The organism is Paraglaciecola sp. T6c (assembly GCF_000014225.1).
Taxonomy (GTDB): Bacteria; Pseudomonadota; Gammaproteobacteria; order Enterobacterales; family Alteromonadaceae; genus Paraglaciecola; species Paraglaciecola atlantica_A.
In genome coordinates this window covers 2,364,529-2,422,199 of record NC_008228.1, presented here as the reverse complement: position 1 = coordinate 2,422,199, position 57,671 = coordinate 2,364,529, and the positions used below count along the sequence as shown (strand labels likewise).

Here is a 57,671-nt window from a genome sequence, read left to right as displayed (position 1 = left end):
GAGCTAAATGCAAAAAGTGCTGATACAGCGGTAACGCGAATTGAATTGATCATTAAACTACCTCTTAGAACGGGCCAACCTCAAGTTATCTACTTGAACCTTTACCACCATACCTGTATCAAGCTGTACTTGAACACCATCTTTACTGACATCAGTAATTGTAGCAGGCATAGGCGATTTACCTATTTTTACGGTAACGGAAGTTCCCGCGACTAATTGCTCAGCTGATAGCTTCTCTGGGGGTGGTAACTTAGCTTTTGGCTTCACATTATCCTGATTAGTTCCCTTGGGCGAGGATTTAAATGCAGGAACTGTCTTGGATTTGTAACTTTTCTTTGCACCAGGCTTGGCAGCATTCTGCGCTTTGCGCTTTTCTGCTACTTTCGCTTTGCTTTCTTCAAGCTGTGCTTGGGCGTGGTCTGCATGCTCTTTTTCAATAGGAGCAGCCTGCTGACCGTCAAGGTCAACGCGAAAAGCACCTTCTTTCACACTATGCAAATAACGCCAGCTATTTGTATAGTGTCTAAGAGAGGAGCGAAGCAATGTCTTACTTACACGCTCTTCTTCTTCAAGGCGCTGAGCTAAATCTTGGAAAATGCCAATTTTTAGCGGCTTCGCATCCCCTGTCACACTAAAGCATGCAGGAAACGACTCACTTAAAAAATTGATGACTTCTTTACTGTTTGAAAACTTTTGAGGATTATCCATTAAATATTCTAGTTGTGTGTAGTTAGCGGGGTTCTTGATGCTCATCATCCCAAGTTGACAATAGTTGGTCAACCCAATCAAATAAATCATCATCGTCTATGTCAAGTAAATGACTGTCGTTACGCCAGTTTTCCCAAATATATTGGATCATATTTTCTAAACTGACGGTCTCTATATCTTCATCTGCATTGTCGTACAGCATGTGCAACAACGAATTGAAACGGTCCATCGCTTCTTCGGCATTATCCTCCCAAAACTCCATATCGTCTAGGGTGGCGAGTGCCACATGAATATCGATAGAATTTTTCATGCAATTGCATCCTGCAATATGTTGACCAAGTTTTGTAAACCGGTCATGTCATCTTGGTCGAATCGCCCCGTGTGAGGGCTATCAAGATCCATCACGCCAAGCAATTGTCCCTTTTGATATACAGGCAGCACCGCTTCTGCGTTAGAGTCAGCGTCACATGCTATATGCCCGTCAAAAGCATGCACATCATGAATGCACTGAGATAACCCCGTTTCAGCAGCTTTACCGCACACACCGCGTCCCATTGGTATGCGGATGCAGGCAGGCTTACCTTGAAACGGACCTAACACCAATTCATTGTCTTTGAGTAAATAAAAACCGGCCCAATTAAGCTCAGGTAAACGCATATACATCAGCGCGCTCAAATTAGCCAAATTCGCAATTAAATCTTTTTCACCGGCCATCAAGGCCTGCGCTTGCTGAGCGACCTCTTGGTAAAGGTCTGTTTTGCTTAATGTCACGTGTTATGCACCAATAAATAATGAAAATAATACCTAAGGGCTCGATATGGCGCTCAAGTTAACTGGATCAAGTTCAAATATAAAGAAAATTAGGGATATTTTTAGGATTAACGGTATATTTATCAAAATTGTTCAATTAACTGCCTATTGTAAAGGGGTAACTCAAGGCGAAAGACCCAAAACTGTTACTATATCGCTACCTTTTGCGCTCCTAAAAATTTACTCGTAAAAAACAGAAAAGGCGCCGCAGCGCCTTCTAGTCAGAATACATCTTTATTTTATTCAGCTTTGTAGCTGTCGTGACATCCTTTACAACTCTTTAACACACTGCCGATAGCCGCTTTGTATGCACTCTCATCGCCTTTCATGGCAGCTGATTTTAGGCCTTGAGAAGCGTCAGTTAATGCGTCTACCTTAGTAGCAAAATCTGCGCGGTCTTGCCAAATTTTCGGTAACGCTTCTGTTTCAATATCAAAACTAGACGTATCTAAGGCAAAATAGTCGTCCATCATCAAAGACAATTGCTCTAAGCGGGTGGCATTCGTCTCTATAGTTTGCGTATCCATAGGGATAGCGCCCTTCGCCATAGCGCCTAAAGCACCTACATTACTGCGCACGAGCTGCAACAATGCTTGGCGAAATTGGGCCGCACTTTTGGCTTGTTTTTCAGAGCTGGCTTCTTGCGCTGACACTCCAGCGGTTAGTAACATGGTACTGGCTATTGCACTTACTAATAATTTTTTCATAGTCCCTCGCCTGTTTGGTGTTTTGGTTTATTCATTCCCTATAGATATATTGATTATCTATAAAACTAAAGCTACGTCTTTCAATTCAGTAGAAGCAATAAACCTGCCTGATACAACAATATGTGAATAACTGTTTTTACTCTGCATCATTTTCGTATCCTAGGTCATTGAAATACTGAAAATTAATGCAAAGTGCCAACTCACTTAGGCTACCAAAAACCAAAGCTGAATACATGCAAATTTACAGTCATTAGCGTTTATCGCGTTCACACATTGGGCAAGCAGGTATAAAAAAGCCGCTTTACAGCGGCTTTCAACAATGACTAGCGGTTTAAACTGCAGTATGGCTACTGTGGCTAGTTAGTTAAGTCATCAAAGAATTTTTTAACACCGTCAAAAAAGCCACTCTCTTTCGGGCGGTTCTTAGCGGTTTCTTTACCTTTACCCATAGATTCTTCGAGCTCTTGAAGCAATTCTTTCTGACGGCTATTTAAGTTTACTGGGGTTTCGATAACCACTTTGCAGATCAAATCACCGACGCTGCCACTGCGTACAGATTTCACACCCTTGTTACGCAAACGGAACATTTTACCGGTTTGTGTTTCTGGCGTGACCTTCAATTTAACTTTGCCTTCAAGGGTTGGGACTTCAATTTCCCCACCGATAGCAGCGCGAGTGAAACTAAGCGGTACTTCACAGTACAGGTTGTTACCGTCACGTTCGAAGATCTTATGCTGCTTAACATGGACTTGAACGTATAAGTCGCCTGCTGGAGCACCGTTTTCACCCGCTTCACCTTCATTAGAAAGACGTATACGGTCGCCGGTATCTACCCCTGCTGGCACTTTTACAGACAAGGTTTTGGTTTTCTCAACTCGTCCTTGGCCGTGACATACATCACACGGATCAGTGATGATTTTACCTTTACCACCACAGGTTGGGCACGCTTGCTGTACAGCAAAAAAGCCTTGGCGCATTTGCACTTGGCCTTGTCCATGACACGTGGTACACGTCTTCGCACTTGAACCTTTTTTGGCACCAGAACCATCACAAGTATCGCATTCAGCCAAAGTAGGTACGCGAATTTCAACACTTTTCCCGCGAACAGCTTCTTCTAGGCTCAGCTCAAGGTTGTATCGTAAATCGGAACCACGAGCAGCGCGCGACTGACGACCGCCACCGCGACCACCACCAAATATATCGCCAAATACATCGCCGAAAATGTCGCCAAAATCACCTGCACCATGACCGCCACCATGTCCACGATTCGGATCAACGCCCGCATGACCATATTGGTCGTACGCCGCACGTTTCTGCGAGTCGGTGAGAATTTCATAAGCCTCTTGCACTTCTTTGAATTTCTCTTCCATGGCTTTGTCACCCTGAGTTCTATCCGGGTGGTATTTCATCGCAAGGCGCTTGTAAGCCTTTTTTATATCGCGCTCGGAAGCCGACTTCTCGACACCCAGCACTTCATAATAATCTCGCTTCGACATATAGCTTGTTTATCCTGATATTTGTAGCCCACAACGCTGACTACCTATTCTTCTATTGCAATTTCATACCTTGTCGCGAGTTTGGTGATAGCCAAAACACATGAGGTTATGAAACAAACGCGGGCGCTATGAATTAACTCCATGCGCCCGAGCTTGCCCTAACGTCGTTGAGACGCTCGGACTGATGTAGTCAACAAAATTACTTTTTGTCGTCTTTTACTTCTTCGAACTCGGCATCAACAACGTCGTCGTCTTGCTTAGCAGAAGCGTCTTCTGGTTGGCCTTCAGCACCGGCAGCTGCCTGCTGTGCTTGCGCCACTTCCATCAACTTCGCAGAAGCTTGAATCAACTCTTGAGTTTTAGACTCAATAGCTTCTTTCTCACCTGCTTTTACTGCTTCTTCAAGAGCAACAACTGCAGCTTCGATTTCTGCTTTATCTTCATCAGACAAAGCATCACCAGCTTCTTCCACTTGCTTACGCGTACCGTGAATTAGGCCGTCAGCTTGGTTACGTGCTTGAACCATTTCTTCGAACTGCTTGTCCGCTTCTTTGTTCGCTTCCGCGTCCTGTACCATTTTTTCGACTTCGTCATCACTCAAGCCAGAAGAAGCCTTGATAGTGATTTTCTGCTCTTTGTTGGTGTCTTTATCTTTGGCAGATACGTGCAAGATACCATCAGCATCGATGTCGAAGGTGACTTCAATTTGTGGCGCGCCGCGCTGTGCTGGGCGAATGCCTTCAAGGTTGAATTGACCAAGAGATTTGTTGCCAGCAGCTTGCTTACGCTCACCTTGAAGTACATGTACTGTAACCGCTGACTGGTTGTCTTCAGCTGTAGAGAAGGTTTGAGACTTCTTAGTCGGTACAGTTGTGTTCTTCTCGATCAAGGCAGTCATTACACCGCCCATTGTTTCAATACCTAGTGATAGAGGTGTTACGTCAAGTAACAATACGTCTTTAACATCACCAGACAATACGCCGCCTTGAATGGCTGCACCTACCGCAACTGCTTCGTCAGGGTTAACGTCTTTTCTTGGTTCTTTACCAAAGAATTCAGTTACGTATTTCTGTACTAAAGGCATACGCGTTTGACCACCGACCAAAATGATATCGTTGATATCACCTACTGATAAGTCAGCATCCGCAAGCGCTTGTTTTAGTGGCTCAAGGGTTGCTTTAACCATTTTTTCAACAAGTGACTCAAGTTTTGCACGAGTAAGCTTGATGGTTAAGTGCTTAGGACCAGACGCATCAGCAGTAATGTACGGCAAGTTCACTTCAGTTTGTTGTGCAGAAGACAATTCAATCTTCGCTTTCTCGCCGGCTTCTTTAAGACGTTGCATCGCTAATGGATCTTTACGTAAATCCATACCTGAGTCTTTCTTGAACTCTTCTACCAAGTAGTTGATAACTTGGTTATCGAAATCTTCACCACCTAAGTGTGTATCACCATTGGTAGCAAGTACTTCAAAAGTATGCTCGCCGTCAGCTTCATCGATTTCAATGATAGAAATATCGAATGTACCACCACCTAAATCGTATACTGCAACAACGCTGTCGCCTTTTTTCTTATCCATGCCGTATGCAAGTGCAGCGGCTGTTGGCTCGTTAATAATACGTTTTACTTCAAGACCAGCGATACGGCCTGCATCTTTAGTTGCCTGGCGCTGTGAATCGTTGAAGTATGCAGGCACGGTGATAACCGCTGCTGTTACTTCTTCACCAAGGTAATCTTCAGCTGTCTTTTTCATTTTTTTCAAAACTTCAGCAGAGATTTGCGGTGGTGCTAATTTCTCGTCTTTTGCTTGAACCCAAGCATCACCATTATCTGCTTTGATGATATCGAAAGGCATGATGTCAATATCACGCTGTACTTCTTTATCTTCAAAACGGCGACCGATAAGACGCTTAATCGCGAATAAGGTATTTTTAGGGTTGGTGATAGCCTGACGTTTTGCAGGTTGACCCACCAATGTTTCACCGTCTTGGCTGTAAGCGATGATTGAGGGAGTTGTGCGATCGCCTTCAGCGTTTTCGATTACTTTTGCTTTTTCACCATCAAGTACAGCAACACAAGAGTTAGTTGTACCTAAGTCGATTCCAATGATTCTACCCATTAGTTTTTCTCCAAATTTGTTTAATAATGCCTGTACACTTTGTGGGGTTATTTCATCAGTTTTCAATTAGCTAATTGAAAAAATTCCCCATTTTTGTGAATATTTTTCGTATTTTTTAGTCAAAGCCCACGAATTAAGCTTGGGTATCAACGCCGCCTTCAGGGGCACGGGATACCATCACCATTGCTGGACGTAAAAGACGACCATTTAATTCGTAACCTTTTTGCATCACTGCCATCACTGTATTAGCAGGCAATTCTGCGTTTTCTTGCATCGACATAGCCTGATGCTGTTCTGGATTAAAAGTTTCTCCCTGTGGATCGATAACTTTCATTCCGAATTTTTCGATGCTGCTCACAAATGATTTAAGGGTAATGTCCACGCCTTCAATCACAGGTTTAATCGCTTCGTTTTCTTTATCTGCCACTTGCAGTGCACGCTCTAAGTTGTCTGCAACGGGTAAAAGCTCTGATGCGAACTTTTCAAGGGCAAATTTACGTGCTTTATCGACTTCGCCTTCAGCACGTTTACGTACGTTGTCGGCATCGGCAATGGCACGCATAACTGAGTCCTTTTGTGCAGCTAACGTGGCTTCCGATGCGGCTAATGCTGCTTCAAGCTCAAGAATACGTGCTTGCTCAGCGCTTAACTCTTCAACCTCTGCATCTGCTTGTTCCGCAGTGGCGTCGATAGCGGCTTCATTGACCGGCTGGGCGTCATCTTTTTGAGCTTGCTCTTCGTTACTCATTTTTCACTCCGTTCTTAAATATCACATTAAAGCTAAATTCGATTGCAGCTATTAATGGGGTTGCTTTAAGGCTCTTCAAGGGTCTTTTTTCGATGTTTTAAAAAAATTGTGTCTAAAGATTGCGCCTGATCAATAAAAATACGCTCTTTTACATCAACGATGTTCGAGATAGAGTATTGATATAATAATAAATGCGAATCCCTATGTTTAGTGTCTTGTCCTTGATGGCCATCGTGGTTGGCTACTTACTGATATTGTTTCTATTGGCCTTCTGGGGCGATAAACGTGCAAAAGCCCATCAGCAACATCCGTATATCTATAGCCTGGCGCTTGGGGTTCATTGTACGTCTTGGGCATTTTTCGGTACCACCACTCAAGCCGCGCATTATGGGTGGGCTTTTATTCCTACTTATATGGGGGTGATTTGTGTTTTCCTATTTGCTCACCCTATCCTTCGACGCGTGGCCAATGTATGTCACCAGCATAATATAAGCTCCCTCGCTGATTTTCTTAGTTTGCGTTACGACAAGTCTCACTTCTTGGCGGCTCTTGTCACGCTTCTGTGTTTTATTGGGGTTGTACCTTATATCGCGTTGCAATTAGACGCCGTAACCGGTGGTATTCGCGTGGTAACAGGAGCGGATAATCTCTGGCCTGACGGCGTAGGTTTCTATGTAGCAGTATTAATGGCGATTTTCGCAGTATTGTTCGGAACACGCTCCCTCAATCTCACCGATAAACATCCAGGTTTGATGTTCACGGTGGCGTTCGAATCTGTTGTGAAACTGGCAGGTTTAGTGATTGTAGGTCTGTTCGTTTGTTACAGTTTATATGACGGTGTATTTGACTTGTTAGGAAAAGCACAGTTACACCAACGCGCGAGCGAAACCATCAACGCAGATTCAGGAGTGTGGGTCTACGCCAGTCAAATGCTGCTTGGGGTTTGTTCGATGTTCTGCTTGCCCCGGCAATTTCATATCAATTTTATCGAAAACAATGGTGACAAAGAAATCACCACCGCCCGTTGGCTGTTCCCTTTGTATTTATTAGGCATGACATTATTCGTGCTACCCATTGCCCTAGCTGGGCACATGCTCTTTCCTGAAGGCAGTGTCAGCACAGACACTTACGCTCTTGCCTTACCTGTGGCGTCAGGAAATGCATGGGTCACCATTATTGCCTTCATTGGTGGGCTCGCAGCGGCGACCAGCATGATCATAGTGGCCACCCTTGCTATGGGTGTCATGATATCCAATAACATCGCCACCCCATTGTGGTTAACGTTGCAGTTACGCACCCAACAGCGACACCGCTTAAAACCCAGTAGTATCTTACTCATTCGACGCGCCACAGTGTTAGTCGTATTAGGAGTGGCTTATTTTTATCACGTTAATATCAGTCAATCGGCATCGTTGGTGCAAAGTGGAGTTATCGCGATAGCGCTGTTGTCGCAAACATTTCCTATCCTATTACTCGGTTTATACTGGAAACGGGGCACCAGATTAGCCGCGCAGTTGGCTCTGGCCAGTGGCTTCCTTTGCTGGGCGTATTGGTTATTGTGGCCCAGTATTACCGCAAGCTATTATTTCAACGATGCTCCCTCAGACATTCAACTTGCACAAGGATTTGTATTCAGTTTAGGGGTCAATATTGTGTGTTTTTTCTTGGTGTCTTTTATCCAAGGTATGCGCAGCCAGAACATGGTACACGATGCCATTACTCACAATACCCAACCTTTTGGTCACGCGGTAAAAGTATCAAACCTATTAACCATTACAGAGAGAGTATGGGGGGCTGAGCGTCACCAAGCATTACTGGATAAACTGACTCCAGTACAACTTGCGGGCTACGCTAGCCCCAAGCTGTTATCTACCATTGAAAGCGAACTTGCGGGGCAAGTAGGCAGTGCCAGTGCGCGTATTTTGCTTTCTGCCATCGGTGAGAAGCGGGATGTTGAGCTGTCAGAGCTCGTAGAGTTGGTTGAAGAAGCTAGCCAAACCTTTCAGTTTAACCATGAATTACTCCAATCGTCAGTGGAGAATATTCAACAAGGCATAGTCGTGCTTGACCGGGAACTAAATTTGCTCGCATGGAATCAGCGCTATGTTGAGCTGTTTAACTACCCCAGAGGTTTTGTACAAGTGGGTATGTCCATTTATCAATTGCTAGAATTTAATGCCAAAAGAGGACTATTTGGTCATAACGCCGACACGGGGCAAAGCAATATAGAAATGGAGATTAAAAAGCGCGTTGCCTTTATGCAATTAGGCAGCGCCTATAAATATGTTCGTCATCAAGAGAATGGTCAGGTCATTGAATTAAATGGTCGTCCATTACCCGGTGGCGGCTTTGTTACCACCTACAGTGACATTACAGAATACATCAATATTCAGCAGCAACTTGAACAGGCTAAAACGAGCTTAGAATCCAGGGTTCAAGAACGCACCGAGCAGCTACAAATTGCCAATATTGATCTTGAGAAAGCACGCCGCGATGCGGAAAGTGCTAACGACAGCAAAACCAAGTTCTTAGCCGCTGCGGGTCATGATCTCATGCAGCCCTTCAATGCGGCTTCCTTGTTTGCCGCCATGCTCAAACAGAAATCGCCCCCAGGAGAAATGGCAGAGATGAGCTCCAATCTGGTCGATTCACTGAGTAATGCTGAGTCTTTACTGTCAATGTTACTCGACATGACGCGTTTAGAATCAGGGGCGTTGACGCCACATGTACAAACCTTTCCGTTAGACAGTATTTTACGCCCCATGCTCAATGAATTTTCAGTGCTTGCGGAACAAAAAAAGTTACGCGTAACTTATGTACGCGCTAATTTATGTGTAATCTCCGACCCTAAGTTGCTAAGAAGAATAATACAAAACCTATTATCAAATGCTATCCGATATACCGATTCTGGGCGTATATTACTGGGCGTAAAAAGGCAAAATGGTCAGGCTAGAATATGTGTTATGGATACCGGTGCCGGGATAGCCGAAGACAAACAGCAAGAAATATTTCTGGAGTTTCATCAGTTAGACAGCAACCCTAGTGCTCAAGGTTTGGGCTTAGGTTTAACCATAGTCGAGCGTATCAGTGCCCTACTTAATCACCCTGTAACGTTACACTCAACGCTGGGCAAAGGTACGTCATTTGATATCGCCGTACCAATAGGGAATAAACAAAATAACTCTCCAAAAACAGCAGCCCGTGGAAGCAATGATGTTAACCTGCCGCTACATAACAAACGTGTGCTGATTGTTGATAACGAGCCTCAGATCCTAGACGCGCTACAACGGTTATTAGTTGATTGGGGCGCAACCGTGATTGCAGCCAAAGATACTAAAACTGCGCTGCAATTACTCAATCAGCCGATAGACTTAATGATACTCGATTACCAACTCGACCATGGTGAAACCGGTATAGATGTGGCCCACGCTATCAGGCAAGTATTTATTGGCGAAGCTGGCTTACACATTCCCAGTATTCTTAACTCTGCGCGCCAAGATGAGCAAATTAGACAACAAGCGATAGATGAGCAAATGCATTATTTACCAAAACCGCTTAAACCTCTCGCTTTGAAAAGACTGATTAAACAACTGCTGGCTAAAAAATAGTGGTTTATGCTTTAGCGATTTAGGAGCACAGTAGCTAACGTTAACCACCGAGTTCGAAAAACACTTCTGCTACGCAGCAGGTGCGGAGCAAATGATGAATGCATTTAAGCGCCACACTCATCATCAACGATTGCCGGGAATGACCAAAGCGAAAGCGTTGTTAAAGCGTGCTTAAATCAATTTCGAGCATTACATATCATGCATATCTTGTAGCCTACTCCTTTGCCCGAAAATTGACCTTGGCGCAGTTTCCTTCCTATAGGCGCAATATTCCAGAAAAATTCTTAATCACTAAACCCAAAAGTACTTTGATGCTCATTGAGGGGGAATTCCCCACTCTGAGCAGGTGTGCTTTTTAATACGATTCTAAAGATGGGTGTCTATGTAATTGCCTTAGTCGGTGTGGCTCCCATGAATCGCGAAAGTGGGCGCTATAAAGGGTTGCGGAAAATCCAAGGTGGCAGACATCAAGTCAGAACCGTTTTGTACATGGCGATGATGTCAGCGATACAAAGTAACCCCGTATTTAAGGTAACATATCAACGATTAGTCGCAGCAGGAAAACCTAAGGAAGTGGCTATTATTGTGTGCATTAGAAAGATGGTTGTTATCTTAAATTCAATGCTCAGAAAGGGGTCATGTGGGAAGAGCCAAAGGCTACAAATTAGCTATTGACGCCATAGTCTCTTGTTATACGTTGTCTACTCCGCGAGCTATTAGAGTTGCTAATAAAGGTAAAACCACTAATAAACAAAGCTCTACGCGAATAATTTTAACTATATACCTTGGTATTGTTATTGACTCGAATGTTGCCTTTCTGTTACGAAGAAAGAAAACCGTTGGTAATATTGATAACAGCCCGATTAATAAGAATAAAATTAGTTTAATATGAAAAATGACGTTTGAAGAATAAAATGCAGCTGGCTTACCAACTACAAACCATAATAAACCACCTCCAACTAATGTTGCGATTGCACTTAAACCATAAATAGCATCGACAATAATTAATTTTTTAAAGGACTTTAGATCCATTTCTTTAGAAATTAATAAATGCTCACCAAGTAACGCAGAGGCTAAAGTAATAATTCCTAAAAAGTGTAGATACCTAACGAATACTTCTTCCATAATTGATCACAATCTCCGTGATATGACTAAACGTATAACAATATTAATATCTTGCAAAATGAGGTGATTGCATCCGCGTATTAAACACGGCATTTTGTCGCATATATACATCATCATTTTTAACATGTTTCCTATGTCATTGTATAGGTTAGCTATCTTTCCGGTTTCTTAAAACACTTTTGTTGATATGCGACATTTTGCTAAGAACTTGCTGTTATAGGAGATAGCGGCTAGGACTGTATAAATACACATGTAAATTACAGTGCTGTTTATGCCAAACTTACAGACCATTAAATGAGCAATGTAAGGACTTAATCATTAGGATGGTAGTGCTGCAAAACCGAACATGTCACATCGGCATATGACTAATTTAACGCGAGCACTGATTCAAACAATCAAAGGTATTATTGCTTTTAGCGAGTGACCTGTGGTCTGATCTAAGTAATTATGTTTATTCGTTCTACAAGGATCTCACGTGAGCGACCCAATCATTCCCCTAGTGGCGGTAGGCCTTATTTCTATCGCTTGTCAGTATTTTGCTTATCGGATTAAATTACCTGCCATTTTGCCCTTGTTAGTCGTGGGGATTTTAGTCGGTCCTGTGTATGGCGTAATCAACGCCGATGCGCTATTCGGTGATTTACTCTTTCCTATTGTGTCCTTGTCTGTGGCCATCATTCTATTTGAGGGCTCGTTAACACTGCGCTTTGGTGATTTGGCGGGTCATGGCTCTATGGTGCGTAACCTTTGCACCGTGGGCACGTTAGTCACCTGGCTTGTTACTGCCCCTGTTGCGCATTATGCGTTAGGCGTTTCATGGCAGTTGGCCTTTTTGTTTGGCGCGATTGTAACCGTAACCGGTCCAACGGTGATTGTCCCTATGCTGCGTACTGTGCGCCCAAGCAGTAAGGTCGCCAACATCTTACGCTGGGAAGGCATTGTCATCGATCCTATCGGTGCGTTATTGGCCGTGCTTGTGTTCGAATATATTATCTCTACCCAAGATGCGCTTAGCCACACTCTATACGCTTTCGGGCTGACCATTAGTGTTGGCTTAGGTATTGGCGCTGCAACTGGCTATTTGCTGGGCTTGGCTCTGCGTAATAGCTGGATCCCCCACTACTTACAAAACACCGCTGTACTCACGTTAATGTTAGGCGCGTTCGCTGGCTCGAATGTTATTGCCCACGAATCAGGTTTGTTGACCGTAACCATTATCGGTATGTGGCTGGCGAATATGAAAAACGTCGATGTGGAAGACATCTTAGAATTTAAAGAAACCTTGAGCGTACTGCTCATTTCGGGCCTGTTTATTTTGCTCGCTTCGCGTATTGATTTGCACTCTGTGTTAAGTGTTGGTTGGGGCTCCATTTTAGTGCTTGTTGCTATCATGTTTGTCGCACGTCCTGTTGGTGTCATTCTGTCTTCGTTAGGGACTGGTTTAAACTGGCGAGAAATCGCGCTGCTTAGCTGGATAGCACCGCGAGGCATCGTTGCAGCAGCGGTATCTGCTTTGTTTTCATTAAAGCTAGAAGTCTTAGAGTACGAACAGGCTGAATTACTGGTGCCTATGGTGTTTTTGGTGATCATCACCACGGTTGTACTGCAGAGTCTTACCTCAGTCTCTGTGGCGAAAAAGCTTGATATGCGCGCACCTGCCCCGCACGGTTTTTTAATCTTCGGGGGGGGGTTGTTTAGCCGTTTGTTCGCTAAAGAATTGATGAGCCATGATGTACAAGTACGCATCACGGATACCAACTGGAATAATATGCGTTTAGCTCGTATGGAGAACATCCCCACCTACTTTGGTAACCCAATGTCAGAACATGCGGCGCGTACCCTAGATTTGTCGATGTTTGGTAAAGTATTAGTGATGTCACCCTATCGCCAATTGAACCCCATGGTGACCTACCATTTTGAGCACGAAATGGGCAAAGGCACAGTACTTGGTTTGAACAATAACGAACAGCAGCAGCGCCCGAGTCATCAGGTGTCAGAGTCCTACGTCAAGAAGCTTGGTTTATTCAGTGATGATGCGACGTATGGCAAGCTGGCTGGCTTGGTAGCAAAAGGGTCGTTAATTAAAACGACCCGTTTAACGGATTCTTTTACCTACGAAGACTACAAAGAGCAGTACAACGAGCGAGCCATTAAATTGTGTGCCTTAGATACACATAATCATGTGCATATGTTCACCACATCAAACAACGTTAAGCCTAAATCAGATTGGAAGATTGTCAGTTTAGTGAACCCAGAAAAGCCGATAGAAAAAGCGATTGCTAAAGCAGAAATCACTGCTGAGAACAGCAATGATGAGTCTAAGCTACCAGGTTAAAGCCAAACAATGGCATGCCACATTATGTGCAGAAGGCCGGTAACATTACCGGCTTTTTTACGCTACCGCTTTAGCTTATTCGACCTGTAGCATTTGTTTGAATAGCACGCCTGCTTGGGTACGGTTATTAAAGCCAAGCTTATGCAACACCGCAGACACATGCTGTTTAATAGTCGATTCACTGACACCTAATTCATAGGCGATTTGCTTGTTCAAAAGGCCATCAGCCATAAGCTGTAAGACTTTTAGTTGATGAGGAGTCAATTGAGCAAGTTTGCCCGCGAAAGCCTGTTCTTGGCTGTCTTCTATTTTTTGAACCTGCTCTACTAATTCATTAGGTAACCATTGCTCGCCTTCTAACAACTCACGCACAGCATCTGCTATTACCGGTAACGGTGTTGATTTAGGGATATACCCACAGGCGCCAAAATCCATGGCTTTTCGGATCATACTCGGGCTTTCATCACCGGATACAATCGCCACCAACACATCTGGGAAATGACTTCGGATCATAGTCAAGCCTGTTAGACCGTCATTGCCCGGCATGTTCAAATCCAAAAAAATCAGCTCTACGTCACTGTGTAGCTTTAATAAGTCGATAGTTTGTTGATAGGAAGCAGACTCAAGAATATCGTTCCCCAATACACCTTGAATGGCCTGTTTCATGGCGCTACGAAACAAGGGATGGTCGTCAGCAACGATGGCTTTAGCGTGCATTATAGGTACTCGGTTATCAATAAGGAGGCTTATTTGTCACTGGGTAGGATAACGTCTGGACGCTAGCTACCTGATTTTTAATAAATTTATCACTTGTCCTTGTTAATTACATCAAATTTACAGTTAATAAGTGGGTTTGCAGTGGTTTGCTGAGCAGTACGGTAAGTTGCCTAGACGAAAAAAGGCAGTTTTCACTGCCAAACGTCATTACCATTTCACGCCTTATGCTTATTTTTATCGTGCGCGTGTCTATTTGAAATCAGGCGAGGTGAAAATAAACGTTCACCCGCGCCCTTTTTGGTTTTGCGACTAAAAGCGATAGCCAACCGTTAAGCTGATCGTGCGTGGGTCGCCGTAATAACCAATTAACGTATTATCACCACCTGTGCCGGCTGTATAACCTGTAGGATCATCAGGGTTTTCTACCACAAACTGATAGCCACCCACTACGTATTCCTCATCGGTCAGATTTTTAGCATGAATGCCACCATACCAGTTGCCGTCCTCGCTTTGCCACGACACGCTTAAGTTGACTAAACCGTATCCGTCTTGGGTGATCAAACTGTTTGACGTTTCCGTAATCGTATAGTCATCACGGTAGTAGTAGTTAGCATTAAAAACAAAATCGCCCATGTCTGTGCTAAGTAGGTAGTTAGCAGCGAAATTGGCTGTGTACTCAGGAGTGTTCGAGATAGCAAAGGTATCGGCTACATCGACTCGCCCTTCCAGTGTCTCTTGGAATACCTCTTCAAATTCAGCATCGATGTACCCTAGTGACACATCAAAGGTTAGCTCATCGGTAGCGGCATAAGTAATTTCAGCTTCAACCCCTTTGGCTTTAGATTTACCCACATTACCCAAGATTTGTTGTAAGTCTTCAGGTGACGTAACGGGCAACACTGAGATGTACTGGCGGTCGTTATGCTCTAAAGCGAATAAAGTAACATTTGCCCGTAAATTATCGTTCCAGTCGCTTTTCATGCCAAGCTCAAACGAATCTACTACTTCTGGGTCGACCGCTGGCTCGTTGATGGTCGCTCTTGGATTGTAAGTACCAGATTTAAAGCCTTGTGAATAACTGGCAAAAAACATCAAATCATTATCCACTTGATATTCAACGCCTACGCGGGGTGTAAAGCGTGACCAGCTTTCTTTTGCTGGAGCATCCAAAATACCGTCACCGTCAGAATCGCTGCCCAAAACTTGTGGCACTATTTCACCTTCTGGGCGCACGTAACCTGGGATCCAGTTCGACTCTGGGTATACGTTGTCGAAAATTAGACCATTGCGAACTGTGGCTTGCTTTTCTTCATCGGTATAACGTGCGCCAAGGGTTAATGACAGTTGCTCGGTCACATCAATAGATGACTGCACGTACGCGGCAATACTTTCGCTGTTGTTACAGCCAGACACTTCGCGGGTTAAACCAGGTACGCCGAATGCGGCGCGACCAAGAAAGCCCAGTATGGCTTCAAATTGACCACACGATTCACCGTCATAATAATAAATACCTCCCACGGCGTTAAACCCATCACCGGCGTATGCTAATTGCAGTTCGTGAGTGTCATTTTCATCTTCATAAATGGCGGGTACATCAAAAATATCTATGGCTGTGTTATCAAAATCAATATTGGTTGGCGAGTAACTTTCACGATGTGCGCCTATGTATTTTAAGCTGATATCATCATTTACATCCCAATTGGCCGTCAAGCTATACCCTTCGAGCTCAACATTGTTTTCAGTGGGTAAACTGGTGTAAGAATCAAATACGCTATTGGGTACGGGGGCATCAGTCAAACGACTTGGCAATAAGCGATAACCGCCTTTGGCATTAGAGTCATCTTCGGTTTTGTCCCACGCGAAGCGAAAAAACAAATCATCTGATGGGGTAAATTCCACCGTCACCCGAGCCGCGGTTAAGTCTTTGTTGTAGTTTTCTAAGTCTTGCCCTTCAAGAGCCGATTCAAGGTATTCACCATACCCGTCGCGAGTTAAATCTGCGATCCCAAAACCTACATAAAGCTTGTCTTCGATGACGGGAAACTGCCCAGTAAGCTTGATATCCCGCTGTGAATAGCTGCCTACGGTGCCTTGAATGTTCAAGGTGGGGTCGCCGCTCATGGGCTTCGTCACGTATTTTATCGCGCCGCCTATGGTATTTTTACCATATAGCGTGCCTTGTGGGCCGCGGAGTACTTCAATACGTTCAACATCGAGTAAATCTAATACAGCGCCTTGAGGCCTCGCCACGTAAACATCATCAATGTAGATACCCACGCCTGGTTCGTAACCCCAAAGTGGATCTTGTTGGCCCACACCACGAATAAACGCAGTGAGCGTCGAATTGGTGCCGCGGCTATTTTGCAAAGTGGTATTGGGTGAGAATTGCTGGATTTCAGTGATAACCGAAATTCCCTTTTCATCTAACTCAACGGCACCAAGAGATGTAACAGAAATAGGCACTTCTTGCAGGCTTTCTACGGTTTTACGCGCTGTGACTTCAATACGCTCTAGCCCTTTTTTCTCAGCCTGAGTGGCGTTATCTGCTTCTTGAGCCATTAACGCTGGTTGGTAACACAACACTGATGCAACAGCGCCAGCGATAAGGGATTGGGTGAATCGTTGTTTATTCATAGTGTGTCCTTGATTGCAGTATTTCGTTTTTTTCATTGTCTGCTTGCTGCGGTCGTAAATACCTTAATCGAGTTTTGCCAGGCCGTCCTTAGTACCATAGTACTATGGGCAATTTCATTGGGCTAAGACACACTTGCACCATCACTTTACGTGTTTGCTTGCGGTCACAAGTATTCATTTAAAGGAAGATAATATGCTCAGTTTAATTGGTTTGATAGGCGGGTTGTTGCTGCTAATAGTGCTCACTATTCGTGGCATGAACTTGTTTATCGCCGCCCCCTTGTGCGCACTTATTGTCGCGCTTACCAGTGGTATCCCGATTTTTATCGGCGATGTTAATTTTGTCAGTAGCTATATGCAGGGTTTCTCTGGATTTATTGCTTCTTGGTTTTTCATGTTTTTGCTTGGCTCCTTGTTTGGTAAATTCATGGAAGACACAGGCGCTGCCGACGCAGTAGCACGCTTCATCATAGCAAGATTGGGCCGCAGCCAAGCGGTTGCGGCGGTAGTGCTCGCCTGCGCTATTTTGACCTACGGCGGGGTTAGCCTCTTCGTTGTGGCGTTTTCGGTTTATCCTATGGCGTTGAGCTTATTCAAAGATGCCAACTTGCCCAGACGCTTTATTCCCGCTGCATTGGCATTTGGTTCAGTCACCTTTACCATGACATCCGCTGGCTCCCCAGAAATTCAAAATTGGATCCCCATTAAATACTTGGGTACCTCACCTTTTGCCGCGTGGGAAGTAAGCTTAGTAGTGGCGATTTTCATGGCGGTTTTTGGTTTCTGGTGGATGCGCCGGATGATCAACAAAGCATTAGCGAACGGCGAAAAATTTGAACACTGGGAACAAGATCCTCAAATCACAGACCGGGCGCTTCCTAGCCCCATAACTGGGTTAATTCCACTGTTAGTGGTGCTCGTACTTTCCTTTTTGCTCCACGATAGCCTAGGTCATTTAGCCTTGATCATTGCGCTGGGTGGCGGTGTGCTCACCCTGATGATCATCAACTACCGTTATTTTATGAATATGCAAAATGCCATCACCGCTGGCACTACAGGTGCTTTGGTCGCCATTGGTAACACCGCAGCGGTGGTGGGGTTTGGCAGTATCGCTAAAGCTACCGAGGCGTTTCAGGTCGCCGTAGAAGTCATGACCCATATACCGGGAAATGAGTTAATTGGCGCAGCAATTGCCATCAGTGTTATAGCCGGTTTAACAGGCTCGGCTTCAGGCGGGCAAGTTATCGCCCTGCCCTTACTCGCGCCGCATTACATCGACCAAGGTGTGAACCCTGAAGAGCTACATCGGGTTGTATCTATTTCATCAGGTGCGTTAGATTCTCTGCCACACAATGGTTATGTGGTGACATTAATCCGGGCAATTTGTAATGAGACTCACCAACGGTCATATTGGTCAGTCGGCGCACTAACGGTTGTGGTGCCATTATGTGGTCTTGTGTTGGCTATCGCCTTATTTAACCTATTTTAGTGTGCAAATTATTTACGAGAGAGTGCATTTTATGTTCTTAACCCAGGTATTTAACAAAGGTCTTTTGGCCGCCTTTAGCCTAATCATGTGCGCGCAGGCGTATGCAGCATCGGTCGAATTAGTCGAGAAAAAGCGCTTTGAAATAGAAAGTTTCGAAACCTTCGGCGGTAAAACCATCAAGCAGGTACACGTCGGTTGGGAAAGCTACGGTACATTGAATCAAGCAAAAGACAATGTGGTGCTGATCACCCATTACTTTAGTGCGACTTCACATGCCGCAGGTAAATATCATCCGGATGAAGCAACGCCGGGATATTGGAACGGCATAATAGGCCCAGGTAAAGCAATTGATACCGACAAATACTTTGTTTTAAGTGTTGATACACTCGCAAACTTAAATGCTTACGACCCCAATGTGATCACCACTGGGCCTGCGTCTGTTAATCCGGATACAGGAAAACGCTATGGGCTAACGTTTCCTGTGGTGACTATTCGCGACTTCGTAAACGTGCAAAAATCATTGCTTGAATCGTTAGGCGTAACCAAACTACATGCGGTGGTTGGTGGTTCAATGGGGTCTATGCAAGCGTTAGATTGGGCGACGGCTTATCCTGAATGGGTGCCTAGAATGATCTCAGTGATAGGCTCAGGTCAAAGTGATGCATGGACCACCGCCTTGCTAGAAAAATGGGCAATACCCATTCAACTGGACGCCAACTGGAAGAACGGTGATTACTACGATAGTACACCGCCAACCCAAGGGTTAATTGCTGCGTTAATGTTCATTACCCAAGACGCACTTACACCGACTTTTTTTAATCAAACAGGTAAAGGCATAGGTTACTTTGCCCTTGAAGAAGCGCCGTTAAACGACATTCGCCAGCAGCATAGTATTGTTAAGTGGTTAAAAAAACGAGCTCAAAGCCGAGCTAAATTGATGGATGCTAACCATCTATTGTATTTAGTGCGGGCCTCACAGCTTTATATGGCAGGCCATTCAGGTGACATGAAACAAGCGCTATCCTCAGTCAAAGCAAAAACGCTCTTTCTGCCATCATTCAATGACTTGTTGTTGATGCCCTATTTAGCCAAAGACACGGCAAATTCCTTAGAGCAACTCCATAAAAATACCACTTACCGTGAGTTAACTGGCGACCTAGGCCATCTCAATGGTGTAGTAGGTATCGAACAAGCGGCGTCAGACATCAGCGCATTCTTAGCTGACAAACAATAGATTTGTAAGAACAAAAAAGGATTATTATGACTTTCTCATTATCGGAATTTACCCAGTTAAGTAAACGCAGTTCTCGCTGTTGTTTCCTTACAAAGGCCGTTAGCGCCGCTTTAACCCTGTCACTTAGTGGAATATTAAGTGCCTCGGCCATCGCGCAACCTGAACAAAACGCGCAACCAGAAGCTGCTACAAAAGACGAGAAACGCTTCAATTTAGATCTAAATAAAATCACTTTATCTGGATTATCAAGTGGAGGCTTTATGGCTACCCAGTTCGAACTCGCTCATTCAGACTGGGTCTCTGGTGTGGGTATCATCGCCGCTGGGCCATACTATTGTGCTCAAAACAGCATACAAACTGCCCTTAGTCAGTGCGTTAATCAAATCAAAACTCCGCTGGACTTAGCGGCCCTCAATGCCCAAACGCAAAAATGGCAGGAGCAAGGCAAACTGCCCGACTTAAGCCATTTACAGCAACACAAGGTTTGGTTATTAAGCGGTACGCTTGATACCAAGGTACTTGGGCAAGTAAACGATGCGCTTTTTGAACAGTATCAGCAGTGGGTGACGCCTGAAAACATTCACTATGTCAATGACAAACCCTTTGCGCATTTATTCCCTACGCTTAATTCAGGCACAACATGCGATGTATCAAGCGCCCCCTTTATCGGCAACTGCGATTACGATGCAGCGGGCGAAATGCTTAATTTTATGTCCCCTGAACTGAGCCCTCGCAGTGCGCATCCCCAAGGTAAGTTGATGCAAATAGACCAACATTTACTTGGCGGTGAATCCGCTTCAACGCTTGCTGATACGGGGTATGTGTACGTTCCACAAGCGTGCGAACAAGGCGAAGCCTGCACCGTACATGTGAGCTTTCATGGTTGTAACCAAAATTCAGCTGCCGTAGGTGACGACTACGCGACGCAAACTGGCCTCAATAACTGGGCAGATACCAATCATATGTTGGTGCTTTACCCGCAAACTAAAAGCTCCATGATGATGCCGTTAAATCCCCAAGGTTGCTGGGATTGGTGGGGATACACGGGAGACGATTATGCCAACAACCAAGGTCAACAAATAAAAGCCGTTAAAAATATGATTCATGCATTAGCCAAACAAGAGACGACAAAATGAACAACTCACACGCTATAAAACACAGAACGATTCTGATCACTGGCGGCGCTAGCGGGATTGGTTTAGGGATAGCCCAACAATTGGGCAGCAACGGCCATAAAATCGTTATCGCAGACATGAATATGGATGCGGCTGAAAATGCCGTCGCAGAACTAGGGGCACAGGGGATCAGCGCACGCGCCCTTTTACTTGACGTCACAAATCAAGAGCATATCAATAACCTTAGCGCTAACCTTGCTCCTGACACGGTAGATGTTTTAATTAACAACGCAGGTATTCAACATGTTGCCAAACTAGAAGAATTCCCTGGGGATAAATGGCAGCAATTAATCAATATTATGCTGGTGGCGCCCGCCATGTTGACGCAAGCGTTACTGCCCACCATGCGCAGTAAAAACTACGGCCGAATTATTAATATTGGCTCTGTACATTCCCTTATTGCGTCCCCTTATAAATCGGCATATGTAGCGGCAAAACATGGGTTGCTTGGCTTTTCGAAAACACTGGCACTGGAAACGGGTGATTGTGATGTCACAATCAACACACTTTGCCCCGCTTATGTCAAAACACCTTTAGTGGAGAAACAAATAGCAGCCCAAGCCAAAGAACATGGTATGAGCGAAGAAGATGTTATCAATAAAATCATGCTCGAACCCATGCCGAAAAAGTCCTTCATTGATATTGATGAGCTGGCCAGCAGCGCCGCTTTTTTAATGGACAACAGCGCGCGTAATATTACTGGACAGACCATCGTTATAGACGGCGGCTGGACGGCGCGTTAAGCCTTTATTTATATTTTTCAGGACGGGAGAGGTCAAATAAAAAAGGCCAGATAATATACATCTGGCCTTTTTACTTGTGATGACTTCTAAAGATTATCCAATCGAGCGAATGCTTACCTAGTTACTACAAATCAAAGCGATCTAAGGTCATGACTTTAGTCCACGCGTTAACAAAATCATCCACAAATTGTTGGTGAGCATCATCAGACGCATACACCTCTGCGACCGCTCTTAGCTCTGAATTAGAGCCAAATATCAAGTCCACTGAGGAGGCGGACCAACGTTGTTTGTTGCTTTTACGATCTATTCCGAGATAGAGATCCTGTTGGTCTTTCGCCTTTTCCCAGCGCGTTGACATATCGAGTAAATTAACAAAAAAGTCGTTGTTTAAGGTTCCGGGATTATCTGTCAGTACGCCCCTATCACTACCATCGGCATTGATATTCATCACTCTCAAACCTGCCACTAACACACTCATTTCGGGAACGGATAAATCTAGAGTATTCGCTTTGTCCACTAACATCTCAACCGGTGATAAGGTATTTCCCTGAGCGTAGTAGTTTCTAAACCCATCCGCTTTTGGCTCTAGTACCGCGAAAGATTCCACTTCTGTTTGAGCCTGGGTTGCATCGCTGCGCCCCGGTATAAAGGGCACTTCAACGTCGAAGTCATTTTTACTCGCGGCGTGTTCAATGGCCGCTGCGCCGCCAAGCACAATTAAATCCGCTAACGATACTTGTTTATTACCACTTTGCCCGTCATTGAAGTCTTTTTTCACCTTGTTAAGGAACATTAAAACCGTGTTCAATTCGTCCGGATTGTTCACTTCCCAGTTTTTTTGTGGCGCGAGTTGAATACGAGCGCCGTTCACACCACCGCGCATATCTGTCGCTCTGAAACTGGCTGCAGCCGCCCATGCTGTTTTGACTAATTGAGCAGGCGTAACATCACCATCAAGTAATTTCGTCTTTAGGTGTTGGATGTCACGTTTATCAATTAGCGAATAGTCCACGCTAGGAATAGGGTCTTGCCATAAGAAGTCGTCCGTTGGCGACTCATCACCTACGTAACGCGCGCGAGGGCCCATATCTCGATGGGTTAATTTAAACCATGCTTTTGAAAACGCTAACTCAAACTCCTTCGGATTGGCATGAAAGCGTTCAGCGATTTTTCTGTACTGAGGATCCTCTTTCAGCGCTAAATCAGTCGTAAACATAATGGGCGCATGGCGCTTGGATTTGACATGTGCATCAGGCACCAAATTCGCACCCGCATTATCTTTAGGGATCCACTGAGTCGCTCCCGCGGGGCTTTGGGTTTCAACCCATTCAAATCCAAATAAATTATCTAAATATTGCATGGTCCATTGAGTTGGGCTGACAGACCAAGCCCCTTCCAAGCCGCTAGTAATGGTGTCTTCTGCATTGCCTTTTCCGCACTTGTTTTTCCAGCCTAAACCTTGCTCTTCAATCGTTGCTCCGGCTGGAGCAGGATCTAAGCATTCATCTGGTTTGTGCGCACCGTGAGCTTTCCCAAACGTGTGGCCCCCAGCGATGAGTGCCACCGTTTCTTCGTCATTCATGGCCATACGTGCAAACACATCACGAATATCGGCAGCCGCTGAAATAGGGTCGTGATTACCATTTGGCCCCTCAGGATTAACGTAAATTAGACCCATTTGCACCGCTGCCAGAGGCTCCTCTAATTTTCGCTCACCAGAATAACGCTCATTCCCCCCTAACCATTTTTTTTCCGGCCCCCAGTAAACCAAATCTGGTTCGAAGTCGTCTTCTCTACCGCCGGCGAATCCATAAATAGTAAAGCCCATAGACTCCATCGCTACATTTCCGGTAAGCACCATCAAATCAGCCCAGGACAAACTGCGACCGTATTTTTGCTTAATTGGCCACAGCAAACGCCTTGCTTTATCAAGACTCACATTGTCCGGCCAGCTGTTGAGCGGCTCGAACCGCTGCTGGCCACCTGCCCCGCCCCCGCGTCCATCTGACATGCGATAGGTACCAGTACTGTGCCACGCCATTCGCACAAAGAACGGTCCGTAATGGCCATAGTCTGCTGGCCACCAATCTTGGGATGAGGTTAACAGTGCTTTAATATCGCTTTTCACATTCGCTAAATTTAACGTTTTAAATGCGTCTGCATAATTAAAGTCTCCTCCCAAGGGGTTCGATTTCGCATCATTCTGCCTAAGCGGCTGCAAGTTCAGTTGCTCTGGCCACCAAAATGTATTGGTCTTAGGCATACCATCGGCTAAGGCACTCTGGCTGATGCACAATGAGGCTATTGCCAAAGATACGGCACTAATAAGGCGATTTGAGGTTTTTTTAGCAATGCAGTTTGAACGTTTGTTTACTCTAGGTAACATGCTGATGTCCTTTAGATTAGTCACTTTGCTTAATGACTATAGGAGTCAACGTAAATTTATTGCAGACGGAAAAACAGATTGTATTAATCGATAATGTTAATCAATTGTGAATTAAATGTGTGTTACACAACACAGAGTTAGTGGCCAAAGACGGTCTCAAAATCTCAGATTGCGTTACTCTTGCAGATACGCAATCATATCGACCTTTCATATAAAAAGAGTTAAAAAATGTCTGCCGTTACCCTTAACTTCACCCTAGAAAAAGAAACTAAAAACAGCGTTCGTTATAAGGAAGTGCCAGAAGAAGGCAAAGCCCCAGTGTTAGGCTCAGTCTATGTACAAAAATGGTACGCAGGCTCATCGAAGAACATTACCATCACGGTAGAGAAAAAAGACTAATTCACCTATCAGACGAGCGACAAACGCTAGCCCACTTTCAAACTTTGGATGTCTTCTATAAAGTGAGCTAGTGCTCGAGCTTCAATTTGCTTGATTTTCTTTTGTTGTGACTCGCTTAACATGTGGTACATGCTCGCGGCGCCGAAATCACCGAATATGATATTTCCCTCATCATCAAATAAGGTGTTATGGGCGTATAAATCACCGTGGCAAACTTGGTTTATATGCAAATGCTCATACACATCTCGCATCTGAGAAATGATTTTCTCAATGTGCTGAGACGACAATGTAAACCCTTCAGGGAAGGTATCTCGAGTGCAACTGTCTAACGACGGGGGCAAGCCTAAATTACGGAAATGCTCTGGGATTAACGCCATCACCAACGCCAAGTAGTCAGGCTCTGTCACCTGTGCCAGCGGTTTGACTATATTGCTATGTTGACCCACTTTCAGGCAAACCTGTAACTCATCTTTCGGGTAGCCATCACTGGTGACTTGGCCTTTGAACACTTTAACCGCCACCTCTGCGGGCATGTCATGTTGTGCTTTACGCCAAGTCGCTTTTGAGATTACGCCAGATGCTCCCTGCCCTAGCACATCATGCAATTGGTAGCTCGTAGAGGGTACATGAGGCACTGTTTCAATATGCAAATCCGCTGCGGAAAATGGATTACCCGCAAAAGCAAACCAAGCCAATCTGGGCAAATCTAATAGCTGGTCTGGGCATTGCGCTAAATCATTCGCCGAAATTCGCAACAACTCAAGATTGTGCAATTGGCTCATATTCTCAGGTAATGACGTGAGTTTATTACCCGCAAGGGCTAACTTTTGCATTCTAGGTCGCTCACCCAACGAGTTTGGCAGTCTATGTATTTGATTATCGGTTAAAATCAGCCAGCGCAACTTTATGGGTAAAGCGTTCTCAGGCACACGCTTGATTTTGTTGGCTTTGAAACCGACCATTTCAAGATTTTCACACTGTCCCAATACGTCTGGTAGAACTTCAAACTGGTTGTTAGAGGCAAATAGAATTTTAAGATTTTTTAATTGGGCAAACTCATTGGGTAGATGGCGCAATTTATTATTTGATAAATCAAGTACTTCCAAGGTATCAGCGAGTGTTAAAATCTCTAAAGGAAATTCCGTGAGGTTGTCAGATAGAGTGAGTTTTGATGTGCCAATAAGTTGGCCGGTTTTAAGCTGATTCAGTGTGTGCAAAATGAGAAACCTGATAAAGAGATGATAAAGAGAAGCTGTACTGCAAAAAAGCAACGCTAGCCTACTGAAAATCATCTAAAAAAGATAGTTTAGCGACAATAGACCCTCTGAGGACAGTAGTTGCAAGGGTGAAATAGCTATTACTTATTATCACGTAAATGCCCATCATCTCAAAGGAGTCTTTTTCTACCATAATGGCCTGGCATATGTGGCATCTTAAGCCGAATTAACAACCTGAAGTCGTGTATTCTATGCTAGGGGTTTCCCCCAAGTTTTCTGCACGGTAATAGATCAAATAACAATTGGTGGCAACTATCGGTACTTGGTTTACATAGGCACCTGACGTGTGGGTGAGCGACGCAAAAGTAAGGTATAATTTAGTCCGTCGATAATCTGTTGACCATATCCAATCTTTCTCAAAATTGCTGCTCATTGCCGCAGAAATTCCGCTATTTCGAGAGCCACTTGGGTATCCATATCGTGTTTCGATGTCCGAAGAACCGTCACCGTCAATATCAATATTGCTAAGCTGCAAACTATTCTGCCCTCGAATCGCTGATTTAGCATATACCAACTTGCTAGCAGACAACATTGCGCCCCCTACAGATTCAAGCACAGCAATTTTCGCATCACCGTTTAAATCGAGAAACTTTGGTGCAGCTGTGACGGCTAATGTCCCCAAGATAACGATGACGATGATTAGCTCAATCAAAGTAAATCCACTTTGCGCACTTGGCTTTATCGAGTTGGGCAAATTCATTTTGATTAACGGATGTTCCTTGAATAGTTACGCGGCGATTAGGCTCATGATTGAAGCGCTCACACAGTAAACTTATATTATATCTACATTTTGGCGATATTTTTATCTAGGAAAATATACATAGGTATACTATTAACCGGTGCTAAGCATCGAAATGATGCTTTGATTTCAACCAGGGACGGCAGAAACAGTGCGCAGTAGTTGCTGTAGTTGCAATAGTTGCAATAGTTGCAATAACGACAGCTACCAACACCTAAACTGTGACGTTAAAATGATTAGACAGGATGAAACCCGAAAGTATGATTATAATCGATACTTGCCTTAAAGCGCGCAGCCAAGGAGCTGCGCGCTCTTTAAAGGGTTATTAGTTAGATGTAAAACGACGTTCGTACATGCCTTTGTGTAGGTCTTTGGCAGCATTGACCATAGGCGCATAAGGGGTGTCAGTCACGTTAACAAAGCCTACGTTGTAGTTTTCGCCGTCAAAGGCTCTACCAGTAATTGGCGAGTCCATGTATTGGAACCAATGCGCACCAATAAAGTACGGATTATCAATAATCGTTCCCATATAATCTTGGTACATATCAGCTCTGTCTTGCTGATTAGCAGCATGTACTAAGCCTGGGTGAAACAAACCGCTGTCAGTAGCTCCGATGTGGAACTCGCCCACAATTGATGGCATGTCAAACTCTTTTAGAAATCCCCAGCCCTTTGGATGTAAGCCTTCTTTGTATACGTTGTAACTCATCACATCCACGTACTGAGTAGCCGCTTTTGCCACCTCCATAGGCATGCCCCAATCCGCGAAGCGAGACCCTAAATAGAGATGATTAGGCAAATAAGTTTGCATAGCAGCATCAACTGTTGAAAAGTATTTTTCGGCATAGGCATACAGCATATCGCTGTAATCAGCTAATTGCTGTTCGGCGTGCGTTTCATCAGTCGCTAGCACTGAATCAATGCCTTTATTAAACTCAGACCAAGAGGAAATGTTTTTACCCCAAGCGGCATTTAATGCCTCGATGCTGGCATATTTATCTTTAAGCATTGTCGTAAACGCCGCCTTAGTCGGCACTTCACTACCATCGCGTTTTAGGGTATTGAACACGATGCCGTAGCGCGACTGAGGCGTTTCACTACGGCCAAAACTTTTCTCGTTATCGATAAATACACCCACGCACCAAGGGGTGTTTTTCACTTCTTGTGCGATGACGCTGACAGTATGCAACGCACGCTCTTTGAATGTAGGGTCGAACACATCCGGCATGTTGCCCCAGAAATCATCGCCACTAGAGACGGTTTTATAGTCACCGATGATCCAACCGTTAGCAAAAAACGGTACTTTCTGGTTGTCGTAAAATGCAGGATCTGTCCAATTACCTAAGGATGTGAACCCCCAATTACGCATTCTATCTAGGGTCACATCGTGCCACTTTTGCATGTAATCAGGTGTCATTTCACTGTATTTACGATCTAAATTGGCTGCATAAAAACTATAGGTTTCGCCTTGTTTTAGTGGCCCTGAATGAACCCCAGTACGGTAACCATAGTGCTGCCCCATAGGTTCCTCGTAACTTGGCAACCAAGTGAACAGATCTTTTCTGAGTTCAGATGCTACAAAACGTGATGGCACGGCACTGTCAGCAACGCGATTAAGGCCCTGAGAATCAGATGGCGTCACATCAGCGTTATCTGCTTTAACTAACACCTCCGGCGGAAAATCATAACCGGTCATTGTAGACGAGTTAGCCAAGCGAATGATATCGACACCAGTGGCAAAATACAGGTAACCGTCGGGGTCAACTAAGCTCCATTTGCCTTGATATTTAGCTGTTCGAAAGTTGCCCGTGCCTTCCAGCTTAGGTCCGTTCAACCAACCGCCCCACTTTGAGCGCGGCGCATTCCATTTTCCGTCTAAGGTTTTCAACTCTTTATCTCTTGCGCTGTATAACTCTTCTAACGAGTGCACTTTCCCGTCGAATTCGCGCTTTGCATTTTGCCCGAATTGATCAACCACACCCGTAAGGTAGAGCGTATCCATAGGCGGATTTTGGCGTAATCGAATATCGTTTATAGTGATTTGTTTATCGAATAAATTGTTTTGTACGCTTAACGAAATCTTGCTTATGCCACTGAGTTTAAGATTTTTTTTACCCCACAAAGAGATAAACTGCTTGTCATCTGAATGCCACGTGTCTGGGTTAGAGCGTAAGCCCGAGGTAAAATTAAATTCGTTCTTATCGTCACTGATTGATTTGGCGAGGTCGTGCCCCGCCATTTTTGCATAATAAGTACTTTGTGGCCCAACAGGCACACTGACTGAACGGGTATACGTATCGCCATTGGTATCAGATATATTTAGGAATAACTGAACTGAGTGCTCTCCTTCATTACCGATGTCAAAAGCGATATTAAAATCGTCTAAATCGCTCCAATCCCAAGCAACATCAGGGATAAACTCAACAGCACTGTTGATATTCTCTTTCCCATGAAAGACTACTTTGAGAGAATCGCCTGATGTACCAACCACGGTGCCGCTGGCATTTGTGTATTTAACCTGCTTGAGGGAGTCACTATCTTTGGCAGTAAACAATGTTTTAAGTGTTTTTACCTGTTGCTCAATGTGATCAACTGGTTGCACCTCTGCGGCTGAGGAGTGACTAACCTCGTCACTCGTTTCACTCGCACTGCATCCAGTTAGCGCTGTTACAATCGCAACAAACAAAAGCTTTTTACTGGCGTTCATAATTATCCCTCTTGAGAAGTATTAACAAAATTTACATTTTGGGATTATACACAGCACGCTCGACATGTAAATTGTTAACAATTAATTAAATAGTGCGAGTAAACAACATTAATGCGAGTCGTGCGAAACACCATATTTGACTATTGTGTTGAGGTTAAAATCTAAAGTAACGTATGATGTCTCTGTCAATTTTATCAATATGCACTCTCGTCTTTGAAAAATTTAATAGCCTTAAATCAAAGGCTAAGCCTACTAATGTTCTTATTATTAGAATCAAACGCTTTTACGTATTGTGTTATTAAATAACTAAATTGTAAAAGTATGTTGACTTACCTGAGACATTGCAACGATAATTAATTGTTAACAATTATCAATATATGCGTTAGCATAATTCATCGACGATTTACGTCACTTTGTTAACAAAGGTCCCCCTAAGTTAATAGACGTCATCCAAGCTAAATAGGAACACCAATGAATAATCAAGTTAGGCATGTATTCTTTTGCGCAATCGTAGTGGCATTCGGAGGATTCATTTTTGGTTTAGATGCCGCGCTTATCTCAGGCACTGTGCGCTTTATTTCCGCCGAGTTTGCCCTCTCTGACTTGCAAATTGGGGCTGTGGTCAGTGCACCTGGTTTCGGTGTTTTATTTGCGTTACTCATTACTGGCTATATTTGTGACAAATATGGTCGCCGCCAAGCCCTGCTCATTATTTCTGTTTTATATATATTGTCTGCGGTAGCGTCTGTTGGTGCTATTTCCTTTGAGATGTTGGTTACGGCTCGATTTGTTGGCGGGCTTGCGTTTACGTCGCTGTCAGTAGCGGCTATGTATATTGGCGAAATTGCACCGCCAAAACTACGCGGTAAATTGGTGGCCATGATCCAGATAAATATCGTTATCGGTCTCTCAGCCGCTTATTTTGCCAATTACATGATATTAAAGGTGTCGCAATTAGAGACCGACTGGGTCATGTCTCTTGGTATCAATACCCATACTTGGCGGTGGATGCTCGGCATTGAGATTATCCCAGCCATCGTATGGCTATTCTTACTTATTACGATCCCAAGAAGCCCTCGATGGTTGGTCATGAACAATCGTTTGGATGAAGCAAAGCGTGTACTGCATCAGTTTTTGAATAACGAAGAGGTCGAAAAAGAACTGGTTCAAATTCAGCACAGCGTCGATTTAGGCGATAAACACGCTTTATCCACCGCTGAAGCCATAAAAGCCATGTTTGGCAGCAAAATGCGTAAAGCCGCATTAATCGGTTTAACCATGGGGGTGGTGCAACAAATTACCGGAATTAACGCGATCATGTTTTATGCCCCAACGGTCTTTGAGCAAGTCGGTTTGGGCACCAATGCTGCCTTTTTCCAAGCACTTATCGTCGGTTTGGTCAGCGTGTTGTTCACCATAGCAGCAGTGTTGTTAGTCGATAGATTGGGCCGCCGTCCACTGGTGATTTACGGCCTTGCAGCGGGCACTATTAGCCTATTTATGTGTCACTACGCTTTCAGTCAGGCCACTTATATCCTTACCCCTGAGCAGATTAACGCGTTTACCACTGAGCATGGCTTAGCCAGCATGCAGAATATGGTGTCCACTGCGTTTTCATCTGATATTGAATTTAAGAATATGCTGCAGTCGGTTATTGGTATCGAAGAATTTAGACGCCATGAAGGCCAGTTGATGCAAATGGCGACTAATGTGAACGCAAACATGATCCTACTTGGCGTCATGGGTTATATAGCAGCTTTTCATTTCTCAATTGGGCCGGTGATGTGGGTGCTCTTTTCAGAGATATTCCCAATCGCTATTCGTGGAACCGCCATTCCCATGTTTGCATTGCTTGCTAGTATTGTGAGTTATTTAGTACAGCAGTTTTTCCCATGGCAGTTAAGCCATATGGGGGCTAGTGACATCTTCTTATTTTACGCTATCAGTGGTGCTATAGGTTTCGTGATCTTGTTTAAGATCATGCCTGAAACCAAGAATAAGACGATTGAAGAAATTGAACTCGATTTAGACAGCACAAAAGATAAAGCGAGCGTGGTCTAAGATGCGCAACCCTACATTTATTGCGATCGGCGAATGCATGGTCGAGCTGAGTGTTACCGCTCAAAATAAACTACAACATTCTTATGCCGGTGATACCTATAACTCTTTGGTTTATGCCAAGCGTTGGCACAACGAGTTAGACTGCTACTTTCTATCAGGCATCGGCCAAGACAGCTTTAGCACCTTGATGACAGCGCACTGGCAACAGCATGGTATCAGTGATGAGTTTGCTCTTACCTCTGATGATCATAACGTGGGTATATACGCGATTAAGAACGACGACAGTGGAGAGCGCCACTTCGATTATTGGCGCAAGGAGTCAGCGGCCACCCAACTCATGTCCCTCATTGAACAAAGCGACTGTGAATCCCACTGGCCACATTTTGATTTGGTTTATTTCAGTGGAATATCCCTAGGGATTTTATCCGATGAAGATAAAGACAAGTTAATCAACTTAATCACCCGTCTTAAAGCTAAAGGCAGTAAAGTGGCCTTTGACCCCAACTACCGCCCAAAGATGTGGGCGAACAAAGCGCATGCTATCCGATGGCTTGAAGCGGCATACACAGTCAGTGACATAGTACTACCAGGCACCGAGGATCATCATGACCTATTAGGACATGCATCTGTCTCTGAGATTGTAAATTACTGTAAGCAGTACGATGTTCAGGAGCTGGTCGTCAAAGCAGGCAAAGAGGGTGTTTTCGCTTTCGATTGTGGCCAAGCCCTATGCCATGTGCCTTTTACCCCTGCGGACAGACAGCTGGATACCACCGCAGCCGGAGACTCTTTTGCAGGTGTATATTTGGCCTGCCGCATGGCTGATAAACCTATGAAATTATCTATTGAACACGCATCCGCAGCAGCGGGGCTAGTGGTGCAACATCAGGGCGCCATAGTTGAGCACACTATTTTCGATGCATTTCGTCAACGTTTAGCCAATCACACCGTTGCGTGAATTGGTATCGCATCTAACAGATCTTAAGAGGAAATAACATGACTCAGGCTAAGCAAAAACAAAGCCTTGCCACCAAGCGCGCTATCGAGCGAGGCTATGACAGTAAAAATGCTGACTGGATGATCGAATTTGAAACCAGCCCATTAAAGGGTGACTTTGCATTTGAAGAAGGGGTAATTCGCCGCGACCCCACATCGGTCATTTCAGTCGATGATGTTTATCATTGTTGGTACACCAAAGGCACTGGCGAAACCGTGGGCTTTGGTAGTACTAACCCAGATGATAAAGTGTTTCCATGGGATTTAACCGAAGTTTGGCACGCCACCTCAAGGGACGGCGAAACGTGGCATGAGCAAGGCCCTGCTATCACCCGTGGTACACCTGGTGCGTTTGATGATCGTGCCGTATTTACCCCCGAAGTACTCGCCCATAATGGTAAATACTATTTGGTCTATCAAACCGTGCAATATCCTTATACCAATCGACAAATAGAACAAATCGCCATTGCCCATGCCGACTCCCCTTTTGGCCCTTGGATAAAATCCACCGCACCGATTTTGAGTCCTTCCATGGACGGCGAATGGCGCGGTGATGAAGACAACCGTTTCCACGTGCATTCAAAGGGCAGCTTTGATAGCCATAAAGTGCATGACCCATGTTTACTGGTGTTTAATGGCAAGTTCCACCTGTATTACAAAGGCGAGACCATGGGCGAAGAAATGAACTTTGGTGGGCGCGAAATCAAGCATGGGGTCGCCATCGCCGACGACATTTTAGGGCCTTATCACAAATCAGAATACAACCCGATCAGCAACAGCGGCCATGAAGTGGTGGTGTGGAATTACCAAGGTGGCGTTGCAAGCTTATTGACCACTGACGGTCCTGAGAAAAACACCATTCAGTTTGCCCCTGACGGTATTAATTTTGATATCAAAGCCCATATCAAAGGGGCGCCAGAAGCGGTTGGTTTATACCGGCCAAGCAACATAGAAGACACCTCTCCCCCGGGCTTACATTGGGGTTTATGCCATAAATACGATAGCAGTTGGAATTGGAATTACATTTGTCGTTATCGTTTAAAGAAACAAGTATTGGACGCTGGCACGTTTCAAAACAGTAACTAACAAACTGAGATATAGCAGTAAACCCGAGCACCCATTAGGTATTAAATCGAAAATGGGTACTCGCAGATAGATACCCACATAAGGGTTTATTAACGACAGTAGAAGGAAGACACCATGTATAAAAGCATGCAGCTAATCGATATGTTACGGCACAAATATAGGCTTCGCTCTGATAACACTGTGGCTAAAAAACTCGGTGTGTCTCGGTCTGCGGTAAGTCGTTATCGTAATCAAACGGGCTCAATCGATGACAAACTTGCTGTAGAGATAGCCGAGATGCTTTCCCTTGACCCGTTTGAAGTCATTGCATCTATGCGTTGTGAGCGTGCAGCCCGCAACAACTGCCCAAAGGACATCAGTTTTTGGCGTAAGTACGCCGCTTAAAAGACGCGTTTGAACGATAGAATAAAGACTGGAAGCTAGTTTCCCTGTACTGCTCGTTATTAAGTGTTTTACAAAGTAGGCTTGAAGGGCTTTTTTTAAATTACCCATTTCGACATGGGTATTGAGCCCTTGAATTGGGTGCATGGCATCGCGCTATCACCGCGCCTTTTTTATTAACCAGGATTCTTAGGTTTGCCGCGCTCCTAAAGGCTCATCCACTGTCTGAATATCGCTCGCCATAGCACCTCTTCATAACCGCAAATCACACGAATGATTCGTCTCGCTAAACGGGACGTTTAAAATCTAGTCTGTACTGCTTGCATATGCTGTTTTTCTAGTGGGAAAATACTTAAGTAGCCTGATGATACAGCGATGATGATACGGCGAGTATCAGGCTAGCGCTTTTGTGCTGTGCGTTTAACCTGATATATCTATTATTCTAACATGTATGGTATGAACGCTTCGTGTTTAATTCAAACACGAATGTTGACTGATTTTTAACAAAAATTTATTTCTACTCTTCCGACATCTGCGTGTAACATTTTGCACTGGCAGGCGTTAATTTTTTGGCATAAATGACTATTTAAAGTAACTAGTCAGTTATAAAAGAACCATTAAAATTACAATGCATCTCGTTTTGTTAACCTACCCCCTCTAAAAATAAACGCTTTTAATAACGCGTAAGCCATTGATTAGCTTGATTTAAGTACACTTATACAATCATTATGAATAACCACCTCCCCACAGTTAATTGTTAACAAAAAACCTTTGACAACAACCAAACCAAATGTTTACATATGCTTTACATTTTAAGTGTAATAAAATGTTCATATGAAATTAGACATAAGCACTTGAAGTAAGTCTGGTTGGTTTAGTGATGCACGCTAACCAAGCCATGGCGATTAACGACATTTATAATTACCGGGAACAATTAACTATGTCTAAAGCATTCACCACACCCTTTAAATTAAGCGCTATCTCAATTGCGCTTTTTATGGCATCTAACGCATTTGGCCAAACGCAGGAAGAACAAAACGCGCTGAATTCACCTGAAGCGAAATCTAGCGAAACAAGCGACATTGAAGTGATTGAAATTACAGGTTTGAAGAGTAGCCTCAAAAAATCAATCAATGATAAGCGCTTCTCTCAGAACTTAGTCGACACAATTAATGCCGAAGACATTGGTAAGTCGACCGACCAAAACGTAGCAGATGCATTAAGCCGCGTAACGGGCGTTTCATTGGTTACGCGTGATGGCGAAGGTACTCAAGTCACCGTGCGTGGTGCCACTGCTAACCAAAATAATATTACTATTAATGGTCAGCAACTCACCTCAACAGACTTCAGTCAAGCGGTTGATTTAAGCTCCTTCTCTGCAGACATTTTGTCAAAGCTTGAAGTGGTGAAAACATCAAGTGCCGACCAAGACGAAGGATCTCTGGGGGCCAATATTAACCTCATAACACTCAAGCCTCTTGATCAAAAGAAAGGCGTGCGTTCCTTCACTGCACAGGGCAGATACAATGATTTCTCGGAAGAGAGCGATCATAAAGTACAGTTTACCCTCACTGAAAAATTTTTCGATGATACCTTTGGTGTTGCCTTTTCAGCCTATGATCAAACTTCAAGTATTCGGCGCGACCAATACCGAATAGACAGATTCGCAGCTTCTACTATTATCGCATCAGCAAGCGACATGGACGGAAATGCCATCTCTGGCGTCAAGGCGATACGCCCTACGGCCACGCGTTACGAACTGCATCAAAATAGCACCGAACGTCAGGGCATAACCTTAGGGCTGCAATTTCTACCAGACGATGTTTCTGAATTGAATCTTGATATTACTTACTCACAGCAAGAATATGCAACACGTCAAGATGCCGTAATAAGTCGAGCTACGGGCAATCAAAATTTTGTCGAAGGCATTGAGCCGCTAGGCAGTCAACGTCCTGCAGCGCCCTTCACCGATCCACAAACAGATTGGTATGTAGTCGATACACAGAACAATACCATGCTACGAGAATTGAATCGTTTCGGTGCAGGTGACTTACAATCCTCACAAGGCGGTAATGATCAAAAAAATGGCAGCATCTCATTAACGTACAAACGTGAATTAACCGACTCTCTTCGTGTCTCAAGCCAATTTGGTTACTCCAAAAGTGAATCAGAAAGTTTACCCAGTGCATTTGCAGCGATGCAAAATTTCCCCCAGGTGCCCGCGATAAAACTCTATGATGCAGGCCGAGATATCGAACCTGTTGGTTATGACTGCACTAGCGGAACGTGTCGCATGGTATTTGGCAGTTCATTTGCTGATCTTGGCGAACAAATTGTCAGTCAAACCGATCCGGAAACTGGCTTATTTGTCCCCGGATATGAAGATAATACTGTATTCACGGGCTACAACCCCGCAGATATTAACGCACAGCATTTGAGCTTCTTAAGTGAAAATGACGTAACAGTGAGCGATGAGTTGGCAAATGGCCAAGTCGATTTTGAATATGACTTTGATGATTATGGCATTACCTCGTTCGAGTTTGGCGCTAAAGTTACCAAACGTACGAAAGACGTGGATAATCAAAAATACCAATTTAACTCAGTCACAGCCACAGAGGTCGTCGAGGACGAATTTGGTAACCCCGTTGCTATTCCAGGCGGCGCGTTATTAGACATTCGCGCTAATTTGATAGCACGTGACGGTGTCGTACCCAGCGACTTCATGCAGTCATTGGGTTACGAGCGCAATGAGGCCACAACCGGTTGGACGCCAGTAGACCCAGCCTACGCCGTTAGCCTGCTGTTAGACGATGAAAACACCGTAAGAACGCCCAATGACTCCGAATCACGGATCACAGATATCGATACGCAAGCCTATTACTTTAAAACTAATTTTGAATTATTTGATGGTCGTTTGACCGGTAATATCGGTATGCGCTACGTGAAAACTGACATCGCAGCAGAGGGCTATTCAGGCGCTGACTTCTGGCAGTTTACTGAGACACTTGAGCGAGAATACGACCGCGTTATGTTGCGTGACTTGCGAGACACAAGTCTGCCTGAGTGCCGTTCACCTGTTTTCGCAGATCCGAATCAACCGCTAGGTTATGAGCAAAAATACCAACGGGTTGATGGTCAAGGTTGGGATACCAGCAGTGGTCCTGATCCCTCTGGTTGGACTCGCATTGCGGATCAGGGCCCTTGTCATGACCCTCTATTTGCCCAGTGGTCTGCATTTCAGCAGGACCCAAGCTTACCCGAGCCAGCAGACCCGATCACTTGGTTAAATATGTGGCGCTACGCTGACGTATCGACCACCCGCAATAATGGCTGGGATGGCACGATTGCTTACGATGGGACGACCCCAATTCCAACCGTAAATGCCAATCAATTTTCGTCGTCATCGATTCGAAACAGAGAGCTTCAATCATTTCGCTCTAGCGACAGCCACACCTATACAAATTGGTTGCCAAGTCTAAATTTAAACTACGCTATTTCTGATGAAATGGTCGGCCGTTTCTCGGTTTCTAAAACGATGACCCGTCCTGAAATAGACCAGCTTCGCCCAGGATTTCAATTGAACGAAAACGGTTATTGGGGCTCAGGTAATCCGAACACCGGTAGTAAAGTTTCATTGTTCAACACCCAGCTTGAACCGTTAGAGTCCAACAATTTAGACGTATCATTTGAGTGGTACTTTAACGAAAGCTCTATGCTCAGTGTGGCAGTATTCCATAAGGATATGTCAAATTTTACCACGGTTGAAAATGCAGTTACTTATCTAAAAGATGTGCGTAACGTTGACACCCCAGTTAGCGGCAGCGAAATCATTTTGCTCGCCGAAGACGATGGAACAGATGATCATGGATTAAACGGTTGTATGCCGCTTCGCGCAACAGCTGATTACGGTTGGTGGCCTTCGGACCCTACCCGCTTCAGTAACGATTTGCGTGATCTGTGTGCCCAATACAGCGTCAGCAAAATCATCAACGGTAAAGGTGCTCAAATTACCGGTGTGGAATTAGGCTATGTACAAACCTACGACTTTTTACCTGGCTTTTTATCTGGCTTAGGGGTGTCGGCTAACTATACCTATCAAGACAGTCAGTATGATCCAGACCGTTCCAGCATTGACCCAAGCAAAACCTTACCGTCATTCCCTGTGGCCGATACACCTGAGCACAGCTACAACGCGACCCTATTCTGGGAGCAAGACGGCCACCAGATCCGCTTAGCGTACCGAGGTACCAGTGACTCACTTGTGGGTACTGATTACAACACGGGCTTACAAGGGCGTACATGGAACCAAGGCTCTATTTGGAACGAAGGTCGCGGTAACCTCGACTTGTCAGCATCTTACAAACTAAACGATAACGTTACCTTTTCATTGCAAGCCATCAACTTGCTCGATGATGAATTTAGAACCTACTACACCAGCCGAGAATTAGAAGTAGACCGCATTTTCGCTGACAACGATGTGGGCTATCAATTCGTTGCCTTTGAAGAAGGTAACCCGTTAGACGGAGACGCGACACGTTCGCGCACATACACACGTTATAAAGTCGGCACGACTTATCGCTTAGGTGTGAACGTTACGTTTTAAATTGACTTATTAAGATTGGCATAAGTGAGGTGTGTGACGAAGCGCACCTGACTCACAGCAACGGTATAAAATTATGAAATCAACTCAAGCATCTAAATTTTTGTTAGCTAGCGTCGCCTGCTCGGTCATTACGGCCTGCGGTGGTAGCAGTGGCGGTAGTTCAGCGCCCACAGTTTCAAGTAACTCACCTTCCCATGGCGGCGATATTTCACTGACCTATTCAGAGAAAGATCCGTTCAAACGTCTTTTTCTGCTAGGTACACCTGCCGGTGAAAATAGTGGTACGGGTGTGGCCACCGACATGGACGGCGATATCCTGCGCATCACAAACATCAGCTCAAACCTAACGGACATGACAGGCTTTGAGATAGACGGCTTGTATTTAGGCATACGCCCAGAAGCTGTCGCACCCACCTTAGATACGGGTGAGTCTTTAACAATGACACTCACCTACGACATTACTGATGGCAGTAATACCACAGCTCGTTCAGCCACTATTACTATTACCGGCGAAGATGTAGCGCCAGTGGCAGAAGGTGATCTTGCAGGTAACTTTACGCGTGATACAGGTACGGCGGTCGTAGATTTGCTCAAAGATGTTGTGGATGGCGATGATGAACCATTAACCGCATTTGATGTCATCGCAGATCCCAATAATCCATACAGCATCCCGTTTACTATCAATGAAGATAGCCAGTTAGAGCTTGATGTAAGTGCGGTTGAATCACAAATACCAGATGGTGAAAAAGTTACGTTCAGTTATACCTATAAAGTCAAAGATCACCGCTTTGAGATTGATCGCAATTTAATGATTAATATATTGGGTGTACAAGACATTCCTGGCGCTCCACTTATCTTAAATTACTTTTTAGAAGCGAGTGCCAATGAAACGGATGCCGTTCAAACATATGATTTAACTCAAGAAACATTAGAACGCGAGGGCGATGAAATTGTCATAACTGATCTAACCCTCGATGGCGAAGCAGAGTTACCCTACGGTGTTGAGCTTGACGGAAATATGCTTCACGTTGATCCTCACGCCCACTTTAATGATGTCGCTAACGGCCAAAGCATCGCCCTTTCATTCCTATTTAAGGTAGCAGATGATGCCGGTAATACCGCTGATGGAGAGAGAAGTTTAGTCGTTACTATAAATGGAGAAGAAACAAACCTAGTAGCGGCATCTGGGTTTAACGCCGATTTTGAAGATCCTACATTTTTAGGACCACTCGATAAATCGGTCAACCCAGCAGGCTTCGTATGGGGATTCGCCAACTGGGGCTGTCCTGTTAAAGAGATCCGCAGTGATGCGGCTAAAACCGGTGACTATGGGCTGTTCATGCAAGGTAGTTTTTGCCATTTTGAAGTACATAACATCGTCACTTCTTTAGAAGACAATCAAAAATACGCTATGTCGTATTGGCTAAACAATGAAGCCTCTAACGGAACGAATGGCAACCCATATGTACCACTATTTACGACACCAAACGAAGGGTCTGATCTGAATAATAGATTCTGGATGGGTAGCCGATATTTCGATCAATCTCTAAATGTTTGGATGGAACATGTGCAGTTAATTAATACTGGCGAACATGGTAACTGGGACGGTTATGAAACGCTTCCCGTGCACTTTGGTTTGCTCAAGTATGATGACTCTTACGCAGGTGGTAAACACAATATTGACGATCTTAATATGGTCAAATATGGGCATTTTGATACTGCTGTGCATGACATGTTGATCGATGATGTCGGCCTGTTTGAAAACGCTGAAACCATTATCAGCGACGGCGGGACCGTTGAAATACGCGACGTCGAGGGCATGCAAAAATTATTCGTTGATACCACAGGTACCACAGATGGCGTGACGATTAGCCTACCCATCAAAGCTGGAGCAATTAACGCTGGTGGCCGTTACGCCGTGGTATTGGATGCGCAGCTAATAAACCACGACACCCTATATACTGCGGGCGAGAGTACGGTTGTTCTGTACCAAATCAACCTGTCTAATGGCACAGAAACTATCGCCGCCAATGGTAGCGGTACAACTGAGGGAGCTGACAGTAAAACCTCAGACATCATCATTACTGAAGAGTTTGGCCGCAGCGCAGCGATTGATTGGTCACAAGAAACCATGACATTGAACGTGATGCTCACGGAAACAAACGCCCAGTACTATATTGATAACGTACGTTTAATCGCTATTCCTTAACGCCGAATAAATGACCTTAGTACGCTCTATTAAAGCCCTATGAATATTTTTCATGGGGCTTTTTATTTACTGCCATTGTTTGGAAATAATTGGCCGATATTCGGCGATTTAATGCTAAGCAAACAAACGTTCAAAAGGCGAAAATGAGTGCAACAGAGTAACCCGATAAAACATGTTGTGATTGTTGGCGGTGGCACTGCAGGTTGGCTTACTGCGGGTTTACTCGCTGCCCGTTTGTCTTCGCGAATTAACAACGATGAACTGACTATCACCTTATGTGAATCCCCCGACATGCCAACCATAGGTGTAGGTGAAGGCAGTTGGCCCACGCTTCGCAGCACGTTACACACAATAGGCATATCGGAAACGGATTTTATTCGCCAGTGCAATGTGTCATTTAAACAGGGCTCGCGTTTTATGCATTGGGATAATGAAATCGCTAGCCAGTACGATCACCCTTTTGATGTGCCAGAGCAGGCAAACCAAGGGGCGCAAGCCCAGCATTGGTTGTACACCAACAAGCACGTTCCCTTTAGTCACGCTTATTGCCTGCAAAGTGCACTGGCAAATCAGCATTTAGCGCCAAAGTTGATCACAATCGCTGAATACAGCGGATTTGCCAATTACGGTTACCATTTAGACGCAGGTCTATTCGCCACATTATTACGTCAGCATTGCGTTAATCATTTGCAGGTTAAGCACATATTCGCCAAGGTCAAACATGTCATTCAAGAAAGCAACGGCGACATTTCGGGCTTGCAGGTGGTTGAGGCAGAAGGAGAAACAGAAGCAATACCGACAAATAATGGCGCCTTATCACATCTCACTGGTGATTTATTTATCGACTGCACAGGGTTCAGTGCCCTGTTATTAGGGCAAACTCTAGGCGTAGAAAATACGTCTGTTGAAGATGTACTATTTGCCAACAATGCCATCGCAACGCACGTGCCTTACGCGACTGACCAAGACCCAATTGAATCATTTACCTTATCAACCGCCCAAGACAACGGCTGGATATGGGATATAGGTTTACCTAATCGTCGTGGTGTTGGTTATGTCTACAGTGACCGTTATTGCGATGATGAAAGCGCCAAAGACGCGTTATTGCAGTACATACGGCGGCGACATAAGGATACCGACTCACTTACCTTCAAACATATCCGCTTCACCCCAGGTTATAAACAGCAGTTTTGGAAGAATAACTGCGTGGCCATTGGTTTATCTGCAGGTTTTATTGAGCCTTTGGAGGCGTCAGCTATTGTACTGGTTGAGATGTCAGCCAATATGTTAGCCGAACAATTACCTGTGACGCGCCAGAGTATGGATATAGTAGCCGAGCGGTTTAATCAAACGTTCACCTATCGCTGGCAACGTATCATTGATTTTTTAAAACTACATTATGTGCTGAGCAAGCGTACCTCCGCTTTTTGGCAAGACAACAGAGCCGAGCGCTCAATTCCGGCCTCACTCAAAAAGCTGTTGCTCATGTGGCGCCATAAAGTGCCGGATTTTGCCGATTTTCCGGCCAGGGATGAAGTGTTTCAAGCAGCCAGTTATCAGTTTGTTCTGTACGGAGCGGGTTTCAAAACGAAGCTTCTTTGTACACCAGACCCACGAATACTTGAGGCCAGCGAACAACTCTTGTCATCGATTCAAGGTTTTACCGCTCAGCTATCAAACAAAGCGATAAGCAATCGCGCGTTGATCAACAAGATACACCAGTTCGGCTTGCAAAAATTCTAATTTATATAATGCATCAGCCAGTTTAATAGATAACAAAAAAGAGACGAAAACGATGGCACAACTACAACTCCTTACCTCTGAAGCACACGGCAAACTTAACGTTATTCGTGGTGAATACCTCGACCCAAGCTTCGCGGTTAACCTAAGCACGGTGATGGTGTCTGAGTTAGCATTTCTCGTACACGAATATCCACTGTTTTTTTATAAGTCTGCACGCAGTGGCGAGTTTCAATTAGCGGCATTACTCGGGTTTGAATCTGGCCAAAACCTGTTTTTAGACGGTGGCAAGTGGGTGTCTCGCTATGTGCCATTAGACGTTCAGCGCCGCCCTTTTCAGCTGCATGTACCAGCTCCCCAAAGCAGCGCAGCTCAGAATGTCGAGGGACAGGGCAACAAGCCCACCTCTGGGCACTTAGCCATAGACCCAAGCAGTGCGCAGTTCTCTGCGACTAAGGGGGAGCCACTCTATAACGGCGATGGCTCGCCAACAGCGACGTTATTGCATTATCAAACGCTATTTTCTCATTTGCTCAGTGCCAGCGAACAGACCCGAAGTGTCATAGCCACACTAGTGGCTCACGAGTTACTCGAAGCAGTTGAACTAAACGTAACGCTCAAAAATGGTGACATTACGCTTAACGACTTATACGCGGTAAATGTAAAAAAACTCAACGGATTAACCGGCGAAGCTTTGCAAGCGTGCCACAACAAAGGCGTGTTGCAAGTATGCCATTTAGTCATGAGTTCAGGGGCTCACTTAGAAACGATGATAGAGCGCGCCAACACGTAACGTAATCCCTGTTGATGTAACAATATCGCGGAAACAGGAGTAGAGCTTAAGGCAGGACAAACAACCTAAGGTCACGAGGTAGCAATCTGTGTTAATACCTGATCATCTTGAGCTATTACCCTGCCCCAAGCAGCACTCGATGGCCTTAGCCCACTGAGGTTGATAGCCCAAAAGCTACATTTTCGCCTAGAACATTAAACCCGCAAGAGCGGGTCTTCCATGGTAAATCGATTAGCTTGGTTTAAGCACCAGCCACATGTTTACAGGCGCTCTAGCTTCATGGGGTAACTCTGATTCGCATTCCATTGGCCCACGTAAAGGTTGCTGTCATCATCCACGCATAAGCCGTGACAATGGTTAAACACATCCCAGGTGGTTTGCATCGGCTGTAACACATCGTTGATATACTCAGGTGTAGTGCCGCCAATATTCGCTACCACGCGGTTGTCTTTATCAAACACGCTGATAAAGCCCGAATCGTCTTGGTTTTTACCATCAATATGTGACCAACATACCGGCGCATAGAAATGCTCGCCCTTAAATATAGGACCGCCAATATAGGCACCATTCGCATCAATAGTGCCTAAATACTCACCACTTAGGGTGAAGCGCTTTAAGCATTGTGCCCCTCTGGAGCTAACAATCAACTCAGGTGTGTTTGTACGCTTGTCTATGCCTATACCATGGGTATTCGATAGATTGTAGTTTGCATCGATATTATAGTGGCCGCCCCAACGGCGAATAAAACGCCCTTGGTTATCGTACTGAAGTAAGTAGTCAGAGCCATAGCCATCAGTAACGTACAAATCGCCATTATCACTAATAGCAATATCCGTCGGCCTAAAAGGTTGGTCGGGTCGATAAACGCCGTAGGTTTGAGGATGACCAATACTGAATATGAGTCGCCCAGCCATATCCAATTTCGCGATAAAACCAGATTGGGCAACAACGCGATTATACGGCGAATCCCATGCTTCAGTAGAATGGCCATCCCATAAGCGGTTTTTCACCCAGCCGCTATCAACGAGATACATAAAGTCCTCACCATTCTCATTGACTATTTTGATGCTGTGGCCGCCTGGCATATGTGTGCTGAAGGTATCGATCAGTTTGCCATCGCGATTGTAAATCACGATATTATTGCGCGGGTCGTCAGTTATCATCACCACTCGCCCTTTAGCATCGATATCAAGACCGTGGCAGTTCTCAACCGGTGTTTGGCTATTATCAAGTCGCCCCCAATAGGCATTAACTCGATACCTAAACTGCCCTTGCCCCACTATCATTCCATGTGGGTCACGTTTAGATTTAGGCAGCACCCAACCTGATTGCAACTTATCCCCTTGGGGGCTTTTGTGATTAAATTTCTGAGAATCTATAACCGGCATTTAAGAGGCCTTAGCTTCTTCAGTTTCTTGCCAATTGATAATAGCGTCATCAGCGACAGGGCTAAACGGATAGAATTTAGCTTCATTTTCTGCAAAAGATTGGTTGCTGATGGCGTTATAAGCGCAGATCATCGACCAACGAGGCTCCGCTGCACGGTTCTGATTTGACTTGTGCAACAAATTACAATGGAAAAACAATACATCACCAGGTTCAAGCTCTACATTCACTAACTCGTGAAATTTCATTGCTTCCTCAACAAAGTCGAGGGCAGCCCCTTTTTGGTCGCCGGTTTTATTGTGATCTAAACGGCCTAAATGGTGTGAGCCTTTTAATACTTGTAAGCAGCCGTTTTCAACCGTTGCGCGGTTAATCGCCACCATGCAGCTGATCGCTTTTGGGTAAAGCATATAGTTGTCACGGTGCCAATAACCAAAATCTTGATGCCATTCCCACGCTCCACCTACAAAGGGCTCTTTCATCATGATCTTAGTGCTGGTGTGGTAAATCGGCTCACCGATAAGGGTTTCACACACATCAGATAAACGGCGACTACGTGAAAACATACTGTATAAGTCGTTGCCGGTTTCTTGCCACAAGCACACTTTACTTACCGCGCCGCCCGCGTCTTTCTTGTGCCATGCTCGATCATTTAACGAATCATCGTTAAATGCTTTTTCTTGTAAACGATCTATTTCCTCAGGGCTGTAGTAGCCGCGAGCGATAACATAACCATCGCGATGAAAGTCAGCAATTTGTTGCTCAGTTAAAGTGATGTTACTCATAATGTTGTCCTCTTGTTATTCAGCTCAACCGTAAATTGTTAACAATATTGAAATAGAAACAACATAAACGCAAGTTAAAATTCATATAAAAATATAATATTTAAATATGAATGTTAATTTATTGTTGTGTATCAATATCATGCTAGGCTTTGCGCCTATCGATAGGTAAAATCAGACCTGAAAAATCACGGAGCAATATTCATTGAGTGACAAGCCCACAACCAAATACGCGGTACCTGCCCTAGATAAGGGCTTAGACATACTGGAATATTTAGCCAGCCAAGAATTACCCCGCTCCCAAAGCGAAATAGCCCATGGCTTAGGGCGCAGCCCAAATGAAATATTTCGTGTGTTGGTGGGCTTAGAGGCCAGAGGTTATTTATTGCGAGATGATATATCAGGGCGATATCGAATCTCATTCAAACTGTATAATTTATCTCGCAGTATTTCGCCGATTGACCAAATGCGTCAATGCGCCCTGCCTTACATGGAAGATCTTGCGGTTAAAATTGGCCAGTCGTGTTATCTATGTATGCTGTATCAAAGCCAAACCATGGTAATTATCCAAGCGCGCAGCCACAGCCCTGTGTTTCTGAATATTACCGAAGGATCATTATTCTCAACTCTTACTTCTACAGCGGGTAAGGTACTGCTGGCTAACAGTAACCCCTCAGTAAGAAAAATGTTACTCGAACACGACCCTGATTTCGCTAGCTTAAGCAAAAAACAACAGCAGGACTTACAAGTAGAACTAGCACGCATCGAAGCAGATGGTGTTTATGTGCAATCAAACATCTTGATTGACGGGGTAACCGATGTCGCAACCTTAATAGGCCAGCCCCAAGGAAAAGTTATCGCATCATTAGCGGTCTCTTCACTACACAGCAAACTCGGTAAACAACTTGAACAAGACCGTTTAATCAACCACCTAACCGACACCGCAAACATCATTACCGAACAGTTGGGTTGTTAACAGACAGACTAAGGGTCGGTGGCCAGTCTTATTCACAGTCAACTCATAAAACCAGCGTAGGTAATTACCGCAATACGCTACGTACAATGCCGAATAGCGTATGACGGTGTGCTATCCCATGATTAAAGTAGGTTAAAACTTTTGATTAAAAGGGAGCTGACTATGAGCGCGAACAAACGGTTAAGCGAGTTACAAGAGAGCTATCACGCGATGGTGGATAGTGTAGAGGAATTTGTGGTCAAAGAAGGTAAAACGTTGCAGCAGGCTTTTCACGCAGCAGAGGAAAAGCTAGGCGAGACAGCACAAATCAGCAAAGAAAAAATTCAACTGGCCAGCAAAGAATTAAAAGATCATTTGCGATTATGGGGTGACGTTGTTGAGGGCGTAAGTGAGGCTTACAAGGACCAAATCAAGTTCGATCTCGCTTATGTAAATAGCTCAGCTTGGAGCAAATTACAGAGTATTGCTAATGCGAGTACCACAGAGTTATTGGAATTCACCACGACCCTAAAAAATACAGCACAAGATGCAGTAACAGAAAACCATAAAGCGGCTCATCAAGAACACAATTTATGGGCTTCCGAGCATGCTTTATGGTTAGATGAAGTCGCATTCTGGAAAAAAGAACATGAGCAAGCAATAACCAAACTTAAAGATATTGAGAGAGTTCTTGAACAACAGTCAAGCACACTGTCTCAACATGTGAATGCGATTCAAGAACATGCAAAAAGTGATGATAAACACGAAAAAATCATGAAAGCAGCGGAGCAAGACTCAAGCAGTAACGTATTTGAAGAGGCTGATCGTAAAGAAATATCAGTGCATCAACATGAACGGCAATTACATGCAAAAACCGCCGAAGCGCATCATGCGCTAAAAACTCATCATTTTAAAACCATGGCAATGATCAATATGCTTTATAAAGAAACTCATAAGGTAGAGTAACCAATGTGCCTGAGGTAGCGTTATATTTCACGGTAATTCGATTCATCTGAACGCAAAATAGAGGCTTAGCCGCAGTAGCTCATTCTATTCACGCTATATCACGGCAGATGACGGCAGTGACCAACACCATGTGTTCACTGCCTATTTGATATTCACAGAGCGTTTTACGCTAAGTTGCAACACAACAAATGGCTTCCCCCAGCGCAAGTCAATCCTCATTCAAAACTTGCCAAGTTCATTTCCCATGACTATTGCGCAGATACAGCAAAAATTATTTCGCCTTGCTCCTTATTAATCACCGCAACCTCTTGCAGTACCCATTTATCTGCCACGTCAGTGGCATAAACATAGACCTCGGCTGCGGATTTATCACCGCTAATGGTGTAATTCAAATTTGCTTTACCACCTTCACCTGAATAGGTGATTTCACCCAACACAAAAAAACCAGGCTCAGGGTTTTCACCCACCAAGGCGATAACCCCAGGGTGCGTTTTGACGGCTTGTACCGACAAATCGTACGCCTCCCCTTTCATCATGCTCATCACCGCAACAAACATGAGCGGGAAGACAACAAACACCAGCGTAAGACCCGCATTACGCCACTTTTTTTGGACGGATTTGAAATGTGCTACATCTCGCCAGGTACGGTTCTGCCAAGCCCACTCATTTCCTTTAGCCCCTAAAACAAACATCATCACAACATTCACCAGTGGCACAAACATCAGCAAAGCAATGAAGGTACTATTCCCGATACCCCATATCCAATTCAGTAAAAAGGCGCCCCAATTCCACCCCTTTATTTCTTCTGGTACCACTGACGCTTTGCCCATACCGGAAATATACTTTTGCTCCGTGTGCTTTTGCTCCATATGTCATCGTGCTCCCTTTTTTACTTAGTGTTAACAGCTGCTTACGTATACTTGCTCATAGGCCTTTTTATCAAGACACCCATGATAACGAATTAATCAAAATATGCATCAGATCCATACAATATGGATGATAACTATCTACCGATAGATACACCAAGTAAATACTGCTATAGTAACGATATTCAAGTATCAGAGGTTTGGGTGTGGAACAAACAAAAGTCATTATTATTGGCGGTGGTTTAGCGGGCTTATATTCAGCGGCAAGGCTTGAGGCTCTGCACATTCCCTATGTTTTACTTGAAGCTAAAAGCCTACTCGGTGGGCGCATTAGCTCTGTGCCTGCAGCATATGCTACGCGCGAACTTGGTGAGTTCGCTGCTAAGGTTGCCGATCAATTTGCAAATAGTCACGATATGGGCCCGACGTGGATTTTCCCTCATCAGCAAAAAATGCAGGCCCTAGCCGCAAAGTTGGATGTTAAGTTGTTTGAGCAGTACACCGCGGGTGACGTGCTTTATCAAGCACCTAATACAACGAAGGCCAAACACATTAGCGGTGCGGAAGCGATGCAGTTGTTTCGAGTTGAAGGCGGTATGTCTCAGTTGATCCAAAAACTACATGCGAGCATTGACCCGAAGAGCTCGAAAGATAAAACAGCTCGGACAAATTCTCAGGACAAAATCAAACTAGAGCACTGTGTTAGCAATATAATGCGGGACGAAGAAAACGGACTTTGGACCATTTCAGGCCACGTTGCTGGCACCAACCGCGCACCCAAAGATAGCGCTCTAGCGCGTACATCTATCAAAATCCAAGCTAGCGAACATCCATCCCAAGCACTTCAACGTTTTGATTACAGTGCAGAGCATCTAGTGCTCGCGTTACCTCCGCGTATTATACAGCGTGATTTGGCGTCAAACGTGTGGGGCTCGCCTCTACTAAACCAACGTTTAAGCACGGTGCAAACATGGATGGGTGCACAGGCTAAATTTGTGGCCACCTACCCTCAGCCGTTTTGGCGTGACAAAGGCCTTTCTGGCCAAGCATTTAGCCAAGTTGGTCCTATGGTTGAAATGCACGATGCCAGCGCCAGTGAAAATCATAGTTTCGGAATATTCGGGTTTATTGGTATTCCCGTATCGCAGCGCAATCAGCTGACTGAAAATCAGTTAAAACAAGCCTGCCTCGATCAACTCGCGTTTTTTTATGGCGATGACGCGTATAGCGCTACTGATTGCTACGTCAAAGATTGGGCGGTTGATCCGTTTTGCGCCACGGAGCGAGACATTAATGAGCCATCGAAACACCCAGATTTCAATCATCGAGGATTAGAAGACGAACTAAAAACGCTTAAATTGCATCTCGCTGGTAGCGAGTTTGCCCAACAGGATGCGGGCTATTTAGAAGGCGCGTTATACGCAGCCGACAAAGCAGTTTCAGGGATTAACCAAGCACTAGGTAATTCCTTTGATTAGCTCTGCTAACACAATAAATTTTTCGTTTTGTACCTTTGCTATATAAAGCAGTTTTCGAGTCTGGGTGTCTAAGCGGTATTTTAAAGCTATCTATCGGAGCCTTGCTTTGATGCCCTTTTTAGAAGCAAGGGCCAAGCAAATCGTTCATTGGTAAACTCTGCCTTTGTGCTTTAACCAACCCGGTACGTGACGATTCTGAGGGTCGTGGTGAGTCCAGTGCACTACGCCGCCCTTACTGCTCCATTCATATTCACCATAAAACTGTACTGTATCGCCTTTGGCGATACCAACAATTCGCGGCGCTAGGTCGATGTTATGGGCTATCAAGATGGTTTGCCCTGAGACCAGCTTTAAAATGAATTTTTGATGACGTGAACCCTTATTATCGTCTCTCAAAACTCTGGTCACAGTCCCCATGCTCTTGACTTGCACATCACTTTTTTGACTGGCGAACGCTTGTTCTGCGGTAACTGCTTGCACAGCATTGGCTGTAAACAAGAGTAAGATTGAAAGGCATAAGGCCAGGATAGTGCTGTGCATAGAAACGTTCCTTGTTTTGGTAGAACCCCATTAACTGGCTCAAAGCGAGCAGTTGAATGAACTGAATATTGGATGGTGTAACATACAAGCTTGTAAAAGCCGTTATTCGGTTTGCTCCTGCTCTTCGGCTTGTGCAGCGGCTTCAAGTTTTGCGCGCTCGGCCTTAGACACATAGCCTGATTTCTTTTTACCACTATTTTTGGCAGCAACGGCCTTCACACGTTTTTTGTGGATTTGAGTGAGCTTTTTCTTTCTATTCATGTTTCATTTTTCTATATGTCTAAGTGTTATGTCTATTGATTACGATTTTCTGTTTAACGGCCAAATGACGTCGTCAAACATCAAACTAAAGGGGGCAATTGACACGTGAAAAGCGCCAAGTGAATGTATTATACCCGATCAGGTATGGGCTGTTACGATTCTTTCGTGACTGCCGTTTTTCTTTATGTGATTGATTGCCTAGTTTTCTTTCTATATTTTTTCTTTGTTTCAATAAAGCGGCGCAAAAGCTGTTAGTATGCGCGCGTTAACGGCGTAACCAACGTTTAGCCTTCACGTTTTACATGCGTGAGCAAATGTTAGCGCCATTTATTTCGCACATATTTTACAGGTATACCATGACAGAGAAAACAACGAGAAACAGACGTATTCGTAAGAAACTTCATTTAGACGAATGGGCCATTCTTGGCTTTGAATTTAGCTGTAATTTGGCTGAAGTATCAGAAGACGAATACGAAGCGTTCTTCAACACATTTGCTGATGTTGTTATTGCGCAAAACCTTTACATTACGCTGAATGATGAAAGCGAAACATTGGAAGGGTTCGTTACCTCTGCTGATCGTTACGGGAATGCTACCGAAGAAGACAAAACCGCCATCGAAGCGTTTTTAAACGGCCAAAACATCGCTAGTGATGTAAAAGTTGGCCCATTGGTTGACGCAATTTACGGTATCTAACAACGATATTGAACAACGGCATCTCATAAAGATGACCGAGCGTTGCTCGTGTGTTTTATATGCACAGCAACGCAATGTTCTTCTATTTCCTGCGACACATATCATCATATCCCAAATGATCGCTTAGTTTCATTTTGATTGCTTTGTGCAAAGCCTGACAACAACGCCTGTTGTGCTTCATGCTCGGCGGTTCGTTCACTTGCTTGCTCCACTAAGTCTTGCATGAGCTGTGTTAACGCATCAATACGCTCATTTATCACTTCAAGCCTTTGTTGTTGTGCTTCGTTCAGTGATTCTTTTTCTATCAGGTTGTCGCGCTCTGACGCTAACGCTTCAAGCTCTGCCTTTAGCTCATCAAGGGTACGTTTATCTACTCCCAGCCTGTTCGCTAACAGGTACTCAAAAGCTTCATCGCCAAACGTTGGTTCGCCCTGCTGTGGTTCATTTACGTGATTAGATTCTGTGATGCTATCTCGCTGCTTTGATTGCTGATGTGATTGCTCATGTGATTGTTGAACAGCCAACTCAGCGGCAAATGCTTGCCCACTAGCGGAAGCCGTTTGCTGATTGGTATTATCACCGCGAGTTGCTTTACCCACATCATTTGCTCTTGCAGCATATTCGTTTTGCCATTTTTCGTACTCGAAACTCGTCACTATCATGGTTCTGTACTCCTTCGGCCAATGTATTCACGCCTAACGTGTTTACACATAAACTACGTTCGCTTGAAGCAGTAGCACATTCAGCGCCAACATGAGAGCCAATATCAGCGCTACAACCACTACCCTGACAAGTAGCTGAACACGCGCCTACATTGAGACTTTGTTTAAAGCTTACGCCCCATCAATTATGGGTTACATCGCGATAAAGACAGAGAAAGAGCGAAGCTTTCGACATAAAATGCAGATATCACGGGGAATAACCTTTGAAGAAACAAGCTTCATCTAATATGTAGTCGCTCATATCTAATCAAAAAAAAGAAAAAAGGAAAGACACCCATGATTAAAATAGCCGATTTTCAGGTCTGAGCTAGAATTGATGTGTGTCTCATTTTTATCCGATTCTTTCCTCAGCGCTCAAGATTCCAGTGAAAAATTCTCAATCACTAAACTCCAACGTACTTTAACGCTTGTTGAAGGGTATTTTCCGTTCTAAACAGGAGAGTTTTTTATACGATTCTAAAGATGGCTGTCTTTGTTAGGATTTTTGTTAGGATTCTACGTACCAAAGTAAGGAATTTAATGAGATTGGGACGGTCCGACGCTCGGGTGCGAGTACAAGCAGCAGTTGCCTGTGGCATCACCAGCAAAGGACCATGGCGCAGTGCGAAATCCCCTGGGATCAATCAGGCTTTGTCACTTGATTACTTAAAATCCGTAGGGCTTTATTCATTACGTGATGGTTGAATTGCGCTTCACTATCCTAAGTGAAACGCCCTGTGCGGAGCCGCATGCAGTGTGTTGTGGGGGCTGGAGGTTAGAGACTTCCGGCTACCCGATTATGTCTCATTTTTGCAACGAGCTGCGTCACGGTATCTGCACTCTTTAGGTCCTGAGCCACTTATCTGACAACCTTCTCCACCAGTGAATCTTTGAAGATTAGTCATTTCTTGTTTGATAATTGAGCTGATGCTCTTTAAATACGTGTTTACATTAGAATCTAAAGTCTCATCAACTGTAATCCCATAGCTATCATGGTATTCGATTAATTCGCATATCTCTTGCGTGGGTATGGCGGTTAATTCTTGGACGTTAGGTCGTGTGATCATAAGAAGAAGAGCTGTCTGTGAAAATTTTTCATCAAACTGCCGCTTTACTTTAGTCGTAAAAACGCCTTGTTCCTCTAGTATCTTAATTATCTCAAAATCATTCTTAAGACCTGAAGTTATGGTTGATACATGTTCTTGTTTTGTATCTTCGGCTAGCAATAAAAGACTAGTAATCCATCCGCTAGAGAAGCCAACTAGGAGAACTAAAGCTAAAACCGATATCCTTTTAATCATGATTTTCCTTTGAGACATAACGCCCCAAGCAGCGGAAAGCGCGAACGTTTTGGCGCAGCCAGTGAGTGGTTTTCCGATGACTTGGTTTGTTAGGTATCTATTAATAAAACTGAAATTGTTTATTGTTTTTTAAGTTTGCAACATCCCAAAGATGTTCACCCAAATTATAAAGACCGCTTAAACCTCGCGATTCCGTATTACTCCCTGGAGTCCAAAAACAAGCCTTTAAATCGTTCATACCTCGATATGTTTTTATACACCATGTCGAGCCATCCAAACCATTGGCATTATCCATTGTGTTAAATGCTAAGGCCTCTTCGTACATAGCAACAATCTTATCGAAACTATCGCCTGTTAAATCTTTAATTTCCGTGACCTCGGTCATTACGCTTTTCTTATTATTCTCGTCATAAACGATGTTTAGGGTTTTAACTCTGAGGCTTTTACTTTCTTGAGATTCACAAAGTGAAAAAGTAACTTGTCCATGAAAGGAAGTAGAGATTTCAAGTGAAAATACATTGTCGTGACAAGAGCCAACCACCCTCATAGCGAATCCGTGGGTTGCAAAGCTGGATGTGAAAGCAATGAAACCAATAAAAAGTGCGAAAATTTTCAAACTGCCTCCTAGATGCCTAACGCTCAAAATATGGGGATTTTAGGAGCGCTTTTACAGCGAGTGAAATTCCCACCATGATGTTTTTGTTAGCCACGTTTTAAAAACAACGAGGTTGCCCTCTTATTAGCCACACTGCATTTAATAAATAGCCATAGCAAGGGATTGCGTGACAAGCGATTGCGGGCTGCATTTTAATTGATTCCAGTGATGGCCGAAAATAAAAACTATCACGATATTCAAATTTATTAGTGATAACTCGGTGGATAGATTGGATATATGCGCCCAAAAACATTGCAAATGTTTTAAATTGAAGGCTGACTAGAAATAAGAAAAGTTCTAAACCAACAGAATCTATAAACAAAGCCAACATAATAGTGTCTGGTCTTACTAGAAGTAATAGAACGACCATAACCGTTGCGATCTTAAAAACCTTGCCTGTCATATGATTTCCTTTAAGTGGCTAACGCCCTGTTAACAGGCAATAATAGAGTTGGCTAAAATAAGCGACGAAGGAGCAAAAGCCAACTGTATTTTGTCCTTGTTTAACAGCTTGTATGGATAATAACTCAGGTAAATCATCCTGATTTTAATCGGGGTGAGGTAAAGTGAGACCCAAGCTTTAGCAGCAACTAAAGCCTTCTTTTGTGGTAGTTCGATTGAGCGATGGCTCCTCAGTTGAGAGACCGATAACAAGAAAGAACACCACAAAGGACTCCAAGCAAAACACTCGAATAGTCTACTGGGTCTCAACCCGCATTATGCAAGCAAGAGTTAGCTTATTATGAATCCAAAAACAAATCAAAGCGTTAACGTCGGTGTCGATACGGGCAAGTTTCAATTGGATATTTATATCCGCCCTCACGATATTTATTTCACTGTTTCTAACGATGAAAAGGGTATCAAAGAAGCCATTAAAAAAATCCAACAGCATTCGCCTGGGCGTATCGTCATTGAAGCAACTGGCCGATTAGAAATGCCGTTTATTATCGCGTGTGCAAATGCTAATTTACCCTTCGTTGTCGCCAATCCCATTCACATTAAACGCTTTGCTGGGGCGATAGGTCAGCGAGCTAAAACAGACAAACTAGATGCTCAATTGATTGCTCATTATGGTGAAGCTATTCAGCCTAAGTTATCTCAACTAAAACCAGATACTATGCAGGCTATGAGTGATTTAGTTGCAAGGCGAAATCAATTGCTCGTCATGCAAACAATGGAAAAAAACCGCCTGCAAATTCTACCAAAAGAACTCGCCATGACCATCAAACCTATTCTCACTGCCTTTAAGAATCAGATAACCAAAATCGAGAATAAAATTGTCGCGCTCATTGAATCTTGTCCTGATTATCAAGCGAAGAATTGCATCTTACAGAGCATGAAAGGAATAGGAAAAATAGCCTCCGCTTCCATCATCAGTAACCTGCCAGAGTTAGGTTACATGACCAACAAACAAGCCTCTGCGTTAGTCGGTGTGGCTCCCATGAATCGAGAAAGTGGGCGCTATAAAGGGTTGCGGAAAATCCAAGGTGGCAGACATCAAGTCAGAACCGTTTTGTACATGGCGATGATGTCAGCGATACAAAGTAACCCCGTATTTAAGGAAACATATCAACGATTAGTCGCAGCAGGAAAGCCTAAGAAAGTGGCTATTATTGCGTGCATTAGAAAGATGGTTGTTATCTTAAATTCAATGCTCAGAGACGGGGTCATGTGGGAAGCGCCGAAGACTACAAATTAGCTATTGACGCCATAGTCTCTTGTTATGTACGTTTATTACTGGAAAGAACTTCAACTTTTTGGCTTACAAAGATGTATAAATTTGAAGCAAACGCTCCAACTAAAACCGCGACCAAAGCCATAGAATAAAACTCACCAGACCCCTCTTGAAGAGAGGTCTCTTTTACCTCATAACTTTTTGCGATATATGGAGTTAAAAGTGCTACAAAAACCTTACTTTTAATTCCTAACCATGAAAAAGAAGCCATTAACCCTGAGGCAAAAATGATTTTATAGTTTTTCTTGATAGATAACTCTGAAATAAGAATTCTAGTAGAAGCTGCAATTGTTCCAAAAACGAAAGGGACTGAAAGCAATAGAAATGCGTTAAGCATATCATTAATAGCTATAGCCACTTCTTTTTTAAGCGCAAAAATCTCCAAGTTCTCTCGGAAAATGAAGTAGAGTAAGAAACTCGTAATGTAAAAAATGAAGCCCCAAAAAATTAATAATTTATAACGTGAGAAAAGAGTCCTTTTTATAGGTACGAGTTCATTGGACATTTTACAACTTCCTTATTTTGAAATTACGACTTAGTACATAACGCCTTACTCTAACGAATCCCCTCATAATTATGAGCAGAAACAATAATATAGACACGCATAGCGCCATTTGATGTCTTTTATCAAGAAAGAGGATTTCGCCAAAAACCAACTAGATAACAACACCATGCGTGATATTCATATCTTACACGATTTGCTTAAAAAACAATGCCCTAATCTACATGCCAAACGTCTTTCCTCTTTGATGGTTGCCACCCAATCTTTGCTAGATGGCCAGCACCTATCGTTGACCGAATTAGGACGCAATATCTCAGGCTCCGTGGCCCCGAAACACAACATTAAACGCATCGACAGGCTGCTTGGTAATAACAACCTACATAATGAACGGCTCGACATCTATCGTTGGCACGCTCGCTTGCTTTGCGGTGCTAACCCCATGCCGGTTGTTCTTGTGGATTGGTCTGATGTGCGTGAGCAGCTCAGGCATTTAACCTTACGTGCATCGGTCAGTGTTCAGGGGCGCTCTGTCACGCTTTATGAGCGCGTATTTTCATTCGGTGAATACAATTCACCTGTTAGTCATAATCCGTTTTTACGGGAGTTGGCGAGTATCCTGCCGTCGGGTTGTTGCCCGTTGATTGTGACCGATGCAGGCTATCGTAACCCTTGGTTTCGTGAAGTCGAAAAGCATGGATGGTTCTGGCTAGGCCGAGTGCGCGGTGATGTGGGATTTAAGCGAAAAAAAAGAAAGACACCCATGATAAAAATGGTCAATTTTCAGGGCTGAACTAGACTTGATGTGTGTTTCATTCTGTCAGGTAGATGGATTATGCCTCAACCTCGAAAAAGCCAAATCAGTTTAGTCGATACCCCTTATTACCATTGTGTTTCCCGGTGTGTGCGGCGTTCTTTCTTGTGTGGAGTAGATAAATACTCTGGCCAGAGTTACGAGCATCGCCGTGGTTGGGTAGAAGAGCGTTTGTTGTTTTTATCTACGGTATATTCCATCGACATTTGCGCCTATGCGGTCATGAATAATCACACGCATGTGGTGCTATGTGTGGATAAAACAATGGCTGATAATTGGGATAGCGATGAAGTGTTGAGGCGTTATCACAAGCTACACAGAGGCACTTTGCTGACTCAGAAGTTTATGAATGGCGATACGCTGAGCCAAGGAGAGCTAATCACCTTTGATGAGACCGTTGAAACCTATCGGCAACGTTTGTATGACATAAGCTGGTTTATGCGTGACTTGAATGAATATATTGCTCGCGAAGCCAATAAAGAGGATGGCTGCACTGGTCGTTTCTGGGAAGGACGATTTAAATCACAAGCCCTATTAGATGAGAGTGCGGTCTTAGCGTGTATGGCCTATGTGGACTTGAATCCCATTCGTGCAAAAATGGCAAAAACACCCGAAACGTCAAAACACACCAGTATCAAAAAGCGCATTCACGCCATTAAAAACCAACAACCACAACCGAACGTGTTAATGCCGTTTGTAGGAAACCCTCGTGAAAATATACCTCGAGGTATCGCATATTCGCTCAAAGACTATTGTGAATTGGTAGACACGACAGGCCGATGCATTCGAGATGATAAGGCCGGTCATATTGATAACACTCACAGCCCTATTCTACAAAGATTGGGATTAGACTCTGCTCAGTGGTTAACATTAACCACGGAGTTCGAAAAACACTTCTGCTACGCAGCAGGTACGGAGCAAATGATGAATGCATTTAAACGCCATACCCATCATCAACGTCTGCGAGGAATGACCAAAGCGAGAGAGTTGTTAAGGCGGGCTTAAAACGACT

46 protein-coding genes and 3 pseudogenes (1 of these 49 running past the window's edge) are annotated in these 57,671 nt (G+C 44.2%); 24 read left to right on the top strand and 25 right to left on the bottom strand.

The features are described 5' to 3' along the window. From prc to grpE, 8 genes are all read right to left on the bottom strand, one after another. On the bottom strand, positions 1 to 53 hold the 5' end (the start) of the coding sequence (gene prc / locus PATL_RS10170; RefSeq protein WP_011574805.1) for a carboxy terminal-processing peptidase. It extends 1,987 nt beyond the left edge of the window; the window shows 53 of its 2,040 coding nt (coding positions 1-53); the start codon lies at positions 51 to 53; the stop codon falls past the left edge of the window. Between the two features lie 4 nt (positions 54 to 57). Then, positions 58 to 708: an RNA chaperone ProQ gene (gene proQ, locus PATL_RS10165; protein WP_011574804.1), complete on the bottom strand. Its 651-nt coding sequence runs from the start codon at positions 706 to 708 to the stop codon at positions 58 to 60. A 22-nt stretch (positions 709 to 730) separates the two neighbouring features. Beyond that, positions 731 to 1,018 carry a hypothetical protein gene (locus PATL_RS10160; protein ID WP_006993993.1) on the bottom strand — a complete coding sequence of 96 codons (288 nt, stop codon included), beginning with the start codon at positions 1,016 to 1,018 and terminating at the stop codon, positions 731 to 733. Then, positions 1,015 to 1,479 (bottom strand): GAF domain-containing protein, encoded by a 465-nt coding sequence (locus PATL_RS10155; RefSeq protein ID WP_011574803.1) that lies wholly within the window; start codon positions 1,477 to 1,479, stop codon positions 1,015 to 1,017. Before PATL_RS10155 ends, PATL_RS10160 begins: the two co-directional genes overlap by 4 nt. A gap of 278 nt (positions 1,480 to 1,757) precedes the next feature. Continuing rightward, positions 1,758 to 2,225, bottom strand: a complete 468-nt coding sequence (locus PATL_RS10145; protein WP_011574802.1) for a c-type cytochrome — start codon at positions 2,223 to 2,225, stop codon at positions 1,758 to 1,760. Positions 2,226 to 2,581: 356 nt separating this feature from the next. Beyond that, positions 2,582 to 3,721 carry a molecular chaperone DnaJ gene (gene dnaJ, locus PATL_RS10140; protein ID WP_011574801.1) on the bottom strand — a complete coding sequence of 380 codons (1,140 nt, stop codon included), beginning with the start codon at positions 3,719 to 3,721 and terminating at the stop codon, positions 2,582 to 2,584. 199 nt (positions 3,722 to 3,920) lie between these two features. After that, positions 3,921 to 5,840 carry a molecular chaperone DnaK gene (gene dnaK, locus PATL_RS10135; protein ID WP_011574800.1) on the bottom strand — a complete coding sequence of 640 codons (1,920 nt, stop codon included), beginning with the start codon at positions 5,838 to 5,840 and terminating at the stop codon, positions 3,921 to 3,923. 133 nt (positions 5,841 to 5,973) lie between these two features. Further along, the gene (gene grpE / locus PATL_RS10130; protein ID WP_011574799.1) at positions 5,974 to 6,588 is read right to left on the bottom strand and encodes a nucleotide exchange factor GrpE; all 615 of its coding nucleotides are present in this window, start codon (positions 6,586 to 6,588) and stop codon (positions 5,974 to 5,976) included. Between the two features lie 203 nt (positions 6,589 to 6,791). Between grpE and PATL_RS10125 the strand changes: the two genes are divergently transcribed. After that, a complete protein-coding gene (locus PATL_RS10125) occupies positions 6,792 to 10,196 on the top strand; it encodes a PAS domain-containing hybrid sensor histidine kinase/response regulator (RefSeq protein WP_041713663.1) in 3,405 nt (1,134 codons plus the stop codon). Between the two features lie 390 nt (positions 10,197 to 10,586). Next, a pseudogene (locus PATL_RS10120) lies at positions 10,587 to 10,864 on the top strand (transposase); the annotation flags it as partial. A gap of 22 nt (positions 10,865 to 10,886) precedes the next feature. On the opposite strand, the gene PATL_RS10115 reads toward PATL_RS10120, so the two are convergent. After that, entirely contained in the window at positions 10,887 to 11,321 is a 435-nt protein-coding gene (locus PATL_RS10115) for a DUF2214 family protein (protein WP_011574796.1), read from the bottom strand. Positions 11,322 to 11,796: 475 nt separating this feature from the next. On the opposite strand from PATL_RS10115, the gene PATL_RS10110 reads away from it, so the two are divergent. After that, the gene (locus tag PATL_RS10110; RefSeq protein WP_011574795.1) at positions 11,797 to 13,656 is read left to right on the top strand and encodes a cation:proton antiporter; all 1,860 of its coding nucleotides are present in this window, start codon (positions 11,797 to 11,799) and stop codon (positions 13,654 to 13,656) included. Positions 13,657 to 13,731: 75 nt separating this feature from the next. On the opposite strand, the gene PATL_RS10105 is transcribed toward PATL_RS10110, so the two are convergent. Beyond that, the gene (locus PATL_RS10105) at positions 13,732 to 14,373 is read right to left on the bottom strand and encodes a response regulator (protein WP_011574794.1); all 642 of its coding nucleotides are present in this window, start codon (positions 14,371 to 14,373) and stop codon (positions 13,732 to 13,734) included. A gap of 309 nt (positions 14,374 to 14,682) precedes the next feature. After that, positions 14,683 to 17,007, bottom strand: coding sequence for a TonB-dependent receptor (locus PATL_RS10095; protein WP_011574793.1), 2,325 nt, complete (start codon positions 17,005 to 17,007; stop codon positions 14,683 to 14,685). Positions 17,008 to 17,200: 193 nt separating this feature from the next. Between PATL_RS10095 and PATL_RS10090 the strand changes: the two genes are divergently transcribed. From PATL_RS10090 to PATL_RS10075, 4 genes are read left to right on the top strand one after another with little or no spacing between them, the layout of a single operon-like run. Beyond that, entirely contained in the window at positions 17,201 to 18,496 is a 1,296-nt protein-coding gene (locus PATL_RS10090) for a GntP family permease (protein ID WP_011574792.1), read from the top strand. Between the two features lie 31 nt (positions 18,497 to 18,527). After that, positions 18,528 to 19,730, top strand: coding sequence for an E22 family MetX-like putative esterase (locus tag PATL_RS10085; protein WP_011574791.1), 1,203 nt, complete (start codon positions 18,528 to 18,530; stop codon positions 19,728 to 19,730). 26 nt (positions 19,731 to 19,756) lie between these two features. Next, positions 19,757 to 20,866: an extracellular catalytic domain type 2 short-chain-length polyhydroxyalkanoate depolymerase gene (locus PATL_RS10080; protein ID WP_011574790.1), complete on the top strand. Its 1,110-nt coding sequence runs from the start codon at positions 19,757 to 19,759 to the stop codon at positions 20,864 to 20,866. Continuing rightward, the gene (locus PATL_RS10075) at positions 20,863 to 21,648 is read left to right on the top strand and encodes a 3-hydroxybutyrate dehydrogenase (protein WP_011574789.1); all 786 of its coding nucleotides are present in this window, start codon (positions 20,863 to 20,865) and stop codon (positions 21,646 to 21,648) included. The genes PATL_RS10080 and PATL_RS10075 overlap by 4 nt, the downstream gene beginning before the upstream one ends. Positions 21,649 to 21,772: 124 nt before the next feature. Here the strand turns inward: PATL_RS10075 and katG are convergent, their stop codons facing one another. After that, positions 21,773 to 24,034 (bottom strand): catalase/peroxidase HPI, encoded by a 2,262-nt coding sequence (gene katG, locus PATL_RS10070; protein ID WP_011574788.1) that lies wholly within the window; start codon positions 24,032 to 24,034, stop codon positions 21,773 to 21,775. Between the two features lie 228 nt (positions 24,035 to 24,262). On the opposite strand from katG, the gene PATL_RS22815 reads away from it, so the two are divergent. Further along, positions 24,263 to 24,433 carry a hypothetical protein gene (locus PATL_RS22815; RefSeq protein ID WP_011574787.1) on the top strand — a complete coding sequence of 57 codons (171 nt, stop codon included), beginning with the start codon at positions 24,263 to 24,265 and terminating at the stop codon, positions 24,431 to 24,433. Between the two features lie 26 nt (positions 24,434 to 24,459). Here PATL_RS22815 and PATL_RS10065 read toward each other — a convergent pair whose 3' ends face one another. The 3 genes from PATL_RS10065 to PATL_RS10055 all read right to left on the bottom strand — a co-directional run bounded on the left by PATL_RS10065 (position 24,460) and on the right by PATL_RS10055 (position 29,156). Further along, positions 24,460 to 25,650, bottom strand: coding sequence for a leucine-rich repeat-containing protein kinase family protein (locus PATL_RS10065; RefSeq protein ID WP_041713658.1), 1,191 nt, complete (start codon positions 25,648 to 25,650; stop codon positions 24,460 to 24,462). A gap of 226 nt (positions 25,651 to 25,876) precedes the next feature. Beyond that, entirely contained in the window at positions 25,877 to 26,410 is a 534-nt protein-coding gene (locus PATL_RS23040) for a prepilin-type N-terminal cleavage/methylation domain-containing protein (RefSeq protein ID WP_011574785.1), read from the bottom strand. A 364-nt stretch (positions 26,411 to 26,774) separates the two neighbouring features. Then, entirely contained in the window at positions 26,775 to 29,156 is a 2,382-nt protein-coding gene (locus tag PATL_RS10055) for a beta-galactosidase (RefSeq protein WP_011574784.1), read from the bottom strand. Between the two features lie 471 nt (positions 29,157 to 29,627). Between PATL_RS10055 and PATL_RS10050 the strand changes: the two genes are divergently transcribed. The 8 genes from PATL_RS10050 (at position 29,628) to PATL_RS10015 (ending at position 43,025) form a co-directional block, all read left to right on the top strand. After that, on the top strand, positions 29,628 to 31,217 hold the full coding sequence (locus tag PATL_RS10050) for a sugar porter family MFS transporter (RefSeq protein ID WP_011574783.1): 1,590 nt from the start codon (positions 29,628 to 29,630) through the stop codon (positions 31,215 to 31,217). Position 31,218: 1 nt separating this feature from the next. Further along, positions 31,219 to 32,175 carry a sugar kinase gene (locus PATL_RS10045; RefSeq protein WP_011574782.1) on the top strand — a complete coding sequence of 319 codons (957 nt, stop codon included), beginning with the start codon at positions 31,219 to 31,221 and terminating at the stop codon, positions 32,173 to 32,175. A 38-nt stretch (positions 32,176 to 32,213) separates the two neighbouring features. Beyond that, on the top strand, positions 32,214 to 33,299 hold the full coding sequence (locus PATL_RS10040; protein ID WP_011574781.1) for a glycoside hydrolase family 117 protein: 1,086 nt from the start codon (positions 32,214 to 32,216) through the stop codon (positions 33,297 to 33,299). A gap of 114 nt (positions 33,300 to 33,413) precedes the next feature. Continuing rightward, positions 33,414 to 33,683, top strand: a complete 270-nt coding sequence (locus PATL_RS10035; RefSeq protein ID WP_011574780.1) for a helix-turn-helix domain-containing protein — start codon at positions 33,414 to 33,416, stop codon at positions 33,681 to 33,683. A 937-nt stretch (positions 33,684 to 34,620) separates the two neighbouring features. Then, complete coding sequence (locus PATL_RS10030; RefSeq protein WP_041714384.1) at positions 34,621 to 38,283, top strand: TonB-dependent receptor; 3,663 nt, start codon at positions 34,621 to 34,623, stop codon at positions 38,281 to 38,283. A 73-nt stretch (positions 38,284 to 38,356) separates the two neighbouring features. Further along, positions 38,357 to 40,492 (top strand): hypothetical protein, encoded by a 2,136-nt coding sequence (locus PATL_RS10025; protein ID WP_011574778.1) that lies wholly within the window; start codon positions 38,357 to 38,359, stop codon positions 40,490 to 40,492. A 147-nt stretch (positions 40,493 to 40,639) separates the two neighbouring features. Beyond that, complete coding sequence (locus PATL_RS10020) at positions 40,640 to 42,235, top strand: tryptophan halogenase family protein (protein ID WP_011574777.1); 1,596 nt, start codon at positions 40,640 to 40,642, stop codon at positions 42,233 to 42,235. A gap of 52 nt (positions 42,236 to 42,287) precedes the next feature. After that, positions 42,288 to 43,025 (top strand): SapC family protein, encoded by a 738-nt coding sequence (locus PATL_RS10015; protein WP_011574776.1) that lies wholly within the window; start codon positions 42,288 to 42,290, stop codon positions 43,023 to 43,025. Positions 43,026 to 43,285: 260 nt separating this feature from the next. Here the strand turns inward: PATL_RS10015 and PATL_RS10010 are convergent, their stop codons facing one another. Together PATL_RS10010 and PATL_RS10005 are read right to left on the bottom strand one after the other, a co-directional pair. Then, positions 43,286 to 44,413 carry a type I secretion protein TolC gene (locus PATL_RS10010; protein ID WP_011574775.1) on the bottom strand — a complete coding sequence of 376 codons (1,128 nt, stop codon included), beginning with the start codon at positions 44,411 to 44,413 and terminating at the stop codon, positions 43,286 to 43,288. After that, positions 44,414 to 45,196 (bottom strand): phytanoyl-CoA dioxygenase family protein, encoded by a 783-nt coding sequence (locus PATL_RS10005; protein ID WP_011574774.1) that lies wholly within the window; start codon positions 45,194 to 45,196, stop codon positions 44,414 to 44,416. It abuts the gene before it with no gap. Positions 45,197 to 45,398: 202 nt separating this feature from the next. Here PATL_RS10005 and PATL_RS10000 point away from each other — a divergent pair, with 202 nt between their 5' ends. Together PATL_RS10000 and PATL_RS09995 are read left to right on the top strand one after the other, a co-directional pair. After that, positions 45,399 to 46,169 (top strand): IclR family transcriptional regulator, encoded by a 771-nt coding sequence (locus PATL_RS10000; protein ID WP_011574773.1) that lies wholly within the window; start codon positions 45,399 to 45,401, stop codon positions 46,167 to 46,169. A gap of 162 nt (positions 46,170 to 46,331) precedes the next feature. Continuing rightward, positions 46,332 to 47,114 (top strand): zinc ribbon-containing protein, encoded by a 783-nt coding sequence (locus PATL_RS09995; RefSeq protein ID WP_011574772.1) that lies wholly within the window; start codon positions 46,332 to 46,334, stop codon positions 47,112 to 47,114. A 248-nt stretch (positions 47,115 to 47,362) separates the two neighbouring features. Here PATL_RS09995 and PATL_RS09990 read toward each other — a convergent pair whose 3' ends face one another. After that, on the bottom strand, positions 47,363 to 47,983 hold the full coding sequence (locus PATL_RS09990; protein ID WP_011574771.1) for a cytochrome c oxidase assembly factor Coa1 family protein: 621 nt from the start codon (positions 47,981 to 47,983) through the stop codon (positions 47,363 to 47,365). Positions 47,984 to 48,186: 203 nt separating this feature from the next. On the opposite strand from PATL_RS09990, the gene PATL_RS09985 reads away from it, so the two are divergent. Further along, the gene (locus tag PATL_RS09985) at positions 48,187 to 49,458 is read left to right on the top strand and encodes a flavin monoamine oxidase family protein (RefSeq protein ID WP_011574770.1); all 1,272 of its coding nucleotides are present in this window, start codon (positions 48,187 to 48,189) and stop codon (positions 49,456 to 49,458) included. Between the two features lie 144 nt (positions 49,459 to 49,602). Here the strand turns inward: PATL_RS09985 and PATL_RS09980 are convergent, their stop codons facing one another. After that, the gene (locus PATL_RS09980; protein ID WP_011574769.1) at positions 49,603 to 49,998 is read right to left on the bottom strand and encodes a DUF3465 domain-containing protein; all 396 of its coding nucleotides are present in this window, start codon (positions 49,996 to 49,998) and stop codon (positions 49,603 to 49,605) included. 102 nt (positions 49,999 to 50,100) lie between these two features. Further along, the gene (locus PATL_RS22450) at positions 50,101 to 50,259 is read right to left on the bottom strand and encodes a DUF2986 domain-containing protein (protein WP_011574768.1); all 159 of its coding nucleotides are present in this window, start codon (positions 50,257 to 50,259) and stop codon (positions 50,101 to 50,103) included. Between the two features lie 356 nt (positions 50,260 to 50,615). Here PATL_RS22450 and PATL_RS09975 point away from each other — a divergent pair, with 356 nt between their 5' ends. Next, entirely contained in the window at positions 50,616 to 50,954 is a 339-nt protein-coding gene (locus PATL_RS09975) for a YggL family protein (protein WP_011574767.1), read from the top strand. A gap of 104 nt (positions 50,955 to 51,058) precedes the next feature. Here PATL_RS09975 and PATL_RS09970 read toward each other — a convergent pair whose 3' ends face one another. Next, the gene (locus PATL_RS09970) at positions 51,059 to 51,616 is read right to left on the bottom strand and encodes a hypothetical protein (protein WP_011574766.1); all 558 of its coding nucleotides are present in this window, start codon (positions 51,614 to 51,616) and stop codon (positions 51,059 to 51,061) included. Positions 51,617 to 52,174: 558 nt separating this feature from the next. On the opposite strand from PATL_RS09970, the pseudogene PATL_RS22810 reads away from it, so the two are divergent. Continuing rightward, positions 52,175 to 52,360 (top strand): annotated as a pseudogene (locus PATL_RS22810) (group II intron reverse transcriptase/maturase); the annotation flags it as partial. 92 nt (positions 52,361 to 52,452) lie between these two features. On the opposite strand, the gene PATL_RS09965 reads toward PATL_RS22810, so the two are convergent. The 3 genes from PATL_RS09965 to PATL_RS09955 form a co-directional block, all read right to left on the bottom strand. Continuing rightward, on the bottom strand, positions 52,453 to 52,956 hold the full coding sequence (locus tag PATL_RS09965; RefSeq protein ID WP_041713655.1) for a hypothetical protein: 504 nt from the start codon (positions 52,954 to 52,956) through the stop codon (positions 52,453 to 52,455). Between the two features lie 100 nt (positions 52,957 to 53,056). Beyond that, entirely contained in the window at positions 53,057 to 53,572 is a 516-nt protein-coding gene (locus PATL_RS09960; RefSeq protein WP_041713653.1) for a hypothetical protein, read from the bottom strand. A 97-nt stretch (positions 53,573 to 53,669) separates the two neighbouring features. Beyond that, positions 53,670 to 54,014: a hypothetical protein gene (locus PATL_RS09955; RefSeq protein WP_041713651.1), complete on the bottom strand. Its 345-nt coding sequence runs from the start codon at positions 54,012 to 54,014 to the stop codon at positions 53,670 to 53,672. A 339-nt stretch (positions 54,015 to 54,353) separates the two neighbouring features. On the opposite strand from PATL_RS09955, the gene PATL_RS09950 reads away from it, so the two are divergent. Next, positions 54,354 to 55,310, top strand: coding sequence for an IS110-like element IS492 family transposase (locus PATL_RS09950; protein ID WP_011573729.1), 957 nt, complete (start codon positions 54,354 to 54,356; stop codon positions 55,308 to 55,310). Between the two features lie 22 nt (positions 55,311 to 55,332). Here the strand turns inward: PATL_RS09950 and PATL_RS09945 are convergent, their stop codons facing one another. Then, positions 55,333 to 55,851, bottom strand: a complete 519-nt coding sequence (locus tag PATL_RS09945) for a hypothetical protein (RefSeq protein WP_041713649.1) — start codon at positions 55,849 to 55,851, stop codon at positions 55,333 to 55,335. A 166-nt stretch (positions 55,852 to 56,017) separates the two neighbouring features. Between PATL_RS09945 and PATL_RS09940 the strand changes: the two are divergent. Together PATL_RS09940 and PATL_RS09935 are read left to right on the top strand one after the other, a co-directional pair. Then, positions 56,018 to 56,590 (top strand): annotated as a pseudogene (locus tag PATL_RS09940) (IS4-like element ISPat1 family transposase); the annotation flags it as partial. 90 nt (positions 56,591 to 56,680) lie between these two features. Beyond that, entirely contained in the window at positions 56,681 to 57,664 is a 984-nt protein-coding gene (locus PATL_RS09935; RefSeq protein ID WP_011574762.1) for a hypothetical protein, read from the top strand. Positions 57,665 to 57,671: the final 7 nt, after the last annotated feature.

What these genes read in the sequence shown, in the direction of transcription:
- proQ (WP_011574804.1), bottom strand. Translation starts at nt 708, where the DNA reads ATGGATAATCCTCAAAAGTTTTCAAACAGTAAAGAAGTCATCAATTTT.
- PATL_RS10160 (WP_006993993.1), bottom strand. Translation starts at nt 1,018, where the DNA reads ATGAAAAATTCTATCGATATTCATGTGGCACTCGCCACCCTAGACGAT.
- PATL_RS10145 (WP_011574802.1), bottom strand. Translation starts at nt 2,225, where the DNA reads ATGAAAAAATTATTAGTAAGTGCAATAGCCAGTACCATGTTACTAACC.
- dnaJ (WP_011574801.1), bottom strand. Translation starts at nt 3,721, where the DNA reads ATGTCGAAGCGAGATTATTATGAAGTGCTGGGTGTCGAGAAGTCGGCT.
- dnaK (WP_011574800.1), bottom strand. Translation starts at nt 5,840, where the DNA reads ATGGGTAGAATCATTGGAATCGACTTAGGTACAACTAACTCTTGTGTT.
- grpE (WP_011574799.1), bottom strand. Translation starts at nt 6,588, where the DNA reads ATGAGTAACGAAGAGCAAGCTCAAAAAGATGACGCCCAGCCGGTCAAT.
- PATL_RS10125 (WP_041713663.1), top strand. Translation starts at nt 6,792, where the DNA reads ATGTTTAGTGTCTTGTCCTTGATGGCCATCGTGGTTGGCTACTTACTG.
- PATL_RS10115 (WP_011574796.1), bottom strand. Translation starts at nt 11,321, where the DNA reads ATGGAAGAAGTATTCGTTAGGTATCTACACTTTTTAGGAATTATTACT.
- PATL_RS10105 (WP_011574794.1), bottom strand. Translation starts at nt 14,373, where the DNA reads ATGCACGCTAAAGCCATCGTTGCTGACGACCATCCCTTGTTTCGTAGC.
- PATL_RS10095 (WP_011574793.1), bottom strand. Translation starts at nt 17,007, where the DNA reads ATGAATAAACAACGATTCACCCAATCCCTTATCGCTGGCGCTGTTGCA.
- PATL_RS10090 (WP_011574792.1), top strand. Translation starts at nt 17,201, where the DNA reads ATGCTCAGTTTAATTGGTTTGATAGGCGGGTTGTTGCTGCTAATAGTG.
- PATL_RS10085 (WP_011574791.1), top strand. Translation starts at nt 18,528, where the DNA reads ATGTTCTTAACCCAGGTATTTAACAAAGGTCTTTTGGCCGCCTTTAGC.
- PATL_RS10080 (WP_011574790.1), top strand. Translation starts at nt 19,757, where the DNA reads ATGACTTTCTCATTATCGGAATTTACCCAGTTAAGTAAACGCAGTTCT.
- PATL_RS10075 (WP_011574789.1), top strand. Translation starts at nt 20,863, where the DNA reads ATGAACAACTCACACGCTATAAAACACAGAACGATTCTGATCACTGGC.
- katG (WP_011574788.1), bottom strand. Translation starts at nt 24,034, where the DNA reads ATGTTACCTAGAGTAAACAAACGTTCAAACTGCATTGCTAAAAAAACC.
- PATL_RS22815 (WP_011574787.1), top strand. Translation starts at nt 24,263, where the DNA reads ATGTCTGCCGTTACCCTTAACTTCACCCTAGAAAAAGAAACTAAAAAC.
- PATL_RS23040 (WP_011574785.1), bottom strand. Translation starts at nt 26,410, where the DNA reads ATGAATTTGCCCAACTCGATAAAGCCAAGTGCGCAAAGTGGATTTACT.
- PATL_RS10055 (WP_011574784.1), bottom strand. Translation starts at nt 29,156, where the DNA reads ATGAACGCCAGTAAAAAGCTTTTGTTTGTTGCGATTGTAACAGCGCTA.
- PATL_RS10050 (WP_011574783.1), top strand. Translation starts at nt 29,628, where the DNA reads ATGAATAATCAAGTTAGGCATGTATTCTTTTGCGCAATCGTAGTGGCA.
- PATL_RS10045 (WP_011574782.1), top strand. Translation starts at nt 31,219, where the DNA reads ATGCGCAACCCTACATTTATTGCGATCGGCGAATGCATGGTCGAGCTG.
- PATL_RS10040 (WP_011574781.1), top strand. Translation starts at nt 32,214, where the DNA reads ATGACTCAGGCTAAGCAAAAACAAAGCCTTGCCACCAAGCGCGCTATC.
- PATL_RS10035 (WP_011574780.1), top strand. Translation starts at nt 33,414, where the DNA reads ATGTATAAAAGCATGCAGCTAATCGATATGTTACGGCACAAATATAGG.
- PATL_RS10030 (WP_041714384.1), top strand. Translation starts at nt 34,621, where the DNA reads ATGTCTAAAGCATTCACCACACCCTTTAAATTAAGCGCTATCTCAATT.
- PATL_RS10025 (WP_011574778.1), top strand. Translation starts at nt 38,357, where the DNA reads ATGAAATCAACTCAAGCATCTAAATTTTTGTTAGCTAGCGTCGCCTGC.
- PATL_RS10015 (WP_011574776.1), top strand. Translation starts at nt 42,288, where the DNA reads ATGGCACAACTACAACTCCTTACCTCTGAAGCACACGGCAAACTTAAC.
- PATL_RS10010 (WP_011574775.1), bottom strand. Translation starts at nt 44,413, where the DNA reads ATGCCGGTTATAGATTCTCAGAAATTTAATCACAAAAGCCCCCAAGGG.
- PATL_RS10005 (WP_011574774.1), bottom strand. Translation starts at nt 45,196, where the DNA reads ATGAGTAACATCACTTTAACTGAGCAACAAATTGCTGACTTTCATCGC.
- PATL_RS09995 (WP_011574772.1), top strand. Translation starts at nt 46,332, where the DNA reads ATGAGCGCGAACAAACGGTTAAGCGAGTTACAAGAGAGCTATCACGCG.
- PATL_RS09990 (WP_011574771.1), bottom strand. Translation starts at nt 47,983, where the DNA reads ATGGAGCAAAAGCACACGGAGCAAAAGTATATTTCCGGTATGGGCAAA.
- PATL_RS09980 (WP_011574769.1), bottom strand. Translation starts at nt 49,998, where the DNA reads ATGCACAGCACTATCCTGGCCTTATGCCTTTCAATCTTACTCTTGTTT.
- PATL_RS22450 (WP_011574768.1), bottom strand. Translation starts at nt 50,259, where the DNA reads ATGAATAGAAAGAAAAAGCTCACTCAAATCCACAAAAAACGTGTGAAG.
- PATL_RS09975 (WP_011574767.1), top strand. Translation starts at nt 50,616, where the DNA reads ATGACAGAGAAAACAACGAGAAACAGACGTATTCGTAAGAAACTTCAT.
- PATL_RS09970 (WP_011574766.1), bottom strand. Translation starts at nt 51,616, where the DNA reads ATGATAGTGACGAGTTTCGAGTACGAAAAATGGCAAAACGAATATGCT.
- PATL_RS09965 (WP_041713655.1), bottom strand. Translation starts at nt 52,956, where the DNA reads ATGATTAAAAGGATATCGGTTTTAGCTTTAGTTCTCCTAGTTGGCTTC.
- PATL_RS09955 (WP_041713651.1), bottom strand. Translation starts at nt 54,014, where the DNA reads ATGACAGGCAAGGTTTTTAAGATCGCAACGGTTATGGTCGTTCTATTA.
- PATL_RS09950 (WP_011573729.1), top strand. Translation starts at nt 54,354, where the DNA reads ATGAATCCAAAAACAAATCAAAGCGTTAACGTCGGTGTCGATACGGGC.
- PATL_RS09945 (WP_041713649.1), bottom strand. Translation starts at nt 55,851, where the DNA reads ATGTCCAATGAACTCGTACCTATAAAAAGGACTCTTTTCTCACGTTAT.
- PATL_RS09935 (WP_011574762.1), top strand. Translation starts at nt 56,681, where the DNA reads ATGCCTCAACCTCGAAAAAGCCAAATCAGTTTAGTCGATACCCCTTAT.